The organism is Hyphomonas sp. BRH_c22 (genome assembly GCF_000961795.1).
Taxonomy (GTDB): Bacteria; Pseudomonadota; Alphaproteobacteria; order Caulobacterales; family Hyphomonadaceae; genus Hyphomonas.
Genome location: NZ_LADU01000114.1, coordinates 1 through 54,492, shown reverse-complemented (window position 1 = coordinate 54,492; position 54,492 = coordinate 1). Strand labels below are relative to the sequence as shown.

Here is a 54,492-nt window from a genome sequence, read left to right as displayed (position 1 = left end):
AACTCTATGACGAGCTGCGGGCCGACGCGAAGGCGCGCGGCGCGAAGCAATGGATCCTGCATGACGGCCCGCCCTATGCGAACGGGCACATCCACCTCGGCACGGCGATGAACAAGATCGTCAAGGACATCATCGTGCGCAGCCACCAGATGACGGGCCACGATGCCTCCTACCTGCCGGGCTGGGACTGCCATGGTCTGCCCATCGAGTGGAAAGTGGAAGAAGAATTCCGCGCCAAGAATCGCGGCAAGGATGATGTGCCGGGCGAGGAGTTCCGCGCCGCCTGCCGCGCCTATGCCGAAAAATGGGTCGAGATCCAGGGCCGGGAATTCCGCGCCCTCGGCATCGAGGGCGAGTGGGACAATCCCTACCTCACCATGAAGTTCGAGAGCGAGGCGACCATTGTCGCCGAATTCCTGCGCATGGCCATGCAGGGCGCGCTGGTGCGCGGCGCCAAACCGATCATGTGGAGCCCGGTGGAGCGCACCGCGCTCGCTGAAGCCGAAGTGGAATATTACGACCGCAAGGTGCCGGTGATCTGGGTGAAGTTTCCGGTGATCGGCATAATTCAGCGCACGTCTGGCCGCGCTGAAGATGTGGCTGCCGAGCAGGCCAAGAGCGACCTTGTGAAAAACGCCTCAGTGGTGATCTGGACAACGACGCCTTGGACAATTCCGGCAAACCAAGCTGTGAGTTTTAGTCGAGACATCAATTACGGTGTTTACCAAATTGACGAGGTGATGACGGAAGAGGAACTGGGCTTTCCTCCATATGCTAAGTCAGGCGAGCGTATGCTATTGGCAGATGATCTTGCTGAAAGTGTCATGCGTGACGCAAAAGTGAAGTCCTTCACTCGTGTTGATCAGGTCGATCCGGAAGGGCTTCGGTTGCTTCATCCATTGTTTGAAATGGATGAGTTTTTCACTCACTCAATCCCCATGCTTGCAGGCGATCACGTCACCGCCGATGCCGGTACGGGCTTCGTGCACACGGCGCCTGCGCATGGTGAGGATGACTTCAATGTCTGGGTGGGTTCCGGCCGCACGACGCAGGATATCCGCCAGATCGTCGATGCCGATGGCTGCTACACGCCGGACGTGCCGCGCTTTGGCGGTATGGATATCATCCGCACCAGCGGCAAGAAGCGCGGCGAGCCGGGCAAGGCCAATCAGGAAGTGATCACGGCCCTCGCCGAGAGCGGCAACCTGCTGGCGCGCGGCATCACGACGATCCGCGATGCCCACTCGTGGCGCTCCAAGGCGCCGGTCATCCGCCGGGCGACGCCGCAATGGTTCATCTCGATGGACAAGCCGGGCCCGAACGGCAAGTCGCTGCGCGAGAATGCGCTGAAGGCCATCGACGATACCGAATTCTTCCCCGCCGTAGGCCGCAACCGTCTGCGCAGCATGGTGGAAGGCCGGCCGGACTGGCTGATCAGCCGCCAGCGCAACTGGGGCGTGCCGATCACGATCTTTGTCGACAAGAGCGGCCAGCCGCACACGGCGGCGCTGCCCGCCGACACGGCGCAGGCCCTCAACGAGACGATCAAGGCTGCCATTGCCAAGGGCGGCGTCGAGGCCTGGTTCAGCACGCCTGCCGAAGACTTCCTGTCGCCGCACGGCCTTGCCGCCGCTGACTGGGACAAGGTGACGGACGTGCTGGACGTCTGGTTCGATAGCGGCACGACGCATGCCTTCGCCCTGCGCGAGCGCGGCATCATCGACGCCGAGACCGGCCAGGCCGACCTCTACATGGAAGGCTCTGACCAGCATCGCGGCTGGTTCCAGTCATCCCTTCTGGAATGCTGCGCCACGCGCGGCATTGCGCCCTACAAGCAGGTGCTGACGCACGGCTTCATCGTCGATTCCGAAGGCAAGAAAATGTCGAAATCGATCGGCAACACGATCGAGCCGGAACAGATTGCAAAGCAATACGGCATCGAGATCCTGCGCATCTGGACGGCGTCCGGCGACTATACCGAGGACCTGCGCATCTCCGACGAGATCATCAAGGGTTCGGTGGAATCCTATCGCAAGCTTCGCAACACGGTGCGCTACATGCTGGGCGCGCTGGATGGCTACACGGCGGATGAAGCGATTGCGGCGGACAAGATGCCCGGTCTCGAACGTTGGGTGCTGCACCGCCTGTCCGAACTCGATGCACAGGTGCGCGCCGCCTACAAAGTCTACGACTTCAAGAAGGTGATGAGCCTGCTCATCAATTTCTGCGGCGTGGACCTGTCGGCCGTCTATTTCGATATCCGCAAGGACAGCCTCTATTGCGACCCGCGTTTCGAGACAGCAGATGCCTGGGACGAGGCCACGGCCGCATTCGGCAATCGCCGCCGCGCCGCGCGCACCGTCATGGCGGCGGTGCTGGAACGGCTGCTGACATGGCTCGCGCCGGTCATGCCGTTCACGATGGAGGAGGCTTTCCTAGAGAGCCACCTGAAGGACCGCGCGGCCTCCGTGCACCTGCTGCAATTCCCGGACACGCCGGACGGCTGGCGGGATGATGGTCTTGCTGCGCGGTGGGAGAAGATCTTCACCGTGCGGCGCGTGGTGACGGGGGCGCTCGAGGTGGAACGCCGCGAGAAGCGTATCGGCGCTTCGCTGGAATCCACGCCGCGCGTGCTGGTTGCGGACGAGGCGCTGATCGAGGCCTTCAAGGGCGAGGATGCGGGCGACCTGTTCATCACGTCGGGTGCAGAGCTCATGCACTCGGCCGCAGGCGAAGGCGGCGGGTTCACGCTGGACGATACGCCGGGCGTGATCGTGTACCCGGTCAAGGCCAGCGGCGTGAAATGCCGCCGCAGCTGGAAATACTTCGATCCGGCAACCGCAGACACGGCTTTCCCGGATATCACGCCGCGCGATGCCCTGACGGTGAAGGCCTGGGATGCGACACATGACTGATGAGAATCGCTTGATTGGCCGGGCGGGGTCTGCAATCTGCTGACGATGAAGTTCAATCCGGCAAATATCTGGGCGCTGGCCCTCGTGCCTGTCGTCGTCCTGGCCGACCAGGTGGCGAAATGGCTGGTCCTGTCAGAGCCGAGATTCAACGCGCTGGCGTGCCTGGATGCGCCCACTATGTGCGGAACGATCCCCTTGCCCGGACCGATCGATTTCAGCATGCTGTGGAACCGGGGGATGAGCTATGGATTCCTGCAATCTGAAGGCATCATGCGCTGGGTGCTGAGCGCGGTCATGCTTGTGATCGCCCTCGGATTCCTGGTCTGGCTGATGCGCGCGGAGGGACGGCTGCTGAAACTGTCGCTCGCCATGGTTGTGGGCGGTGCGTTCGGAAACCTGATCGACCGGGTGCGTTTCGGCGCCGTTGTTGATTTTATCAACGCCAATGACCTGTTTTTTCCATGGGTCTTCAACGTCGCCGATGCTGCAATAAGTGTTGGTGCAGTCTTGCTGTTTGTCGACCAGTTCTTACTGTCGGGCCGAAAGCAGGCTAAAGCTTGAAAATTAATGATCAAACCGATGCCAAACCAAGGCGAGGACGCCCTATCATGATGAAACCTGTTCTTTTGATTGCAGCCGGGGCTGCCATAGCCGTGACCACAGCGTGCAGCTCCGGCAGCAGCGGTGCCCGCACGCCTGACGAATTCCGCGTGGTGACCAAGGCGCCACTGATCGTGCCGCCGGAATATGCGCTGCGTCCGCCGCAGGCTGGCGGCTCGCTGCCAGCGGAAGTCGATCCTTCCCGCACGGAAATCGCGACCGCCTTTGGCTCGACCATCGGCAAGGATGCCAGCAAGTCTGAACGCGCGCTTGTCGCAGCGGCTGGCGCCAATGCCGTCAACCCGATGGTCCGGTCGCAGGTCGACTATGAAGAGACCAAGACGATCCGGAAATCGACCGGTGTTGTCGATACGCTGCTTTTCTGGCGCAAGGACAATGCGGAAGACCTTGAAGCGGCCCGCACTGACAATGCCACGGGCGGCGGCGAGATCGTCATCGAGCGGTCGACCGGATCGGCCCGCCTGAAGCTGCCGGGAACCTGATCACACCGAACGCGGAATACCCGAGATGACGAGATGGAGTACGCCCATGAAACGGATTATCACCGGGGGGCTGCTCGCGGTCGCTCTCCTGTTCCCGGTTGCGCTGGCGGACGACGCCGCTTGGGCGCCGGAAACGTTCACGCTCGGCAATGGCATGGAGGTCGTGGTCGTGCCCGATCACCGGGCCCCTGTTGTCACGCACATGGTGTGGTACAAGGTCGGCGCGGTTGACGAAGCGTCAGGCAAATCCGGCCTCGCACACCTGTTCGAGCATGTGATGTTCAAGGAGACCGAGAAACTCGGGCCCGAGGAATTCACGACCATCGTGCAGCGCAATGGCGGCCAGCTGAACGCCTTCACCAGCTGGGACTATACGGCCTATTTCGAGCGCGTGGCCAAGCCGCAGCTTGGCAAGATGATGGAACTTGAGGCCGAGCGCATGCGCAACCTCAAGATCAATGACGACCCGAAGGGGCCGTTCATTTCCGAGCGCGATGTCGTCAAGGAAGAACGCCGCCAGCGCATCGAGAACAATCCCGGTGCGATCCTGCAGGAACAGGTGCTGTCGGAACTCTGGAAGGGGCATCCCTACGAGATTACCGTCATCGGCAAGATGGACGAGGTCGCCGCCCTGACGCCGGAAGACGGCATGGCGTTTTACCGCAAGTATTATTCGCCGGAAAACGCGATCCTCGTGGTTGCGGGCGATGTGACGAGCGATGAGGTCCGCACGCTTGCCGAGGCGACGTACGGCCAGATCGAACCCACCGGCACGGTGGACGGCACGCGCAAATGGGCGCCGGTTCCGCTGCTGTCAGAGACGCAGCTGATCGTGCATGCCGATCCCAAAGTGCGCCAGCCGATCTGGAGCCGGTATTATACCGGCCTGTCACAGACCCGGCAGCGGCGCGAATCCTATGCCCTGGACGTTGGTCTGGCGGTGCTGGGCGGCGGGATGACCAGCCGGCTCTACCAGGCGCTGGTCGAGGACAAGCAGATCGCCATAGACGTGAACACATATGCCTGGACAACGCTGCATGATGAAGGCCCGGCCGTCATCAGCGCCAGCCCGGTCGATGGCGTGTCACTGGATGAACTGGACGCGGCGGTCATCGCGAAGGTGCGTGAGGTGCTCGCCGAAGGCTTCACCGATGCCGAAGTGGTGCGGGCGCGCAATTCCCTGGCGGCCGAGGCGATCTATGGCCGCGACAGCCAGTCTGCGATGGCCAATACGTTCGGCTCCACGCTGGCCCTTGGCGGCACGGTGGATGACATCCTGAACTATCCTGATGCGGTCCGCTCGATCACGACAGACGAGGCCCTTGCGGCCGTTCGCAAAGTGTTCGGCGAGGACCGGCACTATATCGAATCCGAACTCGTTCCAGCCGAAGGAGACCAGTAGCATGACCTGCCTGAAGCTGATGATGGGGGCTGCAGCCGCGCTGGTACTCGGCGCCTGTGCGACCCGGCCGCTGCCGGAACCGGCCCCTGAGACACTGACCGACGTCGTCGCCGAACCGGCTTTGCAGGTCGATGTCCACAAGGGCGACTTTGCCGAGATCCAGCAATTCGTGACGCCCGGCGGCGTGTCCGTCTGGCTGGTTTCCGAACCGTCCATTCCCATCATCTCGCTGGAGATGGCATGGAAAGGCGGGGAGACGTCAGACCCTGAGGGACTGGAAGGCCTGTCCGATTCCGTTGTCTACAGCATGAACGAAGGCGCGGGCGATCTCGACTCGCTGGGGTTCCAGACCCGGATGGAAGAGCTGAACATGAGTTTCGGCTGCTCGACCGGCAATGACTGGACAAGCTGCTCAAGCTCGATGCTGACCGAGAATGCCAGCGAGGCCATGGACCTGATTGCCACGGCATTCGCGGAACCGCGTTTTGACACCGGCCCGTTCGAGCGGTTCCAGCGCGAGAACCTGATCGCCATCAAGCAGCGCGAGACTAGCGCGAACTGGCTGGCGCGCAAGGCGCTGACCGATGCGATGTATCCCGAACACCCTTATGCGCGGCAAACGAGCGCCGAAAGCATTGCTGCGCTGACGCCGGAACTTGCGCGCGAGCAGATGCGCAAGCTGATGGTGAAGGACCGGCTGCTGGTGACGGCGGTCGGAGCCGTGACGCCGGAAGCACTGGCGCCGATGCTCGACAAGGCCATGGCGGGTTTGCCGGACACGAGCGAAATCGGAACCGTTGCCGATGTTATTCTGCCAGCCTCCCTGGCCGATCCGGTCGTTGTCGACCTGCCGCAACCGCAGAGCCTCGTCTCCTTCACGGCGCCGGGCCTGGCGCGGGACCATCCCGATTTCTTCACGGCCTATGCGTTGAACTACACGGTCGGCGGTGGCGGCTTTGAAAGCCGCCTGATGAAGACATTGCGGGTCGAGAAGGGGCTCACCTATGGCGTGTACACCAGCCTGTCCACATCCGAACACCTCAACACGTGGAGCGGTGGCGGACAGACAAAGAATGAAAGCGCCAGCGAGTTCCTCGCGGGCATCAAGGATGAACTCGGCCAGTTCGCCACCGATGGCGTGACGGAAGAAGAACTGTCCGATGCCAAGGCCTATCTGACGGGCTCCTATGCGCTGGGCTTCGATTCGAACGCGAAGATTGCGGACCAGATGATGGGCGTGCGCCAGGAAGAACTCGGCATCGACTATTTCGACACGCGCAACGCCAACATCAATGCCGTGACGCTGGATGACGTGAACCGTGTGGCGAAGGCATACCTGTCACCCGAAGCATTCACCTATGTCATCGTCGGGCAGCCGGAAGGCCTTGAGTAATCAGTCCTGGGTCTTGCGCGGTGTGGCAAGACCCGGTGCGGCGATGCCGCGGACATAATCCCGGCGGAATTCATAGAGTTCTGCCGGACGTCCGCCCGTACTGGTTTCCAGGCGTCCCGTGCCGGCGACAAGGTCTGTCTTGTCCAGTGCCCGCCTGAAATTCTGCGTGTGCAGTGACAGGCCGAGAATGGCTTCCACGGTGCGCTGCAGCGCTGAGAGCGTGAAACGCTCGGGCAGCAATTCGAACACGACGGGCCGGTATTTCACCTTTCCGCGCAGGCGGGCGAGTGCTGTTGCGAGGATGCGGCGGTGGTCGGAGGCCATGGTGGCGCCGAGGTGGGTGTCGTGGTGGGGGAGGTCGGCGTCACGCGTGCATTCCGCCACAAGCCCGGCCTCGTAGAGAAGCTCATAGCGTTCCAGCACCCGTTCCTCGACCCAGCGAGCGCCGTCAAGCCCGAAGGCGATGCGGGCACGGTCGAGCCGTTGCTGGTTGCCGGCGGCCCATGTGTAGAGGTGGGGGGCGAGCTCGGCGTCGATAATGGCGGGGCGGCCGTTGCGATGGTCTTCCCACGGGAAGTAGCGGTACCAGCCCTGCCAGCGGGCTTCGAACGGGTCGCCGGTTGGTGCCGCTTCCGGCATCAGCGCCAGGTAGCCGACGGAGATGACCCGGGCAGATGGCGGGGCGTCGGCGAGCGTGGCTTCGGGTGTCTCGCGATCCTTGTCACCGAACGTATAGAGCTGTTCGACATAGCCGAGTTCGAACCCGGTCTGTTCGCGTACCCATCCGCGAAGGGACAGATCGAACGTGCGGTGGCGCTCAGGGTCGAACGGTCCGAAGGGCAGGGCGTCTTCACCGGTTTCCCGCTGCGTCACGAGCACCAGCGGCGTGTCGTCCTGCACGGCGACCATCACGGCCGATAGGCCAATCAGTACGGAATAGGTCATCGCCGTTTGCTCATTTCAAATTCATTGTGGAGTTGGCTGTAGCGGGCAAGGAAGGCGGCCTGCGCGTCGGGCACGGCGAGCGGTTTCAGCTTGAGGCGGATGCCTTCCGGCGGCGTGCCGAACAGCTTGTTGGATTCCTGTTCGGAAAAGCCCGCCAGCTGGACCGCCTCGAACCAGGCCGAGATATGGTCGGCCTTCTTGATCAGCTTCTTGAGCCGGACCGGCGTCACCGGTGCCAGTTCGAACCGGATATGGATGGCTTCCTGCAGGCGCGCCTCGATTGACTTGTAGCTTTCGCCGAGCAGAGCCTTGAAGGGCGAGATCATGTCACCGATAACGTATTCGGGGCTGTCATGCAGCAGGGCCGTGAGGCAGTCGCGCGGATTGAGGCCGGGCTGAAGGTGACGGCACAGCGATTCCACGACGACGGAATGCTCGGCCACCGAAAAGGCATGGCCGCCTTTGGTCTGCCCGTTCCAGCGAGCGACGCGGGCGAGGCCGTGTGCGATGTCCTCGATCTCGACATCGACGGGAGAGGGGTGGGCAAGGTCGAGCCGTCGCCCCGACAGCATGCGCTGCCAGACGCGAGGAGGTTTAACAGAACGCTTCAGGGGAGTGCTCATCAGGGCCATCTTTAAGCTATTGGTAGCAAGGGTAAAGAAACGGAGGCGTGCCGGTTACGAAGTGACCCCATTTCTGCCTTGATTGGCAAATGCGGTGTTAAGTCCTTTGCGGCATAAGCATTGCATATCACAGGCAGCAGGCCGCTTCTCAAATTCCGGCCGGGCAAGGACCAGACATGATCGACATGATGACCCAGTTCGTTTCCGGCCAGACGCTGCCATTCTGCGTATTGCTCGGCGGCTGTATCATCGTTGTCGTCGAAGCCTTCCGTGCCAGCCGGCGCGCCCTGTGGGGCGACATGTTCGCCGAAGACCTCGAAGAATAGGCTGGCGCCTCAGGCCGTCTTTTCGACGAAGACCGATCCGGCTGAATACCCTGCACCGAACGAACAGATCAGGCCCTTTTCACCGGGCTTTAAGTCGCCTGAATGCTTGTGAAAGGCGATGATAGACCCTGCCGAGGACGTATTGGCATAGGTGTCGAGCACGGTGGGGCTTTCATCTTCTGTCGCTTCGTGCCCGAGGACCTTTGACGCGATCAGGCGGTTCATGTTGGCATTCGCCTGGTGCAGCCACATGCGGCGCAGGTCAGAGCCCTGCAAGCCAAGCTCGCCGAGATGCTCGGCAATCATGTTGGCCACCATCGGCACCACTTCGCGGAACACCTTTCGGCCTTCCTGCATGAACAGCTTGTCGGGCGCGCCGATGCCTTCCGGGGCAGCGCGGTTGAGGAAGCCGAAATTGTTGCGGATATTGTTCGAGAACTCGGTCTTCAGTTTCGTGCCGAGGATTTTCCAGTGCCCTGCCGGCGCAATGCTTTCTTCCTCGACCAGAACAGCCGTTGCCACGTCACCGAAGATGAAGTGGCTGTCGCGGTCGGTGAAGTTGAGGTGGCCGGAGCAGATTTCCGGATTGACCATCAGGACAGACCGGGCGCTGCCGCTGCGGATGAAGTCTGCCGCCGTCTGGATGCCGAACGTGGCCGACGAGCAGGCGACATTCATGTCGAAGGCGAAGCCGCCGCATCCGAGCGCGTTCTGGATCTCGACGGCCATGGCCGGATAGGCGCGCTGCATGTTCGACGCAGCGCAGATGACGGCGTCAATGTCTTCCGGCTTGCGGCCGGCGCGCTCAAGCGCATCGCGCGCTGCCAGAACGGCCATTTCGGCCATGACCGAAATCTGGTCATTGGGGCGCTCATCGATCCGCGGGGCCATCGTTTCAGGGTCGATGATGCCTTCCTTGTCGATCACGAAGCGCGACTTGATGCCGGACGCCTTTTCGATGAACTCGACGGAGGAATGGGTTTTCGGATCAACGGTGCCCGCCCCGATCTCGGCGGCATAGGCGACATTCCAGCTGTCGGCCCAGGCATTGTAGCTTTTGACGAGTTCTTCGTTGGAAATCGAATGCGGTGGCGTCCACAGGCCGGTCGCCGATATGACTGCAGTTTTCATCTTGCCCTCAGGGTGAGCGCAGCGGGGTCTGCGCCTCGAATGGTCGCTAATTCAATGTACTAGGTTTAAACCGCGTTGGGCTCAGGGTCGAGAGATGACTTGCAGACGGTCATTTCGGCCAAGTCAGGCCGGAATCAGTTGTCTGCCGGGCCGCCTCGGGCGGAACGCCGTGGGCTTCGGCCTGCGCCTGGCGGTCCTCGGCCTCCTGCCGCCGGGCCTGGAGGCTCTCGGCTTCGGCCCGGTCGGCGGCTTCCATCAGCGCGATCTGTGTCGTGATGCAGGACTCGCGGGCGTCAGGCCCCGGAGAGTTGGCGCACCGGTTCCAGGCGACCTGCTTGCGGTAGTCCGCGCCGGATGTGGCGGTGCAGGCCGCGAGCAGCGGCAGGCTGGCGAGTGTAATGATGACAAGGCGTTTCATGATCGGGACTTCTGTACAGCTTTATGACGCGGGCAAGTTACATCATGGTCATTCACCATGCCGACCGCCTGCGCCCATGCGTAGACAATCGTGGGACCGACAAACTTGAAACCCCGTTTCTTCAGGTCCTTGGACATGGCGGCCGACCAGTCGGTGAATGTCGGGGCCTGCCGGAAACTTTTCCAGCGATTGACGATGGGCTGGCCGCCCACCCAGTTCCAGCAATAGTCCGAGAAATCCTCTCCCGCTTCGGCCATGTCCAGGAAGGCGCGCGCATTGCCGATCGTGGCGTCGATCTTTTTCGGACTGCGGATGATGCCCGGATTCTCAAGTGCTTTGGCGATGCGGGCCGGTGTCCAGCGGACAAGGCGCTCGGGGTCGAAGCCGTCGAATTCCGCGCGGATGGAGTCGCGTTTGCGCAGGATCGTGATCCAGGACAGCCCGGCCTGCATGCCGTCGAGCTGGAGTTTTTCCCACAGCGCGCGCGGGTCGCGCTCCGGCACGCCCCATTCCGTGTCATGGTAACCGCGGTAGAGGGGGTCATCGAGCGGGGCCCAGGCACAGTGGAGGGTGTCAGTCATTGGCGGCCGACAGGGCGATGAGTTCGAGGTCCAGCCAGGCCGGACGGTCGATGGTGATGGGGCGGCCGCCGCAGGTGAATGCGTGGCCGGCGGCTTCGGCCGAGACGAGCCGGTCGGTGCGCAGGAGCGCCAGGCCATGCGTGCCTGACACGCTGGAAATGGTGCCGATGGAGGAACCTGCCAGCACGTCAGCGCCCACTTTCAGGCCCTCGCCGTGAACCGGCAGGGTGCGCTTGCGGATCTTGCCCTTGCGCTTCATGCGGCTGGCCACTTCCTGGCCGACAAAGCAGCCTTTCTTGTAGTCGATACCGCCCATGACGTCGAGGTTGACGTCCGTGGGGAAGACTTCCGATGCGCGGTAATCGGCGCCCCATTCGGGCACGCCGGCGGCGATTCGGGCGGCGTGCCATTCCTCGCGGGGCATTTCGAGGCCGATCTCGGCCTTCGGCGATATGGCGCGGTGGGGGAGCTGGGCGGAGCGGACATCGGCCCAGCTGCCTTCGGTGACGACATCATCCGTCAGGCGCTCGATCACCACGTCGGAGCGCAGGCGGAACAGCTTGAGCCGCTTTTCCAGGTCATCCGCCGCGCCGCTGTGCACATCGAGATAGATGTTGTCGAGCGACAGCATGGCCAGGTAATCGGCGACAATCTTGCCCTGGGGGGTCAGCAGCGCGCCATAACGCATCTCGCCGGTGTTCCAGTTGTCGACGGAGTGCGTGACCGTGCGCTCGAGCAGGGCCAGCATGTCCGGGCCGGACAGGCGGATGATGGATCGGTTGGGAATGATGCGTTTTGACATGGGGGCAACCTAGTGGGCGCTGACGGGTTTGTCAGTGTCTTTCGTGCCGCGCCTGCGCGCCGCTGCACTTGTACGGGATGACAGGCGCCGCGCGCAGTAGCATAAGGGGGGCCATGAGCAAGACATTTGACCTGATCCTGCGTGGCGGCACCATTGTCACACCCGGCGGCGAGGCCCGCACGGATATTGGCGTGCGGGGCGAGCGGATCGTTGCGATTGGCGACCTGTCAGGCGCCAGCGCGGGCGAGACCTATGACGCCACCGGGCTGCACATATTGCCGGGCGTGATCGACAGCCAGGTGCATTTCCGCGAGCCGGGGCTGGACTGGAAGGAAGACCTTGAGACCGGGGCGCGCTCTGCCGCGCTGGGCGGCGTGGTGGCGGTGTTCGAGATGCCGAACACCAATCCATCGACAACCAGCCCCGAAATGCTGGCCGACAAGCTGGCCCGCGCCAAGGGGCGCATGGACATAGACCATGCCTTCTATGCTGGCGCGACACACCACAATGTCGGCGTGCTCGCTGAAATGGAGGCTACGCCGGGCTGTTGCGGTGTCAAGGTGTTCATGGGGGCGTCCACGGGTGACCTTCTGGTGCAGGATGATGAAGGCGTCGAGGCCGTGCTGCGTGCGATCAAGCGCCGGGCCGCGTTCCATTCCGAAGACGAATACCGGCTGGCCGAACGCCGCGAGCTGGCGGTGACGGGCGACTGGCAGAGCCATATTGTGGTGCGCGACGTGGAAGCGGCGGTGTCGTCGACGCGGCGCCTGCTGCGCATCGCGCGGGCCTGCGGCAAGCGTATCCATGTGCTGCACATTTCCACGGCCGAAGAAATGGAATTGCTGCGCGACGCCAAGGATGTGGCCAGCGTGGAAGTGCTTCCCAACCACCTGACGCTGGCGGCGCCCGATTGCTACGAGCGCCTCAAGGGCTTTGCGCAGCAGAACCCGCCGGTCCGCGAAGCGCGCCACCGCGAGGCGCTGTGGCGGGCCTTGAACGCGGGTATCGTGGACGTGCTGGCGACCGACCATGCGCCGCACACGATTGAGGAAAAGCAGCTTCCCTATCCGGCCAGCCCCAGCGGCATGCCGGGTGTCCAGACGCTGGTGCCGGTGATGCTGACCCATGTGAATGACGGCAAGCTGAGCCTGCAGCGTTTCGTGGAGCTGACCAGCGCCGGGCCGCAGCGCGTGTTCGGCCTCGCCGACAAGGGCCGCATCGCCGAAGGCTATCATGCCGACTTCACGGTCGTGGACCTGAAGCGCAAGGAAACCATCACGGCGGAATGGTCGAAGTCGAAATGCGGCTGGACCCAGTTTGACGGGTTCGAAGCGACCGGCTGGCCGGTGGCGACCATAGTGCGCGGCGGCTTTGTGATGCGCGACGGCGAGATTGTCGCCAAGGGCGGCGGCAAGCCGGTGCGCTTCAACGAGACGCTGGAGCCTCAAGATTGAGTCATCGCAAGGGGCTGAACCGGAGCCTGTTCTGGCTGTATGAGGGGCATGGGAAATGGCCCTTCACGTTCCGCTGGGCGATGCTGATCTTCGATTTCGTAACGATTGCCTATTTCCTGTGGGCGCCGTTCAGCATGCGGGGGCGCACGCATGTGGGGCTTGATTATGCGATTGGCGCGGTGATCGCATTGGACTATCTCGCCCGGTTTTATATTGCCCGGCACCGGACCAACTTCTTTTTCCGGCCTGTGAACATTGCCGACCTGGTTGTGGTGATCACCATGTTTGCGCCGCTGTTCGTCTCCAACTTCGCCTTCCTGCGGGTGCTGCGCGCGGTTCGCGCCATACGCGCCTTCACGTTCGTGCGCCGGGTGAAGGTGCTGACGCCTTTCTTCCAGCGCCATGAGCGCGTGATCGACAAGGTGGTGAACCTCGTCGTGTTTGTCTTCATCATGGCGGCGCTTGTCTATGCGACGCAGATCGGTACCAATCCGAGCATCGAATCCTATCTCGACGCGCTCTATTTTACCGTCACCAGCCTGACGACCACGGGCTATGGCGACATCCTGATGATCGGACAGGGCGGGCGGATCCTGTCGATCATGATCATGGTGCTGGGCCTCACCCTGTTCCTGCAGCTGCTGCGGGCCATTATCGAGCCCAACGACAAGCTGGAACATGAATGCCAGGAGTGTGGACTCATGATGCATGACCGTGATGCGGTGCATTGCAAACATTGCGGTCACGTGATTCACATTCCCACCCGCGGGCTTGTTTAAGCCGCCATCAACAAGAAGACAGGGGGGCCCCGCGTGGCCGATACAGCTCATATCCCGTTCCGCGAAGTGCCTTATCTTCCGCTCAGGCTGAACGTCGACCGCCGCGCAGACGGGACAATTTACCTGAATAACGGGCATCCCCTGAAGCCCTGCCCGCCGCACATGCTGGCGCCATTGGTGAAGTGGGCGGCCGAGGCACCAGGCCGCGTCTGGCTGGCCGAGCGGGTGCCGGAAGACCCGGCATCCGAAGGCTGGCGGGAGATGACCTATGCCGAGGGGCTGGAGCGCGTGCGGCGGCTGGCGCAGGGCTTTATCGATGCGGGCGCGGGGCCGGACGCGCCGGTAATGATCCTGTCGTCGAATGCCATTGACCATGCGCTGGTCATGTATGCCGCGATGTGGGCGGGCAGCCCGGTCGTGCCGGTGACACCGGCCTATGCGCTGCTGAGCCAGGACTTCGCGCGCCTGAAATATATCGACCAGCTGACCGAGCCGAAATTCATCTATGTCGAGGATGGCGCCGAGTATCAGCGCGGACTGGACGGCATGGGCGTGGGCAACCGGCTGGTGCTGTACAGCCGGCATGAGCCGAAAGGCTGCGACTGCGCCAATATCGGCCGCTTTGCCAGGGAGCCGACCGAAGCTGTCGATGCGGCCTATGCGGCGCTGACGCCGGAGACGGTGGCGAAATACATGCTGACGTCCGGTTCGACAGGCGAGCCGAAGGCCGTGATCAACCTGCACGGCATGGTGGCGTCCAATGCGAAGATGATCCGGTCGGTCTGGGACGAGGCGCGCCTCGACGAGATCACCGGCGGGCCGCAGGTGATGTGCAATTTCCTGCCGTGGAGCCACACCTATGGCGCGCATTCCATCCTGCACAACATGCTGGACTGGGGCGGCACGCTGTATCTTGACCAGGGCGCGCCGACGCCGGCCCGCCTGCCGGAAATGATCCGGAACCTGAAGGAAATTTCCACGACGCAGCACACGACCGTTCCGGCCGCCTGGGCGGCCCTTGCGACGGAACTGGAACGGGATGACGCCCTCGCCGAGGCCTTCTTCAAACGCCTGATCTGCATGGCCTATGGCGGCGCCGCAATGGGGCAGGATATCTATGAGCGTATCCAGGCGGTGGCCGTGCGGGTGACCGGCGAGCGGATCTCGCTGTCAGCCGGGTATGGCGCGACCGAGACGTCGCCGACGGCCTCGAACGTTCACTGGCCGAATGATGTGATGGGCCTGATTGGGCTGCCGCTGCCGGGCAATACATTCAAACTGGTGCCGAATGCCGGGAAGCTGGAGCTGCGCGTAAAGGGCGTGAACGTGACGCCTGGCTATTACCGCAATCCGGCGCAGACCGCTGCGGCGTTCGATGAGGAAGGCTATTACCGGCTGGGCGATGCAGTGCGGTTCGTCGATCCAGAACATCCCGAAAAGGGCCTCGCGTTCGACGGGCGCACTGCCGAGGAATTCAAGCTGGCGAGCGGGACCTGGGTGTCGGCGGGCACGGTGCGGGTGCAGGCGGTGGCGGCGACGGGGGGCGCCTTGTCCGATGCGGTCGTCTGCGGCCTCAACCGGGACGAAATCTGCCTGCTCGGTTTTCTCAACGAGGCCTGGTGCCAGCGCCTTGTCGGTGAGGCCCTGCCGATGGCCGAATTGTCACGGCATCCGAAAGTCATCGCGGCCGTGAAGGCGGGCCTGCAGAAGCACAATGCGGCCAATCCGAAGCCATCGGCGCGAATCGCCAGGATTCTGCTGCAGGAAACAGCGCCCCAGGCGGACGCGGGCGAAATCACCGAAAAGGGCTACATGAACCAGGGGCGCACGCTGGACCTGAGAAGAGATCAGGTTGAGATGCTTTATGGGGGTTCTGTATCTGATCCTGTAGTATCTATTGGCGATTAATCCCGAAAATTTGTGACTCTTGTCTCATTTTTTGCGATTCGGGCGTCGCAATTCTGTTTACCTTTTCCTAGACTGACTCTGGAGTCGCCCGTCCATCCCGGCGGCTTCAGCCAGATCCCCTCTGGCTGAGGGACGGATCGCAAAGTTGCCGCCAAGAACACCACGTCTGCCACGGCCTTTGCGATCCGTCCCGCTTTGACCCTCTGGGCGAACGCGCTAGACAAGCGCTGAAACAATAAAGGGCAGGACAATAATGCGCAATTCGGCTGAACGTAACATGACGGGCGCGGAAGCCCTGGTCTCGACCCTGGCTGATCATGGCGTCTCGGCGTGTTTCGCCAATCCCGGCACGTCCGAGATGCATCTCGTGACGGCGCTGGACCATGAGCCGCGGATCCATTCCGTCCTGTGCCTGTTCGAAGGCGTGGCGACGGGGGCGGCGGACGGGTTTGCACGTGTGGCGGGCGGACCGGCGATGACGCTGCTGCACCTTGGCGCGGGTTACCTGAACGCTGGGGCGAACATCCACAATGCGCGCCGGGCCTGGACGCCCATGGTCAACGTGATCGGCGACCATGCGGTGCCCCACCAGCGTTACGATGCGCCGCTTGCGTCCGACATAAGGGGCATGGCGGGGCCAAATTCGGTGTGGATCAAATCGGCTGACCGGGCGGAAACGGCGGGCGAGCTGGCCGCTGAGGCGTGGGAGGCGAGCCTGTCGCCGGTTACCGGGCCTGCGGCGCTGATCCTGCCGGCGGACACGGCCTGGCTGGAAGGCGGCAAGCCAGGGACGAAACGCGCGCGGCCGATGCTGCGCAAGCCGGATGCCCAGCGGGTCGATGCGGCGGTGGCGGCGATCAGGGCCGCGAAGAAGCCGATGGTGCTGATCAGCGGCACGGCGCTGACGGAAGGCGGACTTGCGATTGCCGCGCGGCTGAAGGCGGCCGGTGTGCGCGTGATGACCGACACGTTCTTCCCGCGCCAGGCGCGCGGGGCGGGGCGGTTCATTCCCGACCGGATGCAGTATTTTGCCGAGGGCGCGATGGCCGACCTTGAAGGCTGTGACCTGATGCTGGTGGCGGGCACGCAGGTGCCGGTGGCCTTCTTTGCCTATCCGGGCAAGCCGAGCGTGCTGGTGCCGGAAGGGTGCGCCACGATGATTGTGGGCGGACCGGAAAGCGACAGCGCAGCCATCCTTGGCGCGCTGGCTGACGGGCTGGGCGCAAAGGAGGCGGCGCCGTTTGCCGCGCTGGAGCAGCCGGGCACGCCAGCCGGGGCGCTGAATGCGGCAAGTGTGGGCGCGTCGATTGCGCGCCACCTGCCGGAGGGGAGTTTCGTGTCGGATGATGGCGTGTCGAACGGACTGCCCGCCTTCCTGATGACGCAGAAGGCCAGGCCGCATGACTGGATGATGCTGACGGGCGGTGCCATCGGGCAGGGCATGCCGCTGGCGCTGGGGGCGGCGCTGGCGGCGAAGGAGAGGAAAGTGCTGTGCCTGACCGGGGACGGCGCGGCCATGTACACCAACCAGGCGCTGTGGAGCATGGCGCGGGAGGGGGCCAATGTGGTGACGGTCGTGTTCGTCAACCATTCCTACCGTATCCTGAATATCGAGCTGGCGCGCACGGGCGCCGGCAATCCGGGCCCCACGGCGAAGAGCATGCTGGAACTCGACCAGCCGGAAATCGACTGGGTGGCCCTGTCGCAAAGCATGGGTGTGCCGGCGGTGGCGGTGGACACGGCGGAGGCCTTTGACGCGGCGCTGGCGCGGGCCTTTGCGGCGGAGGGGCCGCAGCTGATTGCGGCACATGTGCCCGCGCGGTGATTTCATCTCGCGCAGGCATTGAAGGACTGGGTTAACGGGGCCACATGGGCTTTATGAGTGATTATCCAACAAGCGAATATGAGAGAGACCAGTTGATTGCGCAGCGTCCAGGTGTTGGCCAGGTGGCAGGTCGTGTCGCAGTGGGCGCGACCAAGGGCACGTTCAAGTTCATTGCGTTCATCCTGAATTTCCTGATCCCGGGCGTCGGCACGTTTTTCGTGGGACGCTTCGGCACGGCAATCATACAGCTCGTCCTGCTGCCCATTGGCGTGCTCCTTATCCCGTTCAGCGGGATCGGCTTCCTTGTGCTGGTCGCGGACTGGGTGTGGGGACTGCTGACCGTGGTGCAGGCGTGGCGCAAGCCGGGCGTGGTTTATATCAGGCCGCGTTCGGGCCGATAGGTTTTTCCTATGTTAAGATTCCTCCGTTAGCTGCCGAAGGTGGTTGAAAGAGGAGAACAGGCATGGAAAATCCTGGCTTTGGCGTGGTCGCCGCAATCGCTGCCGCGGTACTTGTTGCAGTTGTGATCATCTATAATTCCGTCAGGAAACGGGGAACCGGACAGGGCGCTGCCAATGCGCCGGCGTCCGCGTCACCTTCGCAGCCGGGCCCTGATGCGGCCGGTATGCAGACAGTGATGTCGCATATCGTGACGAAAGCCCATTCGCAGCCCGCCTTCGATCAGTATCTCGCCGACCATACGCCCGAGCAGCTGGACGATGTGCCGGTCTATGCCGTCGCGCACATCATCACGGCGTCCATTCCGTCGGCATCGCGGGCAAAATGGCTGGAGCGGGTTGCCGCGGCCGTGGTGCCGCGCGGCGCCGATCCGGAACTGGTCCATACGGCGGACTATTTCTGGGAGGTGAACGAGAAGTGGCTGTTCAGCCAGACGGCGTTTGCAGACTTCTGCAGCCAGTACCTGATCGCGAACAAGGATGCCTGGCCACCGGCCGTTCATGAGCGGATCGTGCTGGCTGGGCTGACGGCGCTGGCATCACGTGACCCTGGCGATACTGCCAGTCCGGCAGACATGACTCGCGTCGCGACCGATTTTCTCAATGGCCTGAACATGGTTTCAGATGCCTATTTCGGCGCAGATTCTGAACAGGTCCGGGCGCGCCTCATGGGTGAGGCCGACAGGCTTGCACTCGGCATCAAGGCGGGTTAGGCGCAGCAGGAAAAGCCGGACTGGCGGGAGCCATCCGGTTTCCTCGGGAAAAAGTGCGCGGGAGGAAAGCTCCGGGCACGCGTTTTCAGTCTGTTGGTCTGAAAGGTTGGAAGGTGCGCACCTTCTGCCCTTCATCCCGCGCCAGTTACAGGTGACCGCGCAGGCGGGCACCCGCGCGGCCCGGCCATTATACGCCCGGCCGGGGGCCTGTGGGACAAGCGGGGCGGGATCTGCTGTGCGCCTTGGGCTATCGTGGTGGAGACGGACGCGGGGAGGGCGGGATTCGCCCGGCTCGTCCTTCGATCCCTGCCTGCGCAGGGACAGGCTTCGCTCCGGATGAGCCTTCGGGCGTGGGGATCAGTCCTCGTCGTCGCCCTGTTCATCGCCGGAAAATCCCTGCCGGGGGCGGGCGACGAGTTCGCCGAGGTCTTCCAGGTCGATGAAATTGTCGGCTTCGCGGCGCAGGTCGTCCGAGATCATCGGCGGATTGGAGGCAACTGTGGAAACGACAGACACACGCACGCCGCGCGCCTTCACCGCCTCGACAGCGCGGCGGAAATCACCGTTTCCGCTGAACAGGACGATGTGATCGATATTGCGGGCGGTTTCGAGCATGTCGACGGCCAGTTCGACATCCATGCTGCCGCGAACGCGTTTGCGGCCTTCGCGGTCGGTGAACTCCCGCGCGGGCTTCTTGATGACTGTGTAGCCATTATAGGCCAGCCAGTCGACGAGGGGCCGGATCGGGCTGTATTCGTCGGTTTCGACCAGGGCGGTGTAGTAATTGGCCCTGAGCAGGCGGCCCTTGCCCTGGAATTCCTTCAAAAGCTTGCGGAAATCGATCTCCAGGCCCACGGCGCGGGCGGCTGAATACAGGTTCGCCCCGTCAATAAACAGTGCAATGCGCTCGTCCTTGTAAAAGGCCATTGGCATTATTCCTCCGATGATTTAGGCTTGCGGCTAATAAAACGCCGAAATTTCTTATATGACTGGCATACTCAGGCTGCGTTTCAGGCGCAATAGCCGGGTTGCGCCAGCTTGCTGCACTGCATATAAGGGTCGGCTTCAAGGAGATTGACTGCCCATGGCCCGAGTGACCGTCGAAGACTGCATCCAGAAAGTGCCAAACCGTTTCGAGCTTGTCCTGCTCGCCGCGCACCGCGCACGCATGATCCGCGAAGGCTCGCCCCTCACGGTGGATCGGGACAATGACAAGGATCCGGTCGTGTCGCTGCGCGAGATTGCGGAAGAGTCGGTTGACCTGAAGCTGGTCAAGGAAGCGATGATCTCCAACCTGCAGGAAGTGCGTCCGAGCGAGGAAAGCGAACGCGAAGCCGATCGCATCGCCCTGATGTCTGGCCCGGCAGCCACCGAAGACGACGTAATGCGCGCCTATCAGGCTGAAATCGAGTCCGGACGCGACGACCGGCTCTAGGAGGCTCCATGGACGGCAGCGCCCTTTCCGCGAAGGACAAAGGGGCTGGCGAGGTGGCTGGCACGGAAGTTTCGACTGAAAATCAGGCTGAGCACCGCCACGTGCTGTTACGCGAAGAGCTGATCGCGAAAGTGCGGGCCTATCACCCCCGCGTCAAATCCGAACTGCTGGGCGCGGCCTATGATTTCGCCAAGCTGCATCACGGCTCGCAGACGCGCGATTCCGGCGATGCCTATTATTCCCACCCCGTGGAAGTGGCCAGCCTGCTCGCCGACGTGCGCCTCGACGAGGTGACCATCGTGGCCGGCCTACTGCACGATGTGGTGGAAGACACCGGCATCGACATTGGCGACATCGAAGTGCGCTTTGGCGCGGATGTGGCCGAACTGGTCGACGGTGTCACCAAGCTGGACGCGCTGGAATATTCGTCCAAGGAATCGGCGCAGGCCGAGAACTTCCAGAAATTCATCCTGGCCACGACGAGCGACCTGCGCGTGCTGCTGGTGAAGCTGGCGGACCGTTTGCACAACATGCGCACCCTCAAGCATCGCAAGAAGGCCGAGAGCCGCGACCGCACAGCGCGCGAAACGATGGACATTTATGCCCCGCTGGCGCGTCGTGTGGGCCTCTACTCGCTTGCCGCCGAAATGGAAGACCTTGCCTTCGAGGAACTCAATCCCGAAGCGCGGCGTGCGATCCTCTACCGCCAGGAAGAACTGGAACGCGAGAATGCCGACGATCTCGGGCGTATCGAGAGCGATCTGCAACAACTCATGGACATTTCGGGCATCCAGGCCAAGATCAAGGGACGCCGGAAGCAGCCCTATTCGCTGTGGCGCAAGCTGGAGCGCAAGTCGATTTCGTTCCGCGACGTGGCTGACCTGTTTGCGTTCCGTATCGTGGTGAAGGATGTCGACGATTGCTACCGCGTGCTGGGCGAGGTTCACACGCTGTGGGCCTGCATTCCGGACCGGTTCCGCGACTATATCTCGGTGCCCAAGCCGAATGGCTATGCTTCGCTGCACACGACGGTGCGCGCCTCGGGCAATCGCCGCGTGGAGCTGCAGATCCGCACCGAAGCGATGGACAAGACTGCCGAGTTCGGCGTTGCGGCCCACTGGGGCTACAAGAACAAGTCCTATGGCTTTGATGCAGAGTCCGCCCGTGCGGCGGGCCTTGACCCGGCCGCCAACCTGGAAGCATTTGCCGAGCTGATCCAGGACGGGGCCGACGCAAGCGAGTTTCTCGAACATGCCAAGCTGGAAATGTACCGCGAGCATGTGTTCGCGTTCAGCCCGAAGGGCAAGCTGATCATCCTGCCGGCAGGCGCCATGCCGCTGGACTTTGCCTATGCCGTTCACTCGGCGGTGGGGGATACGGCGATTGGTGCACGGATAAATGGCGAGGTGAAGTCACTGCGCCGCCCACTGAAGAATGGTGACGTGGTGGATATCCTGCGCGGCAAGGTGGCGGCGCCGGTTGTCGGCTGGGAAGCCATGACGATCACCGGGCGGGCGCGCTCTGCCATCCGCCGCCTTGTGCGCGAGCGTGACCAGATGCAGTTCCGGCGCCTTGGCGAAGGCTTGATCAACATGGCGCTGCGGCGCGCGGGGATAGATCCGATCGACGTGAAGATGACCCATACGGCGCAGCTTGCCGGGTTCCAGACCCGCGAGGAAATGGCCGAGGCGGTCGGGCGTGGCCGGATCTCGTCAGCGGACATCATGGAAGCGGCCTTCCCCGGCTATCGCGTCGAACGCTTTGACGACGAGAACAAGCTGCGACTGGACAATGAGCATGCGCGGCTGCTGGTGTCGGGGGAAGACCTGATGCCCGGCGTGACGCTGCATCTGGGCCAGTGCTGCTGCCCGTTGCCGGGGGACCGGATCATGGGCGTGCAGGAGCCCGACAAGGGCCTTGTCGTGCATGTCGCGAGCTGCCCGAAACTGGCCGAATATGACGACCATCCCGAGCTATGGGTCGATCTGAAATGGACGGAACTCGCCAAGACCGGCGCAGTGGCCGTGGGGCGGATCCGCGTCAATGCGTCGAACGAAAAAGGCGTCCTGGCCAAGCTGTGCGCCGCCGTGGCGCAGGCGAATGGCAATATCACGCGCATCGCGACGCAAGAGCGCCATGCCGATTTCACCGAACTGGTGATGGAAATCGAGGTTGAAGACCTGAAGCGCCTGTCGCAGATACTCGCGGCGCTCCGATCCCTGGCCGTGGTGGACCGGGCGGTGCGCGATCAGGAGGTCGAAGATGACGAATGAAGACGTGCTCGCGGTGTTCCGTGAGGCCGGAGCCTTGCTGGAGGGCCATTTCATCCTGTCGTCCGGGCGCCGCAGCCCGGTCTTCCTGCAAAAGGCGCTGGTCTTCTCGCAACCCGAACTGTCGGAGCGGCTGTGCAAGGCGCTGGCAGAAAAGCTGACGGCGCGGTTCGGCAGGATCGACGTGGTGGCCGGGCCGGCCGTGGGCGGGATCATTCCGGGCTATGAACTGGCGCGGCACCTGAAGGCGCGGGCGATCTTTGCCGAGCGCGTGGATGGCAAGCTGCAATTCCGGCGCGGTTTCGCGATTGCCGAAGGCGAGAAGGTGCTGATCGCGGAAGATATCGTGACGACGGGCCTGTCCTTCCGGGAAACCGTGGAGGCGCTGGACAGGCTGCCCGGCGAGGTGGTCGGCGGGGCGTGCATTATCGACCGGTCGAACGGCAAGGCCGATGTCGGGTGCGAACTGGTCTCGCTCGCGGCGGTGGATTTTCCTGACTATGACGCCAATGACCTGCCGCCTGAGCTGGCCGCGATGGAGGCCGTAAAGCCGGGCTCGCGGGGCCTTGCCTGATGGCAGGGCGAATACGCCTCGGCGTCAACATCGATCATGTGGCAACGATCCGCAATGCGCGCGGCGGGACGCACCCTGATCCCATGCGCGCGGCGCTGATGGCGACGGAGGCGGGCGCTGATGGCATTACGCTGCACCTGCGCGAGGACCGCCGGCATATCCGCGATGGCGACCTTGTGGAAATACGCACAGCGACGCAGCTGCCGATCAACATGGAAATGGCGGCGACCGAGGAAATGCTCGACATTGCACTGAAGTTCAAGCCGGAAACGGCGATGTTCGTGCCGGAAGAGCGCGCCGAACTGACAACCGAGGGCGGGCTTGATGCGGCGCGGGCGCACAACCATCTGGCGCATTTCGTTCGTCAGCTGAACAAGAATGGCAGCCGCGTGTCCTTTTTTATCGAGCCCGACATGGTGCAGCTGCATGCGGCGCAGGCGCTGGGCGTGCAGATTTGCGAGTTCCATACGGGGCGGTATGTCGAATTCATCCAGTCGGGCGAGGTGAAACTGGCCGAGCTGGAACTGGACCGGATCCGTACCTGCGCCGAAGAGGCCGTCCGTATCGGGATCGAGCCGCAGGCGGGGCACGGGCTGACCTTTGATACGGTCAAGCCGGTGGCAGCGATCGCGCAGATTACCGAACTCAATATTGGGCACTTCCTTGTGGGCGAGGCGATCTTTATCGGGCTGCCGGCGGCGATTGCCGAGATGCGCCGCCTGATGGATGAGGCCCGGGCATGATTATCGGCATCGGCAATGACCTCTGCAATATTGACCGGATCGCGAAGACGCTGGCCAAGTTTGGCGAGCGGTTTGAAAACCGCGTCTTTACCGAGACCGAGATTGCCCTGGCGCGGCGCCGCCGCCTGACGGCCGAGACCTATGCCAAGCGGTTTGCGGCCAAAGAGGCCTGCGCCAAGGCGCTTGGCACGGGCGTTCCGCGCCACGGCGTGCACTGGAAAGACCTGGGCGTTGTGAACCTGCCCTCGGGCCGGCCGACGCTGACGCTGACCGGCGGCGCGGCCGAGCGACTGGCGAAAATGATTCCCGAAGGGCATGAGGCGGTTATTCATCTGACGATCACGGACGATCATCCGTGGGCGGAGGCGCAGGTTATCATCGAAGCGCTGCCGGTGAAGCCATGAAGCCTGCCCGTCCGAAGCGTACGCGCCTGCGCGCCGCAGCCAAGGCCAACGTGCCGGGCCTTGCCGATGCGCAGGTCAAGGCGATCCAGGAGCGCATTGGCCATCATTTCAAGGACAGGAGCCTGCTCGTGCAGGCGTTCACCCATCCGAGCGCGGTGGCGGCAGCCGATTCCGTTCGCCTGTCGAACCAGAGGCTCGAATTCCTCGGCGACCGCGTGCTGAACCTCCTGATTGCCGAGCGCCTGATCGAGCGGCGCAAGACCGAGAGTGAAGGCGAGCTGGCCCCGCGCCTCAACCGGTTCGTGAAGAAGGGCGCCTGCGCGGAGGCCTTCCGGCATTTCGGCCTTCAGGAACACATCATACTGTCTGACGGCGAAGTGGCGTCTGGAGGCCGCGATCGCGAGTCCACGCTGGGCGATGCCTGCGAAGCGCTGATCGGTGCGATCTATCAGGATGGCGGCCTGTCGGCAGCGCGCAAGTTCGTCGAAGCGGGCTGGACGCACCAGTTCTCGTCGGCGCCTGCCGAAACCCGTGACCCGAAGACTCTGCTGCAGGAATGGGCCCAGGGCCAGGGCCTGCCGCTGCCGAAATACAATGTGATTGAGCGGTCCGGCCCTGACCATGAGCCGGTTTACGAGATAGAAGTGCAAGTACCGCCCCATGGGGCGGCCAAGGCGAAGGGTTCTTCGAAACGCGACGCCGAGCGAAATGCAGCCGCCCTGCTGCTGGACAGCCTGACTGGAACACCATGACTGAAACCGAAATCAACCGCGCTGGCTTTGCCGCCATTATCGGCGCGCCGAATGCGGGCAAGTCCACGCTGACCAACCGCCTTGTCGGGGCCAAGGTAGCGATCGTCACGCACAAGGTGCAGACGACGCGCTTTCCCGTGCGCGGCGTGGCGCAGGTGGGCGACGCGCAGATCGTACTGGTCGATACGCCCGGCATCTTCGTGGCCAAGCGCCGGCTCGACCGGGCCATGGTCAAGGCGGCCTGGAGCGGCGCGGCGGACGCCGATGCCATCGTGCACCTGATCGACAGTTCGGCCTGGGTGGCTGACCGGGCAGGCAACGCCACTGGCGCACAGAAAATGTCGATTGCCGATGACCGCCGCGTGATCGACCAGCTGAAACTGACCGAAAAGCGCGCTTTCCTCGCCCTCAACAAGATCGACCTGTTCCCGCATGACCAGGTACTGCCTGTCATGGCGGAGCTGAGCGACACCGGCGTCTATGACGAGATCTTCATGATCTCGGCCGAGAACGGTGACGGTGTCGACCGGCTGGCCGCTGCGCTCGCGGAGCGGATGCCTGCGGGTACGGCGCTCTATCCGCCGGACCAGACGGCCGACCTGCCGATGCGCCTGCTGGCGGCGGAGGTGACGCGCGAGAAGCTGCTGCTGCGCATGCACCAGGAACTGCCCTACCAGCTGATGGTCGAGACCGAGAGCTGGGAAGAGAGGAAGGACGGATCTGTCCGTGTGCAGCAGGTGATCGTGGTCGGACGGGAGGGCCACAAGGCCATGGTGCTGGGCAAGAATGGCGCCTCGATCAAGGAAATCGGGCGGATGGCGCGCAAGGAACTGACGGAGATGCTGGACCGGCCCGTGCACCTATTCCTGTTCGTGAAAGTGGACGAAAAATGGCAGGAGCGGCGGGACAGTTATTCCGGCATCGGCCTGGAGTTTGATGTCTAGAAGCCCCTCCCTCTGGGGAGAGGGGTTGGGGTGAGGGGACGCCGCGTTGTCCCCGGGAGCATGATTTGATGGATTACCTGAATGATGCCACTCGCCTCCGCAACCAGATACCAATGGGCAAGCCTGTGACCCCTCACCATCAACCCCCACTCCCAGAGGGAGAGAGGGCTTCAGCATGAACTGGACCGATGACGGACTGATCCTTGGCGGACGCCGGTTTGGTGAGGGCGGGCTGATCCTTGATGTGCTGACCAAGACGCGGGGGCGGCGGTCCGGCCTGGTCTATGGCGGCGCATCGCGCGCGCGGCGCGGCCAGTATGAGGCGGGAAATACGCTGTCCCTGTCATGGACCGGGCGGCTCGAGGAACAGCTCGGCCGGTTCGATGTGGCCGAGGCGAGCCGCGAGAGGGCCGCGCGCGTGCTGGATGATGCCGGGGCCTTGGCGGCGATTTCGGCGGTGACCACATTGCTGCGCGGCGCGCTGGACGAGGGCGATGCGGCGGGTTCGGCGCTCTATGAGGCGACGACGTTACTGCTCGACCAGATCGAGGCGCAGGACGTCTGGCCTGCTTTATATGTCCGCTGGGAACTCGGGCTTTTGTCGTCGCTCGGCTTCGGGCTTGATCTCGAGGCCTGTGCCCTGAGCGGCGCGAATGACGGGCTGACCCATGTGTCACCCAAGACAGGGCGTGCCGTGCGCGGATCGGAGGCCGAAGACTATGTCAGCCGGCTTCTGCGCCTGCCGGGCTTTCTTGTGTCGTCCGAGGCGCCGGTGGGCGTGACCGACATTGCCGACGGCCTTGCCCTGACGGGGCATTTCATCGAAACGCGCGTGTTCAACGGCATGAACCGCGCCGTGCCTGCGCAAAGGGCGCAGCTGGTGGCGCGGCTGCTGAAGCGAGGCTAGACGCTGGCGCTGGGGCGGGCGCCGACGCGCTCGAACCAGGCGGTGAGGTTCTTCAATTCCGGGTTCAGCGGCTGGCCGATCTGGTTGCCGAAGGCCTGGAAGCAGAACAGCATGATGTCGGCGAAACTGAAGACATCCCCGGCAATATGGTCGCGGGTGGCGAGCTGGCCGTCGAGGAAGGCAAGCTTGTCCTGCGCGCGGGCCTTCAGGCCGGGGGCGGCGTCTGGCAGGCAGCGTGTGCGGTCCTTGAACATGGCGAGGCCCTCGGCAAAGCGGAAGCCATTGGTCATCGGTTCCAGCACGTTGAGGTCTGTCCAGCGCGTCCAGCGGCGCGTCTGGGCGCGTTTCTCGGGCGTCGCGCCGAACAGGCTGTCGCCGGTATGGGTCTCGTCGAGATATTCGCAGATCGGCCAGATCTCGGTGATGATGCTGCCATCGTCGAGTTCCAGCGCGGGCGACTGGGCGGCCGGATTGACCGAGAGATAGGGCTCGCCGAGATTCGCGCCCTTGACGATGTCGACGTCCTGCGTGGGCAGGGTGATGCCGCGTTCGGCCATGAACATGCGCACGACATGCGGGTTGGGGCCGATGGATGTGTAGAGTTTCATGAGGTGCTTCCCTTTGGAATCATTCTTGTTTTCAGCTTGTCGCAAGGATGTAGATCGCCCGTCCTGCTAGCGGGAAGAGCATCAGTGTCGATGCGATGAACATGTAGAATCGGATCATGACCTTGTTGGCGGTGGCCTGCCAGATCGAGTGTACGATGCGGATGGCGACGTACGCCCACGCAAAGCCGACATCAACCAAGCCTGCAGATCCGCTGAGCGCGAGGGCCAGAGCCAAGGCATAGAAAATGGTCGGCTGTTCCATGAGATGGTTGTAGTTGTCCGAAATCTGGCGGACTTCCGAGGGCAGGGCGTTGAAGGCGTCGCTGCGCGTATGCTTGGCCTTTTCAGGGTGCATCTGCGCCTTTTGCATCGCCGGGACACGCGTCTTGAGCATCCATATCCACATCACCAGTGACCAGGCCGCAAGGACGGCAACGGGCAGAAGCATGGCATGGGTCATTTGAAACTCCCTGATCTTCTTGTTTTTCAGCAGTGTAGCGAAGATTGCCGGGTGCAGAAGGGGAGTCCTTGCGGCAGGTGCCTTAGCGGCAGATGCCGCCATTGCCCATGTCGAAGTGGAAATGGTCCGCGTGGGCGGCATTATAGTCGGGGCCGAGGGTGACGGAGAAGATATCGCAGCCGCCTTCGTGCACGCGCTTGAGGAATTTCGCCTCCTTTCCGCCTTGTTTCCAGTGGGTTTTCACGTCGATCAGGCGGCCATCCTCAAGGCGGAAGCCGGAAATGTCGACGGCATTGGCGTGGGCATGTTCGGAGAGGCGGCCGCTGCCGGCGATGTTGCGACAGGAGAAGCTGCCATAGGTTTCGATCCGGGCGAGGGGTGAGCCGAAGATTTCCACTGCTGCCGGGCGGGCGACATGGCGTTCCCAGGTGTAGAGGGCGGCCGTCTGGGCGCAGGTCATGCTGAGTGTGGCGGAATAGGGGGTGAGGGTGCGGTCGAGGGTGAGGGCGCCCCGCAGGCTGCATTTCTGGCCTTTGGGGTCGTCTTCGAGCGGGGTGTAGAGGATGGATGCCGAATCGAGGGCCGCGAAACAGACGTCCCGCTGGTCACGGGCGCGCTCCAGCTTGGCCTTGGTGCCGAAGCCGATCCGGTCTGTCAGGTCGATGGGCGCGAACGGGTTGTGCCGCGGCGGCGCCACCCACAGGAGCAGGGCGACCACAAGCACGGGTACGCCGAGAAGGAGGAGCCAGGCCCGAAACTCAGTCATTTGCTTGCGTTTTACCCATTCCTTAACCAAACCGCCGTTTCTGTTAATGCTGCGCAGTGGCCCGAGTCGGTATAGACCGGGCCCCTGCACCAGAATGTGGCACGAGATGCAAAGAGGCCAGAATGACCGACCTGCTTGACGGTGGCCCGGAAGACCGGATCATCAATGAACCCATGAGTGAGGCGCTGTCGAAGCGCTATCTCGCCTATGCGCTCTCGACCATTACCTCCCGCGCGCTGCCGGATGTGCGTGACGGCCTGAAGCCGGTTCAGCGGCGCATCCTGTATGGGATGCGGGAGCTGAAGCTGGATCCCGAAGGCGGTTTCCGCAAGTGCGCCAAGATTGTCGGCGACGTGATGGGTAACTGGCACCCGCACGGCGACAGCTCGATCTATGACACGCTGGTGCGCCTGGCGCAGGATTTCAACGTCCGCTACCCGCTGGTCGATGGCCAGGGCAACTTTGGCAATATCGACGGGGATAGCGCAGCCGCCTATCGCTATACCGAAGCGCGGATGACCCATGCGGCGGAACTGCTGCTGGATGGCCTCAGCGAGAACGCCGTCGATTTCCGCGCCAACTATGCCGAGAATGACGAAGAGCCGGTCGTGCTGCCGGCGGGCTTCCCGAACCTGCTCTGCAATGGTGCGACGGGTATCGCGGTGGGCATGGCGACCAGCATTCCGCCGCACAATGCGGCCGAGGTGATCGATGCCGCGCGCTTCCTGATCGAGACGCCGAAGGCGACGACGGCTGACCTGATGCAGTTCGTGAAGGGGCCGGATTTCCCGACAGGCGGCGTGATCGTCGAATCCCGTGAATCCATGCTCGACGCCTATGAGACGGGCCGGGGCAGCTTCCGCATGCGGGCGAAATGGGAGGTCGAGGATACCGGCCGGGGCACCTACCAGATCATCGTGACGCAGATTCCCTACCAGGTGCAGAAATCGCGCCTGCTGGAGAAGCTGGGCGAGCTGTTGGAGCAGAAGAAACTGCCGCTGCTGGACGATGTGCGCGACGAGAGCGCCGAGGACGTGCGCCTCGTGCTGGTGCCGCGCGCCAAGACGGTGGAACCCGACGTGCTGATGGAAAGCCTGTTCAAGGTCTGCGACCTGGAAACGCGTTTCAGCATGAACATGAACGTGCTGCACAAGGGCGCGCCGCAGGTCATGGGCCTGAAGGACGTGCTGAAGGCCTATCTGGAGCATCGCCGCGAAGTGGTCGTGCGCCGCGCCGAGTTTCGCCTCGACAAGATCGAGAAGCGCCTGCACCTGCTCGACGGCTACCTGATCGCCTATCTCAATATCGACGAGGTGATCCGCATCATCCGCGAAGAGGATGAGCCCAAGCAGGAATTGATGGCGCGGTTCGGGATTTCCGACATCCAGGCCGAAGCCATCCTGAACCTGCGTTTGCGGGCCTTGCGCAAGCTGGAAGAAATGGAAATCCGTGGCGAGCACACCAAGCTGGTCGAGGAGCGCGACGAGCTGGTCAAGCTGATCGGGTCGACCGCGCGCCAGTGGACGAGCGTTTCCAAGCAGCTGAAGGCCGCGCGTGACCAGCTGACCGAAGACCCGGCGCTGGGTGATCGCCGCGCGCAGTTTGAAGACGCGCCGGATGTGGACCTGGCCGCTGCCCTTGAAGCCTCGCGCCCGAAGGAGCCGCTGACGGTTGTCCTGTCGGCGCAGGGCTGGATACGCGGGATGAAGGGCCACGGCCTGGACCCGGATGCGACCAAGTTCAAGGATGGCGACGAGCTGTACCTGAGCGAAGAAGTGATGAGTACGGACAAGATCATCCTGATGGCGTCGGATGGCCGGGCGTTCACGCTGATGGCCGACAAGCTGCCGGGCGGGCGCGGGCATGGCGAGCCGATCCGCCTGTCGATCGAGCTGGAGGACAGCGTGGATATCGTTGCGATGTTCAAGCTGGAGGAGGGCCGCAAGCGCGTCATGGCCTCGACCGTCGGCTATGGTTTTGTGGTCGACGAGAAGGAACTGGAATCCAACCGCAAGGCGGGCAAGCAGGCGGTCAATACCGGCGAGGGTACGCTGAACGTTTGCATGCCGGTTGAGGGCGACATGCTGGCCGTGGTCGGATCAAACCGGAAGATGCTGATCTTCCCGCTCGACGAGCTGCCCGAAATGGCGCGCGGTAAGGGCAACAAGCTGCAGGCCTATCGCGGCAAGGACACGCTGGCCGACCTGATGACGTTCGACAAGCGCGACGGCCTGATCGTGATGGCTGGCGGGCGCCACCGTGCCTTCCCGGAATGGGAAGAGTGGATCGGCAAGCGGGCCCAGGCCGGCAAGACCGTGCCGAAGGGCTTCCCGCGGACGGGCACGTTTAACGGCTGACACGCCACAAGGGCCGCGACAGGCAACCAGTCCGGCGGGCGCCATGAATAAGCGTTAATGGACCGAGCTTAGGTGAACTCACGTATTGAGTTCAGCCGGGGCGTGACTAAATTTTTCCCTGCGGCCCTGTCCTGACAGGGGCTGAGGGCCGCGCGTCGATAACCAGTTTGGAAAGGAACTTAAAATGTCATTCCGTGATTTGATTCCCTTCGGAAACAGGTCGAACCTTCCGGTTCTTGGTCCGTCGAACGATCCCTTTGAAACACTGCATCGCGGTATTGACCGCCTGTTTCAGGATGTCTGGCAGAGCAACGGCTTGGAGCGGCATTTTGCGTCAGGCAATGGCGCAATCAGCATGCCGGAAATCGAGGTTTCCGAAACCGACACTGCATATCTGATTGAAGCTGACCTGCCGGGCATGAGCGAAAACGAAGTCGAGGTGAATGTCGCCGATGGCATCCTGACGATCGAGGGCGAGCGCAAACATGCGGAAAACAAGAAGGAAAACGGCATCCAGTATTCGGAGCGTTCCTACGGCATGTTCAAGCGTTCGCTGCAATTACCGAACGACGTGAAAGAGGGCGACATCAAGGCGACCTTCAAGAACGGCGTCATTCATGTCGAGCTGCCGAAATCGCCGGAGAAGGTCGAAAAGGTCCGGCGTGTCGAAATCAAGAAGGCCGACTAGGCAGGCGTCCGGCATTTTCTGCAATCAATGAAGGACTGCCCGCAGTCAGCCCTTCATGCTTGGGTCAGTTGGACAGCTGCTCCAGCACGGCATTCATCAGCGGCCCGATCTCCGTGTTCAGCACCAGGTCCGCATAGGCATCCTGATCGGTGGGTTCGCGGTTGACGATGACCAGTTTGGCGCCGTTGCGCTTGGCTTCCAGCGGGATGCCGGCGGCGGGGTAGACGACGAGGGACGAGCCAAGCACAAGGCAGAGGTCGCAGAGCAGGGCTTCTTCAGCGGCGCGTTCCATCTTGTCTTCCGGCATGGCCTGGCCGAACGATATGGTCGCGGTCTTGATCAGGCCGGTGCAGAACACGCAGGTCAGGTCCTCGTCCGCTTCCCAGCGGGGCTTGAGCTTTTCGATCTCGTAGCGCTTGCCGCAGGTGAGGCAGCGCGCATAGGTGGCGTTGCCGTGCACCTCGATGACCTGCTCTGGCGGCACGCCGGACTCCTGGTGCAGGTTGTCGACATTCTGCGTCACCACCGCGCCGACCTTGCCCGAGGCGACGAGCCGCGCCACGGCGCGGTGGCCAGCATTGGGGCTGGCGCCGACCCAGCCGGCCGAGCGGTTGAAGACGCGCGTCCAGGCTTCGCGGCGCTGGTCGCGCGAGGCGACAAAATCCTGGAAGTAGATCGGCTTCATCGTGGACCAGACGCCGCCGGGGCTGCGGAAATCGGGAATGCCGCTCTCGGTCGAGATGCCCGCACCGGTGAAAACCATCACGCGCGTTGCCGCGTTGATCATGCGCGCGAGGGTGGCAGCGTCGGACATGGCGCCAGTTTAAGCAAACTTGAATGGTAAGAGCCAGCGGGTTGGCCTGACTTGCGCAAAACGCGTCTGGCCGCTAGGCCATGTGTATCTGATTTTGTGGAGGGACGGCTCATGAGCCCCATTCTAATCGTTCTGGCGGCAGTGGTCGCCGTCGTCGGCTTTGTCATCCTGATCTACAACGGCCTGGTGATGAAGCGCCAGCGGGTCAATCAGGCCTTTGCCGACGTGGACGTTCAGCTGAAGCAGCGCCAGAACCTGATCCCGAACCTTGTCGAGACGGTGAAGGGCTATGCCAAGCACGAGCAGGAAACCTTCCAGCAGGTGATCGCGGCGCGCAGTGCGGCGCAGTCGGCATCGACCCCTGCAGAGATGTCTGCGGCCGAAGGCATGCTGACCGGCGCGCTGGGCAAGCTGTTCGCGCTGGCCGAAGCCTATCCGGACCTCAAGGCGAACCAGAACTTCATCCAGCTGCAGAACGAGCTCTCGGCGATCGAAGACAAGCTGGCCGCGGCGCGGCGTTTCTACAACTCCGCCGTGCAGGACTACAACACCTCACGCGAGCAGTTCCCCGGCTCCATCATTGCCGGGATGTTCAGCTTCGAGCCGCGTGACTTCTTCGATGTCGGCCTTGAAGGCCGCGAGGCGCTCAGCACACCGCCTGAAGTGAAGTTCTAATCCTTCCTGTTTGCATGTAGTGTGCCTCCCATGCCTGTCGTGGAAGGACATGAGATGAGATTTCCGATTCTGGCTGCGGCCATGTGGCTGGGCGCCTGCGCGAGTTCCGGCGGCGGCTGGAGCGCGTCGGCATGGGACGGCCTCGTGCCGCAGACCATTGGGACGCAGAATTATGCCTTCCTTGCCGCGCCGATGGCCGGACAGGGCTTCAAGCTGAAATTCACGATAAAGACGGATGGCAGTTTTGGCGTAGCCAGCGCCGGGCCGCCGACTCAGGCCGAACTGGAGGAGGCCGCGATTGCGGCAGCGCCGGAGGGCTGCAGCTTCGTGTCACTGGAAATGACGCCCGATGGAGGGGCGGAAGCGGAGTATGATTGCGGGTAGTCGAGCCGCGCTTTCGAAGTGCTCATCCTTGTAACTCAGCACTTCGCACATGTGCTATTGTTGGCGGTGCGGCGGCGGGTTGCAGTCCGTCTCATCCTTGGGCCTTGAAGCCCGCAGCTCAGCGAGGATCGCAACCCGCCGGTTCATCGACCCCGAACAGTCGCCAGGGCCGCAAGGCGAGCCCGCTTAGGCAAGGATGGGATCCGATGGACATTTATGCAGGTATAGACGTTTCGAAGGATTGGCTGGATGTGAGTGTCGAGCCATCGGGACAGGCCGTACGTTTTCGCCGCGACGCGGACGGGCTGGATGAGTTGGCGGGGTTCCTGCGGCCTCAGGGCCGTTGCCTGGCGGTGGTGGAGGCGACCGGCGGGCTCGAGGCGGTGGTGACCGCCAGTCTGGCGGCGGCCGGTCTGGACGTTGTCACGGTCAACCCGGCTCAGGTGCGGGCGTTTGCGTTCAGTCTCGGACAGCGGGCCAAGACCGACAAGGTCGATGCCCGGGTGATTGCGCTGTTCGCACAGGCGGTCCGCCCGCCTGTGCGGGCGCTGCCGGATGCACAGGCGCGGGAACTGGCCGACCTGGTCAGCCGCCGGCGCCAGATCATCGCGATGATTGTCGCCGAACGCCAACGCGAGCATCGTGCCTCTCCCCGCATGAAGAAGTCGATTGCCCGGCTCGTCCGGGCGTTGGAGAAGGAGCTGTCGAGTGTCGATGGCGGCATTGATGAGGCCGTCCGCAACTCGCCGGTATGGGCACAGACCCTTGACCTTCTGACCTCGGTGCCCGGTATCGGGGATCAGATCGCCCGGACACTAATCGCGGAGCTGCCTGAACTTGGCAGCCTGGACAGACGTCAGATTGCGGCACTGGCCGGACTGGCGCCTTACACACGCCAGTCCGGCCAGTGGCGCGGGCAAAGCTTCATCAGCGGCGGGCGCGCCAGCGTCCGGTCGGCCCTGTTCATGGGGGCCATGGTCGCCGCACGCTACAACCCAACCCTCAAAACCTTCCGCGACGATCTGATCGCCCGCGGAAAACCAAAGAAGCTCGCCCTCATCGCCGTCGCCAGAAAACTACTCACCATCCTCAACGCCATCATCAGGGACAAAAAATCATGGCAAACCGCTTGACCCCCAAGACAGTCGCTGAGCGAAGTCGAAGGACGAGGTCCGGGCGGTAAATATTGGAAGCCCGCGCTCGTCCTTCGACTTCGCTCAGGATGAGCCCCTCAGGGTGCCGAGTCCCAGCACAGGCAAGGCCGCGCGAAAGTATGCCGCTGAACAAGCGCGCCTCGAACACGAAATCGTTCCATTGCGAAATGAAAACCGCGCCAAATTGACCTGAACGTCAACGTAAACCTTGCGTCTTTGGCGGCGGACGGCTAGTCACGGCGCACTATCTCAACCCCTCGAAACCAAAGGGAGCACCGCATGAAGGTCCTCGTGCCCGTCAAACGCGTGATCGATTATAACGTGAAAGTCCGCGTCAAGCCGGACAAGTCCGGCGTCGACCTCGCAAACGTCAAGATGTCCATGAACCCGTTCGACGAGATTTCCGTCGAAGAGGCTGTCAGGATGAAAGAGGCCGGCACGGTCACCGAGATCGTGGTTGTCTCCATTGGGCCCCAGCAGGCCCAGGAAACCCTGCGCACGGCGCTCGCCATGGGCGCAGATCGCGGCATCCTGATCAAGACCGATGCGACCGTCGAACCGCTGGCCGTGGCCAAGCTGCTGGCCAAGGTCGTTGCCGAAGAAAGCCCGGAACTCGTGCTGCTCGGCAAGCAGGCGATTGATGACGACTCCAACCAGACCGGCCAGATGCTGGCCGCGCTGCTCGACTGGCCGCAGGGCACGTTCGCCTACAAGCTGGAAAAGGATGGCGGCAAGCTGACCGTCACCCGCGAAGTCGATGGCGGCCTGCAGACGGTTGCGCTCACCCTGCCAGCCATCGTCACGGTTGACCTTCGCCTGAACGAGCCGCGCTATGCCTCGCTGCCGAACATCATGAAGGCCAAGAAGAAAGAGATCGCCGAGAAATCGCCGGAAGACTATGGCGTCGACATCTCGCCGCGCCTCACCGTCATCTCCGTCACCGAGCCGCCTGTGCGCAAGGGCGGCGAGAAGGTCGAAGATGTGGCCGCGCTGGTCGCCAAACTCAAAACCGCAGGAGCTGTGTAATGGCCGTCCTCGTAATTGCTGAACACCACCATGGCGGCCTGTCGGACGCGACCCACAAGGTTGTCACCGCCGCCTCGAAATTCGGCGGCGACGTCGACATCCTCGTTGCCGGTGAAAACGCTGGCGCAGTGGCCCCGGAAGCGGCCAAGGTCTCCGGCGTCCGCAAGGTGCTGAAGGCCGAAGGCGACAGCCTGCGCAAGCAGACCGCCGAAGCCATGGAAGCCCTCGTCGTGCCGCTAATGGCCAACTATGACGCCGTCTTCATCGCCGCCACCACCACCGGAAAGAACATCGCGCCCCGCATCGCCGCAAAGCTCGATGTCATGCAGCTCTCGGAAATCGTCGAAGTCATTGACCAGAGCACGTTCGTGCGCCCGATCTATGCCGGCAACGCGATCATGACGGTCAAATCCTCCGACGCGAAGAAAGTCATCACCGTGCGCGGTACGGCTTTCCCGGCGGCCGGCAATGACGGTTCGGCCTCGATCGAAGACGCTGCGGCGCCTTCCGGCCCGTTCAAGTCGGAATTCGTTTCGGAAGAAATGGTGAAATCGGATCGCCCCGAACTCACCGGCGCCAAGCGTGTCGTCTCCGGCGGCCGCGCTCTTGGTTCTGCCGAAAAGTTCCAGGAAGTGATCATCCCGCTCGCCGACAAGCTCGGCGCAGCTGTCGGCGCCTCGCGCGCGGCGGTTGATGCGGGCTATGCGCCCAATGACTACCAGGTCGGCCAGACCGGCAAGATCGTTGCGCCGGAACTTTACATCGCCATCGGCATTTCGGGCGCCATCCAGCACCTGGCCGGCATGAAGGATTCCAAGATCATCGTCGCGATCAACAAGGACGAGGAAGCCCCGATCTTCCAGGTCGCCGATTATGGTCTCGTGGCAGATCTCTTCAATGCGGTGCCGGAACTGACCGCCGCCCTCTAGAATACTGCGTTTCCTCCCAAACGCTTGAAGCCCGGCGCTTGCGCCGGGCTTTTTTTGTTGGGCCGCCTCGTCCGGCCTCTGTGCCCTGCGCGCCACAGGCTGCGCACAACGCAGTGAATTCTGCTGACTGAAGCTTGATCTTTGACGCACTGCACAAAAAGGATATGAGCTTGGTGTAACAAAACTTGCACGTTCAGGATGACACGCACATGGCAGAGCTCAAAACCGTTGGAGTGATCGGCGCAGGCCAGATGGGCAATGGGATTGCCCATGTTGCCGCGCTGGCAGGCTATGACGTCATCATGACCGATATATCCGACGATGCGCTGGCCAAGGGCGTGACCACGATCGAAGGCAACATGCACCGCCAGGTCCTGCGCCACATGATCACGGACGAGGCCATGAAGACCGGCCTCAAGCGCATCAGGACGTCTTCCTCCATCAAGGCGCTCGAAGAAACCGACCTCGTCATCGAGGCGGCGACCGAGAAGCGGGAAATCAAGGAGCAGATTTTCCGCTCGATCTGCGAAATCGTGCCCGCGCACACCTATCTGGCCACCAACACATCCTCGATCTCCGTCACGCGCCTCGCCTCGGTCACCGACCGGCCTGACAAGTTCATCGGCATGCATTTCATGAACCCGGTGCCGCTGATGAAGCTGATGGAAGTCATCCGCGGCCTCGCGACCAGCCAGGACACGTACGAAACCGCCATCACCTTCGCCGAGCGTCTCGACAAGACCACGACTAATGCCGAGGACTATCCGGCCTTCATCGTGAACCGCATCCTGGTCCCGATGATCAACGAGGCGGTCTACACGCTGTATGAAGGCGTCGGCACGGTGGAATCGATCGACACGGCCATGCGCCTTGGCGCCAACCACCCGATGGGCCCGCTGACACTGGCAGACTTTATCGGCCTCGATACCTGCCTGTCGATCATGCAGGTCCTGCATGACGGCCTTGCCGACACCAAGTACCGGCCCTGCCCGCTTCTGGTGAAATATGTCGAGGCCGGCTGGGTCGGCAAGAAGGTCGGCAAGGGTTTCTACGACTATTCCGGCGAATTCCCCGTCCCGACGCGGTAGTCCATCGCTAATGCCGTGACCGGTAACGGGACTTAACCCCCGCTTAACCCGCGGCGCCCAGCTTCCCCTCCTCATCCGAGGAGGCTGGCATGGCGTTCAAGTTCACCATCAAACCCTGGGTCGCTTCGGCCCTCATACTGGCATCCTGCGCCGGGATCGTGGCCTTGGCTGCACAGGCGGCCACGGACGGTCCCGCAAGTGTCTACTGGTCGGACGGCGACAGCGGCCGCCTGCCGGACGGCACGAAATTCCGCCTGCATGATGTCGATTCCCCGGAAACCGGCAGCCTGCGCCAGCGCGGCGGCGCCAAATGCGAAGCCGAGCGCGTGCTCGGCTACACCGCCAAGGAGGCGGCCGTCGAACTGACGCGCGACAGGGACATCGTCATTTCGCGCGCCTACGGGCCGGACCGTTACGGGCGCCAGGTCGTCGATCTCAAAATCGGCGGCAGGGATGTCGCGCAGGCCCTGATTGCGGGCGGCACCCACAAGGCATGGAATTATGATGGCGGTGAGGACAAGCCGGACTGGTGCCCCGCGGGCGCACGCCGGGCAGTTTCGCCCTAGCCGTCACCCGCCGGACCAGCGCCGCAGCAGGTTGGAGATCACCTTGTCGAGCACAAGGTGCTCAGGATCATTCGCTGCCAGTTTGCCCGCGAGCGAGGCGCGCAAATTTTCCAGTTCGAACAAGGCCTCGCGTGCCTGCGGATCGCGCACGGCGCTTTCGATCCAGCCGATACAGGCCAGCCGCTCGCCGCGCGTTACCGGGCGCACTTCATGGATGTCGCCCGACGGGTAGAGCACAAGGTCGCCCGCCGCCGGCTTGGCGGCATGTAGGCCGCCCTGCGTCTCGACCACCAGTTCGCCGCCATCATAGGTGTCCGGTTCGCTGAGGAAGAGGGTGAAGGACAGGTCGGTGCGCACCCGCTCGTCACCGGCGCCGACCCGCGCATTGTCGACATGGCGGCCGTAGAAGCCGCCCTCTCCGGTCCGGCTCAGCATCAGGCGGGAGAAACGGTGCGGCTGGGCGGCGCCAGCCAGCACAGGATGGGACACTATGGCCTCCATCAGGAAGGCGTGCAGCGCCTCGCCGGGCACGGATCTCAGATTGGCCTGCAGGTTGCGCTTCACCGCTCTCGCCCGCCCTCCGGCCGTGCGCGTGCCATCAACCCAGTTCAGGGTCTCGGCCTTTTTCCGGACGCGGGCCAGGTCGCGCGCATTCAGCAGATTGGCGATGGTCAGGAACATGAACTGTAAAATCCCGCTGAAAGTTATTGAGAATGACTTGCAGGTGCTAGCGTATCGGGCGTAGGTTCAGCGCGCAATCGAAACCCCGGAGCTGCGACGATGACCTATACCCCGAAACGTTGGATTGGGCTTGGCCTCGGCGCCGCTTTGCTCGGCTCGGCCGCCTGCGGCGGTCCGGGGGATGCGCCGGTCAAGGCTGACCCGCCCGCTCCCAAGCTGGCCGATGCCCCCGCATCAATGGCGGGTGAAGGCGGTGAAGGGGGCGGCGAAGGCGGTGCCATGGCGGGTCACGCTGACATGCAGACGCTTCCGGTCGACAAGCGCGTGGCCTTCATGTCCGGCCATGTCGCCGCCGGTCTCGCCCTGTATCGCGCCGGTGCGCCTGACCAGGCCGCCCGCCACCTGCTGCACCCCGTTTCGGAAACCCATGCGGCTGAACGCGCGGGCATTGATGCCCTCGGCTTTGACGCCGCCATTTTCGAAAATGTGTCAGCCGCGCTCGACGCCGGCAAGTCGGCGGATGAAATCGCGCCCCAGCTCGACGCAGCCGAAGCCAATATCAGCCTGCTGCAGCAGAACGCCAATGGCGACCCGGTCGGCCAGATCGATTTCCTCATGGATACCTGTCTCGAGGAGTACACGATTGGCGTCGTGAACGGCGTCATCGACAATGCCGGGGAATATCAGGACGCCTATGGCTTCTCGGTGGTTGCGCGCGATATTGCCAAACGCCTCGGCACGCCGGAATCAGAGCCGCTGGTCCTGGAACTGGAACTGCTTGTCCGCATGTGGCCGTCAGAGGGCCCGCTTGCCGACAGTATCCCGGCTCCGGTCAGCGAAATTGCCGCGCAGGTCAGCCGGGTGAAGCTCGAACTATCCGGCCTTGGCTAGGAGCGCATCGATAAACCCGATCGCTTCGATCGAGGCCCAGTCGGCATCGCCCGCGAGGCGGGCAATCTCCCGCCCGTCCGGTCCGTACAGGATGCTCGTCGGAAAGCCTTTGACCCCTGCCTCATACACGATTTCGTAGTTTTCAGGTGGGGCGATGTGGAAGGTGATATTCGCCGCGCCAAGCTCGCCGAGCCGCCTGGCCGCGTAGGCCTTGTCGTCCATCCCGTCGACACTGATCGCCACCACCTCGAACCCATCGCCCCCGCGGGCCTTCTGCAAGGCGCCAAGCGACGGCATTTCCCGCTCGCACGGCGCACACCAGGTCGCCCAGTAATTGACCAGAACGGTCTTGCCCTTCCAGGCGTCCAGCGTGACGGGTGTGCCGTCCGCCGCGAACATGCTGGCGGCAGGCGCGGCCTCTCCCGCCGAGGTGAAATCCAGCTTGGCCATTTCGCCCCTGGCATGGCGTTCAAGCGGATTTGACGGCGCCTTTCCGCCCGCTGCGCTGATCAGCACATAGACAATCGCGGCAAGGGCGACCAAGAAGAGGCCGATAAAGGCTAGGCGGGTCATCGGAAGCGGTCTCCTGGCGTCGAATGAGGGATATGGCAATGAACCAGGGCAAAGGCCAGACAATGTGGGGAGGACGCTTTGCCGCGACTCCCTCCGAAATCATGGACGAGATCAATTGCTCGCTCGATATCGACCGGCGCATGGCTGAGGAAGATATTGCCGGAAGCCGCGCCCACGCTGACATGCTGGCCGAAATGCGCATCATTTCCGACGACGACAATGAGGCCATCCAGTCCGGCCTGGACGCTGTGCTCGGCGAGTTGCGCGATGGCAGCTTCCCGTTCCGGCGCGAGCTGGAAGATATCCACATGAATGTCGAGGCGCGCCTGAAAGAGCTGATCGGCGCTCCGGCCGGCCGCCTCCACACGGCCCGCTCGCGCAATGACCAGGTCGTCACCGATTTCCGGCTCTGGACGCGAAGGGCGCTTGACGGGGCAGGGGCGCTGGTCGCCGATCTGCAGGCTGCCCTCGTGCGCCGCGCCGACGAGCATGCCGCCACCATCATGCCCGGCTTTACCCATTTGCAGACCGCCCAGCCGGTCACCCTCGGCCACCACCTGCTCGCCTATGTCGAAATGGCCTCGCGGGACCGGTCGCGCCTCGCCGATTGCGCGGTGCGGCTGAATGAATGCCCGCTCGGCGCGGCGGCGCTGGCCGGCACGGGTTTTCCGATCGACCGGGACATGACCGCCGAGGCGCTCGGCTTTGCCCGGCCCATGGCCAATTCGCTGGACGCGGTTGCCTCGCGCGATTTTGCCCTCGAGGCGCTTGCGGGCCTCTCCATCGCGGCGACGCACCTGTCGCGTCTCGCCGAAGAGATCGTCCTGTGGACCAGCCCCCAGTTCGGCTTTGCCAACCTGACGGATGCCTGGTCGACCGGCAGCTCGATCATGCCCCAGAAGCGCAACCCGGATGCGGCAGAACTCGTGCGCGCCAAGGCGGCGCTCATCACCGCGAATTACAGCGCGCTTCAGGGCGCCATCAAGGCCCTGCCGCTCGCCTATGCCAAGGACCTGCAGGACGACAAGCGCCTCACCTTCGAGGCCTTTGACACGTTCAACCTGTGCGTCCGCGCCATGACCGGCATGGTGGAGACGATCCGATTCAAGCCCGATGCCATGCGCGCCGCCGCTGCGCGGGGCTTTTCCACCGCGACCGATCTGGCCGACTGGCTCGTGCGCGAACTCGGCCTGCCCTTCCGCGAGGCCCACCACGTTACCGGCACGCTGGTCGCCAAAGCGGAAGAGACATCCTGCGACCTCGCCGAACTGCCTCTGGCCGACATGCAGGCCGTCCATGCCGGGATCACGCAAGCCGTGTTCGATGTGCTGACGGTCGAGGCATCTGCCTCATCTCGGACATCTTATGGCGCTACAAGCCCTGTTCGCGTCGCTGAACAAGTGGCACAGTGGAAACAGAGATTGCGACTGGAGTAACCCGAATGAAACGCCCTCTTCTGCTCGCTGCTGTGCTGATCGCTGCCGGCAGCCTCTCCGCTTGCGGCCTGACAGGCGACCTGAAGCGCCCGTCCCCCCTGTGGGGTGATCCGAACGAGACGCTTGAGCCCGCCAACCTGCCGGACCAGGCCGAATCCGACCTGCCTCCGCTGCCGGAACGCGAGACCGGTCCCACCGACGAAGCCGATGACGAGCTGCTCGGCGGCACAGACGGTAACTGATCATGTTGCCGCCTGCCCTGCGCCGCGTGCGGTTCGGTGCCGTGTCCCTGACTGGCGCGCTCCTGCTTGCCGCCTGCCAGATGAATGGGGCCCGCGTGACCCCGCCCGCCTCGCCGGTCCAGCCGCTGGTCGTGCCGGTCGTGCCCGTCGACCAGGATGGTGAACGCATCAACCAATGGGGCGGTATCGTGCCGGATACCATACCCACCGTGCCCATCGATGATGGCGGTCTCGGCGAAGTGGAATAGACAGGCCTGAATGCATCATTTTTCCTATCAGAATAGCAGCCTTCATTGCGAAGGCGTAGACCTGAACGCGGTGGCAGATGCCGTCGGCACGCCCTGCTATGTCTATTCCTCGGCCACGTTCCGCCACCATGCCCAGGTCATCGCGCGGGCGTTCGAAGGCCAGGACTGCCTGATTGCCTATTCGGTGAAGGCCAATGGCAATCTCGCCATCCTGTCGACGCTTGCCCGCGAAGGCTGCGGCGCCGACGTAGTCAGCGGCGGCGAGATGCAGCGCGCGCTGAAGGCCGGGATCCCGGCCAGTCGGATCGTGTTCTCCGGCGTCGGCAAGACGGCCCCGGAAATGGACCTCGCCCTCAGCCACGGCATCCACCAGTTCAATGTCGAAAGCGCCGGCGAGCTTCGCCTCCTGTCGGCAGTCGCCAGCGCCCTCGGCAAGACGGCGCCGATTGCCCTGCGCGTGAACCCGGATGTCGCCGCGGGCGGCCACCCCAACATTTCGACCGGCAAGAAGGGCGACAAGTTCGGCATTCCGTGGAGCCAGGCCGAAGCGCTCTATGCCGAAGCCGCCACCCTGCCCGGCATCGCCGTGGTCGGTGTCGATGTGCATATTGGCAGCCAGATCGGAGACCTTGTGCCGATGCGCGCCGCCTTCGAGAAGATTGTCGGCCTGACCGGGCGCCTGCGCGCGGCAGGCCACAGTATCAGCCGCATCGATGTCGGCGGCGGGCTCGGCATCCCCTACAAGGCGGGCGACGCGCCTGCGCCGCCATCGGCCTATGCCGGCATGATTGCCGAAGTCATGGCGGGCCTCGGCGTCCAGGTCATCCTCGAGCCGGGCCGTGTCATTGCAGGCAATGCCGGCGTCATGCTGGCAACCGTCCTCTACGAAAAACCGGCGCCCGACCGCACCTTCCTGATCCTTGATGCCGGCATGAATGATCTCATGCGCCCGGCGCTGTATGATGCCCACCATGATATCCTGCCTGTGGAAGAGGCGGCCGCAGATGCTCCCACCGCCGCCTATGACGTGGTTGGCCCGATCTGCGAGTCGACCGACAAATTTGCCGTTGCCCGGCAATTGCCGGCCGTCGCCCCGGGCGACAGGCTCGCTTTCATGTCAGCCGGGGCCTATGGCGCCGTGCTGTCTTCGGCTTACAATGCTCGTCCGCTGGTCCCGGAAGTCCTGGTCCACGGTGACAGGTTCGATATCGTGCGGAGGCGACCCACCTTCGACGAAATGGTAGAGTTGGAGCAGGTGCCAGATTGGCTGACCCGGACGGCATAAGGGCGATCAAGGCCAAGGTTTCCGCGACATGGCGGAAGCTGACGCTGTTTGCGCTTGGCCGCGCCTTCTGGCCGCTATTCGTCTTTGTCTGCCTGTTCCTCGCCATGGCCATGGCAGGCGTGTTCGACCGCGTCCAGCCTGCCATCGGCGCGGTCATGACCCTCGTCTTCTTCCTTGGCGGGGCCCTGCTCTTCCTGCGCGGGTTCCGGCGTTACCAGCCGCCGACGCAGGACGACGCCCGCGATACGCTTGACCGCCAGTCCGACCTTCGCCCGCTCGCCTCGCTGACAGACCGCCCGGCGGACCCGTCCCGCGGGGCGCAGAGCCTCTGGCGCCACCACCGCGCCCGCCTCCTGGCCGAAGTCGGCAACCTGCGCGCCCCGTCGCTGCATGCCGCATGGAAAGCGCTGGACCCGTATTTCCTGCGCGCCATCCTGCCGGCCGCCCTTGCCGCGATTGCGATTATCGCCTGGACCGATGCGCCGGGCCGTATCGGGCGGGCCCTGGCACCGGATTATGGCGCGCTGGTCGGTGCCGATGACATGGTGGTCGAGGCATGGATCACGCCGCCCGAACATACCGGCCGCGCGCCGATCTTCCTGAAGCCCGGCCTTGAAGGCGTGCGCGTCCCGAAGGGGTCCGAAGTCACGCTGCGCACACAGGCGCCATCCGCGCCGCGCCTCGTCATGCAGGGCAAAAAGCACCGCAAGCAGGCCTTCCTCGCCACGCCCGACGGTGCCTTCGAGGCGCGGGCGAAGATCGAGGAAGACACGCGCCTGTCAGTGCGCTGGTGGGGCGAACGCGCCGCGTGGCGCCTGCTCGCCTCGCCGGATGATCCGCCCACCGTCAAGTTCGTCTCGATCCCCTCCATCGGCTCGCAGGACCGTATCGCGTTCACCTGGAGCGCGGCCGACGATTATGGCGTGACCCGGCTGGAACTCGCCATATCCCTGCGCGAACCGAACCCGGCCGCGCCGGACGCGGAAGATCGCGTGCCCGTGCCCTTGCCCGGCGTATCCGCGACGCAAGGGTCGGACACCGTCCAGCTCGACCTGACCCGCCATCGCTGGGCAGGGCTCGCCGTCAACCTGCGCCTCGTCGCCACAGATGGTGCCGGACAGGAAGGCACCAGCGAGACCGTGCCCTTCCTCCTGCCTGAGAAACTGTTCCTCGAGCCGATCGCGCGCGTCGCCCAGGAAGTGCGCGTCACCGTGCTGCGCGAACCGAGGCCCTATGCAGAATTGCCGAAGAATGACGATGCCCTCCAGCCGGACGCGCTGAACACGGCGGCTGCCAACCGTCTCGCTTCGGCCCCGGCGGGCGTCCAGAAGGCGGCGATGATGCTCGATGCCGTCACCTTCAAGGGCGAGCAGTACATGCCCAATATCGCGGCCTTCCTGACATTCCGTACGGCGCAGGGGATCCTCTCGGCGGCCAGCACCAAGGATGAGGCCGATGCGGTCGATCCGCTGCTCTGGGCCCTCGCCCTGAAATCCGAATATGGCAGCGCGGCCGATGCGCTTCGCCGTCTCGAGGCCGCCCGTCGGGCGCTCGAACAGGCCCTGCGCGACGGCGCCTCGGAAGAGGAAATCAAGCGCCGCATGGAAGCCTTCCGCGATGCGGCGAACAATTACCTTGCCGCCAAGATGGCCGAAGCCATGGCGAATGGCGGTGAGGAACCTGCGTCGAACGAGGATGGCGAGGCATCGGCCGGCGGCCCGAACCTTGGCGGGCAGGATTTTGAAGACATGCTGCAGGCCCTGCAGGACCTGACCGAAACCGGCGCCACCGACCAGGCCCGCCAGCTCCTGTCCGACATTACCGACATGCTGCAGAATCTCGAATTCCAGAAAGGCGGCGGCGGCAGCGGCATGCCGGGCATGCCCGGCGAGCAGGCCGAGAATGAAGATGTGCCCCCGGAAGAACAGGAACTCACCGATGCGATGAAGCGCCTGTCCGATATCCTGCGCGAACAGCGCCAACTCAATGACGACACGCTGGCGCAGGAGCGCGGCGAACGCCCCGGCGAACAGCAGGGCGAGGGCCAGCAGCCAGGTGAGTCAGGCCAGCAGCCGGGCGGTGAAGACCCGTCCGGAAACCAGCAGGCCGGTGATGGGTCTCAGCCCGGCGAAACGCCGGGCGCAGGCTCGGGCGAAACCGATTCGGCGGAAAATTCCGAAACCGGGTCCGGCCCCGGCGAGCGCCCGTCCGGCCAGACACTCGCCGAACGCCAGGCCCGCCTTGGCGAACTGGTTGAACGGCTCGCCCGCGAAAAGGGGCTCGGCGAGGGTGGAGAGACCGGTGAGAATGCCCTTGAGGGCCGGATTGATCCTGATGCGCTCGCCGATATCCGCCGTGCACAGAGGAGCGCTGAAGAGGCGCTCGAACAGGGCAATGAACGCCGCGCCGCACGCAATCAGGAACTTGCCACCCAGCTCCTGTCGGAACAGTCGAGCAGCCTGGCCGAGGCGCTGGACGAGATGCGCGCTGCCCGCTCGGGCCAGGGCGATCCCGGCAATTCCACCGATCCCTTCGGCCGCAATGCGTCCGGCGCCGGCAATAATGGCGAGAATGTCAACATCCCGGATGCCGGTGAACGCCAGCGCGCCAAGGATATTCTCGATGAGCTGCGACGGCGCTATAATGAGGCTGACGACGAGGAAGAACGCGAATACCTGCGCCGCCTGCTGGAACGCTTCTGATCTTGCAAGCCGGCACCAAGCCTGCCTTGATACGGAAATAGTCGAGGAGACCGCGAATGGCACAGCGCTGGAACTATACCAGGGGCCTCAAGGATATCGGCAACGGGCTCTATGCCTGGCTGCAGCCGGATGGCGGCTGGGGCTGGTCGAATGCGGGGCTGATCGTCGATGGCGGCCAGTCTCTTCTGGTGGACACGCTGTTCGACATGAAGCTGACCGCCGACATGCTCAAGGCCATGGGTGACGCCACCGGCCTCTCGCCGGACGATATCGGCGTGATCGTCAACACCCATGCCAATGGCGACCATACGCACGGCAATGGCTGCTGCCAGCATGCCGAGATCATCGCGTCCGAAGCCAGCGCGCGCGAAATGGAAGACGTCAATCCGGCCCTGCTTGCCCAGTTGCTCAAGATGGCGCCCGGCATGGGCTCGGCCGGGGCCTATTTCTCCGAGATTTTCGGCATGTTCGATTTTGCCGGGGTTACCGAGCGCGCCCCCACGCGCACTTTCTCCGGCAGGCTCGATCTCAAGGTCGGCGACAAGGCGGTGGAGCTGATCGAGGTCGGCCCCGCGCACACGGCGGGTGACGTGCTCGTGCATGTGCCGTCAGACCGTACGGTCTTCACTGGCGACATCCTGTTCATTGACGGCACGCCGCTGATGTGGGCCGGCCCCGTCTCCAACTGGATCCGCGCCTGCGACCGGATCTGCGAGATGGATGTCGATGTGATTGTCCCCGGCCATGGTCCGATTACGGACAAGGCGGGCGTTCGCCGCGTCGCCGATTATCTGAACTATATCGACGCCGAGGCCCGCAAGCGGTTTGATGCCGGGATGGAAGTGCGCGAAGCCGCGCTGGACATCGCCCTCGGTGACTATGCCAGCTGGGGCGACGCCGAGCGGATCGCCGTCAATGTCGATACTCTCTACCGGGAATATCGCGGCGACGGAATCGTCACCCCCGCCCTCGGCCTCTTCGCCCTGATGGCCGACACACGCGACGCGATGCGGAACAGGCGAGTACACGAAAAGCGCTCATCCTGAGCGAAGTCGAAGGATAGGGCGCGGGCCGCGCGTATGGGTTTCCATCGCACGGGGCGCGTCCTTAGGCTTCGCTCAGGATGAGCCCCTTCTGGAGCTTGCTACCTGTTCGCCCCCGGCACCCATTTGATGTCATCCTTGCCATCATTGTTGGCAACCCGGCCGATCACGAACAGCCAGTCCGACAGGCGGTTGGCATAGGCCAGCGCCTCGGGGCTCACCACCTCATCCTCCATCGCAAACAGTTCGGCAATCTGGCGCTCGGCCCGGCGGCAGAGCGTGCGGGCGACATGCATGTGTGCGGCCAGCGCGCTGCCGCCGGGCAGGATGAAACTGTCCAGCGGCGCAATATTGACGTTCATCGCGTCGATCTCGGTCTCGAGGCGTTTGACCTGCGCCTCGACAATGCGCAGCGGCGTCCATTCCAGCTTCGTGCCCCGGTCGGGCGTCGCCAGGTCTGCGCCGAGGTCGAACAGGTCGTTCTGCACCCGGCGCAGCGCCGCCAGCATGTCGCCCTCGGCATGCAGCGCCGCGACGCCCAGCGCCGCGTTCACTTCGTCCACGGTGCCATAGGCCGCCACGCGCGGATGCCACTTGTCCAGCGGCTCGCCAGTCGACAGGCGGGTTTTGCCCTTGTCGCCGGTCCTGGTGTAAATCTTGTCGATCCTGACCATGGCGGCCCCCTAGAATCCGATCTTGAACGCCCCGGCCAGCGCGCCCAGTGCCACGAGGATGGCGATCACGATGGCCTGCACGAAAATGCGCATGCGCATCAGCTTGTTTGACCGGCTGGCCTGGTTCTCGTCGGTACGGGCGAGATTGGCGATGCCGAGGCCGAGAACAATCACGAGTGCGGCGATGCCGACATAGAAGGCGATGGACAGGAAGAGTTGCATGATGGCGGCCTTTCCGGCTGTGTCACCTGTCTATATGGCCCTTCGCCTGCCTTGCGGCCATGCGCAAAGGGTCGCGGGTTTCAGTGCCCGCTTTCAATCCGCGCCGCGAGGGCCTCGATCCGCTCGGCTGCGCTGGACAGGGCATCGGCCACTTTCTGCTCGGCCTGCGCCGCGCCCGGTTTCGCCCGGCGCGCTGCGTCCAGCTCGTCCAGCAGCGCCAGCGAGGCAATCAGCAGCAGGCGTTCCTCGCCAATATCGCCGACCGCCCCGGAAATCTGGTCCACCCGCGCGTTCAGCTGCTCGGCCAGCAGCTGGATGCGGGTTTCCTGTCCCGGTGCGCAGGCAATCGAATAGGCCCGGCCGCGCAAGGTGATATCCGCCTTTGCCATCTATTCCTGCTCGTCCCGGGCTTGTGCGCCGTCCTTGCGGAGGGCGGCGCGGACTTCCTCGATCGCTGCGCCCAGCGCCTCGCTCGCCTCGTCGGCCAGGGCCTGCAATTCTTCCTCACGGGCGAGTGACGCATCCAGTTCTTCGGCCATGCGGGCACGGTCCTCAACCAAAGCGGCCAGCTCTGCACGGGTCACGGCCGGGTCCCCGGTTCGCGACATAAGCGAGTCGAGCGCCCCCTCGAGGCGCTTGATGGCCGCATCCAGGCGGCGGGCAGATGGATCAAGCTCGGTCATATCTCCAATGAACTAACGGCATTGCAGCGATCCGCCAAGCGGCTTGACGTGTCGGCGGGAGTCTGGCCTACGACGATTGAAGATATTTGGAGATAGCAGAATGGCTGTGACAAACCGGGATATGGCGAATGCCATCCGCGCCCTGTCGATGGATGCAGTAGAGGCGGCCAAGTCCGGCCATGTCGGCCTGCCGCTTGGAATGGCCGATGCCGCGACGGTGCTTTTCCGCAAATTCCTCAAATATGACCCCACCGATCCGGCCTGGGCCGACCGTGACCGTTTCGTCCTTTCGGCCGGGCACGGGTCGATGCTGATCTATTCGCTGCTCCACCTGGCCGGTTACAAGTCGGTCAGCCGCGACGATATCCGGAATTTCCGCCAGCTTGGCGCGAATACGCCTGGCCACCCGGAGAATTTCCACACAGCCGGCGTCGAAACCACGACCGGCCCGCTCGGCCAGGGCATCGCGACCGCTGTCGGCATGGCGATTGCCGAACGCCACCTCAATGCCCGCTTCGGCGACGAGCTTGTCAACCACAAGACCTATGTCATCACCGGCGATGGCTGCCTCATGGAAGGCCTCAGCCAGGAAGCGATCACGCTGGCCGGGCATTTGAAGCTCAATCGCCTCATCGTCCTGTTCGACGACAATGCCGTCACTATTGATGGCAGCACGGACCTGTCGGATTCGACAGACCAGTGCGCCCGTTTCGAAGCGTCCGGCTGGGTCACCCGCAAGGTTGACGGCCATGACGAGAAAGATGTCACCGCGGCGCTGAAATGGGCCCAGACCCAGAAAAAGCCCGTCTTCCTCGCCGTGAAAACCATCATCGGCTATGGCGCGCCCAAGATCTCCGGCACCGGCAAGGCGCATGGCGGCCCCTATGGCCCCGAAGAGATTGCCGGCATCCGCAAGAATATCGACTGGCCGCATGAGCCATTTGCCGTCCCCGCCGCCATTGAGGAGGCCTGGGCCAAGGCTGGCGCGCGCGGCAAGCCGGATCGCGACGCCTGGGCCAAGCGCCTCGCCGCCTCGCCGAAAAAGGGCGAGTTCAGCGCCGCCATCGCCGGCCGCCTGCCGAAGAATCTCGGCAAGGCCATCATCAAGCACAAGAAATCCGTTGTTGAAGGCGGCGAGTCCAAGGCGACCCGCCAGTGGAGCGGCGCAGCCCTCGAAGTCATCACCGATCTCGTCCCGGAAATGATCGGCGGCTCGGCCGATCTGACCGGCTCGAACAATACGCTGACCTCGCACACAGCTGTCCTGTCGCCCGCCAACTGGAGCGGCCGCTACATTCATTATGGCGTGCGCGAGCATGCCATGGCCGCTGCGATGAACGGCATGGCGCTGCATGGCGGCGTCATTCCCTATTCCGGCACCTTCCTCGTGTTTGCCGATTACAGCCGCGCGGCCATCCGCCTCGGCGCCCTGATGGGCACGCGCGTCATCCATGTGATGACGCATGATTCCATCGGCCTCGGCGAGGACGGCCCCACCCACCAGCCGGTCGAACATATCGCCAGCCTGCGCGCCATGCCGAACATGCACGTCTACCGCCCGGCGGACGGCGTCGAAACGGCCGAATGCTGGGAACTCGCGCTCGAGAATGCCGAAGGCCCCGCCACGCTGGCGCTCACCCGCCAGGGCCTGAAGCCCGCCCGCAAAGAGCATACGGACGAAAACCTCTGCGCCCGCGGCGCCTATGTCCTGTCAGACTGCAAGGGCAAGGCCCAGGCCCAGGCCGTCATCATCGCCACCGGTTCGGAAGTCGAGATTGCGCTTGCCGCGCAGGACCAGCTCGCGAAAGACGGCGTCAAGGCGCGCGTCGTCTCGATGCCGTGCATGGAACTGTTCGAAGCGCAGGACGCGGCCTACCAGCAGGCCACCCTCGGCGGCGGCGTGCCCCGCGTGGCGGTCGAAGCCGGTGTCCGCTTCGGCTGGGACCGCTGGATCGGCCATGATGGCGGCTTTGTCGGCATGGACAGTTTCGGCGCCAGCGCCCCCTACCAGGCCCTCTACAAGCATTTCGGCATCACCGCCGAAGCCGTCGCAGCGGCCGTCAAGGCGCGGGTTTAGGCACCCGCGCTCACACCGGTTGCCGGAAACGATCCACCGCAATCGCCTCGCCCGCTTGCCTGTGCCCGGCCAGCAGGCGCTCGGTCAGGCGCTGGTAGTGCAGGATGAAACCGGCGACCCAGTCGCGCCGTGCCGCGTCCAGCGTGCCGGGCGCGAGGCCCAGAGTCGATTCTTCCTGTTCGATCCGCCAGTCATGCACCGCCGCAAAGCCCGGCGCATCGAGATAGATAAACGCGTCGGCCATGTCCCACAGGCGCGCATACGGCCCGGCCAGTTGCGCTTCCTGGCAGGCCCGCCATGTGCCGTCGGCATCGCTGGCCTCCACCGCATTGAGCGGCGGGGCCCCCGCCGTTGCCGGGTCTGCCGCCACGCCCAATAGCCAGCCTTCGAGGAAGATCACGCGCGGCGCGCCCCGCACCACGGTCCACGCGTCCGGTGGGCGCCTGTCATCAGTCGCCTTGTCAAATACCGGCACACGAATGGGCTCGTCCGGCCCGGCCGCCATCAGTCGCGTCAGCGTCTCCATCAACAGCGCCACATCATGCGTGCCCGGCGGCCCGCGTGTGGCGAACAGGGGATGCACGTCGCGGGCAAGCGCTTCCCGTTCGGCCCTGGTCAGGTAGAAGTCATCCAGTGCCAGCGCGACCGATCCCGCAATCGCCTCTGTCAGCGTGGCCATGGCGGTCGACTTGCCGACGCCCTGCGGCCCGGCAATGAAGATGATCCGTGCGCCCGCATCGACCGTCCGGGAGGCAAGTTCCAGCAACCGGTCTGCCAGCGGCGTCATGCCTTTGCGTCCTTCTTCTCCCGCCGCAGGCTGAGGAAGCACAGAACCCACAGGCATGCCGACATGCCGAAGGCCAGCGCGGCATTGCCCTGCCACCCGGCCAGGTCATAGGCCGTTGTCCCGGCCCAGCTCGCCGCACCGCCGCCGATGAACATCATCACGATGTACACGGTCATCAGGCGCGTGCGGATCTCGGGCGCCTTGTTCAGGAAGGTCATGCGGTTGCACACATCGATCAGCGGCCCGCCGACATTCATGATCACGATCGGGATCATCAACAGCCACAGGCTGTGGCCGAAAAAGAACAGGAGCGTCACGCCGAACAATTGCGTCGTCGCCACGGTCAGCCTTGCGCGGCGCGGGCCCACCTTGTCGGCCCATGCGCCAAGGCGCGGCGTGGTGAACACGTTGAAGATGGCAAACAGCGCCAGATAGCCGACCGTGTCCACGCCATAGCCCATGTCAGGGCTGGTCAGGTGCAGGCCAAGGCCCATCCACACGGACAGGAAAATGCCGAAGCCGAGCGCCTGGATGGTGCCGGAGAGCAGGATTTCCTTGTTCTGTCGCACGATGGGACCAATCGATGCGATCAGCCCGGCATAGCTCTGCCCCGGTGCCGCCACAGTGCGCGAATCCCGCTTCTCCATGATCATCGGCAGGGCAAATGTCACCGCCATCATCAGCACGGCGGTGACGTAATACACGCTGCGCCAGCCGAAATGCTCGCCCAGCACGCCGGCGCCCGCGCGCGCCACCAGGATGCCGGTAATGATGCCCGTGGTGATGATCGCCGTTGCCTGGCCAAGGTCGCCCGCCGCCACGCGTTTCGACACATAGGTCGGCAACAGGTAGGGCGCGATGGTGAAAAAGCCGAGCACGGTCGAGGCGGTCACGAACAGCCAGTATTCCTGCGCCAGCGCCATCACCACCACCGACAGGAACTGGGCCGCGACAAAGATCGACACCAGCCGCCGGTTGCTCACCCAGTCGCCCAGCGGCAGCAGCAGCAGGATGCCCAGCGCCAGCGCGATCTGGTTGAACGCCGGCACCATGCCGATCATCGCATGGCTGACGCCGAAATCATCGGCCACGACCGCAATGATCGGGTGGATGTAATAGGCGTTCGCCGTCACCACAGCCGTCGCCGCCGACAGGAGGTAAAGCTCGCCTTTCGACAAGTGTTTCGGCGGGGCGGGGGAGGGCGTTTCGGCGCGGTCAGGCGAAGGGGTCATGCCCCAACCCAGCCCGATCACCCGCCCGAACGCAAGCCATCACCGTGAGGCAGGCGCTGTCACCCCCCAGAAAAATATTCAACTAAGCGGTTGACTATTGCGCGCCCGCATTATATTAAACCATATGGTTGAACAAAACGCCCTCCAGCTCGACACCGTCTTTCACGCCCTTGGCGATGCCACCCGGCGGCACATGCTGCGCCAGCTGGCCGACGGCGAACAGACGGTCAGCCAGCTGGCCGAACCGTTCGAGATGTCGCTCGCCGCCGCCTCGAAACACATCAAGTCGCTTGAGAAGGCCGGGCTGATCCGCCGCGAGGTGCGCGGCCGCACGCATATCTGCCGGCTGGAGTCCGGGCCGCTGGCCAGCGCCAGCGAGTGGCTCGTCTTCTACGAACACTTCTGGACCGGCCGCCTCGCCGAACTGGAACGCCTCATGCGCGAAGCATCGCCCGCCCCGCAATCTCCCAGGCCGAAAGGAAAATAGCATGCCCCACCTCACCAAACTCGACCCCTATGGCGCGCTGATCGAGCCTGCCACACTGAAGATCCAGCGCCTGCTGCCCGGCCCGATCGAGCGGTGCTGGGACTGGATCACGGATGCGGACCTGCGCCGCCAATGGCTCGCCTCCGGCGTGATGGACCTTACCGAAGGCGCCCCCTTCGAATTTACCTGGCGCAATGACACGCTCACCAATCCGCCGGGCCAGCGCCCCGAAGGCTTCAGCGCCGAACACAGCATGAAATGCCGTATCGTGACGGTCGATGCCCCGCGCCTTCTGGTCATCACATGGGGCGAACAGAGCGAGGTCTCCTTCACCCTCACCCCGCAGGGCGGCGAGGTGCTGCTCACCCTCATCCACCGCCGCGTGCCGGACAGGAACACCCTGCTCAATGTCAGCTCCGGCTGGCACACCCATCTCGATGTCCTCGTGGCCCGCATGCGGGGAACGGATCCCTCGCCCTTCTGGCCAGCCTGGCTCGCCCGCAAGGCCGAATACGACCAGCGCCTGCCACAGGCCTGACCCCCACCGCCCCTCCGCCCGTCACGGCGGAGAGGCTTCTCTCCCCCATTTCGTACCCGCAACCTGCCGCCGCCACGCGCCTTCCGGCAAAATTGTCCCACACTTCCGGTCCCGGACTATACTGGGCCGCATGCATTCGCGTCACGCCCGCCTCTATGCCCATGTCATGGTCCTGTTCTGGCCGTGGCTGTGGTGGCAGTTGCGGGTGATCGGACGCTGGCAACGCGAAACCGGGCGCGACCTGATGCTCGGCGTCGACACCTTCGGCAATGTGCGCGTCCGCTGGGTCGGGGACGAGCCGGGCACGGAACCCTTCCGCGCGCCGGTCTCGGCCCGGCTGGCCCGCGCGCTCGACCCTGAACCGGATGCCC

The 54,492-nt window shown here is 63.8% G+C and carries 58 protein-coding genes and 1 pseudogene (1 of these 59 only partly in view); 40 read left to right on the top strand and 19 right to left on the bottom strand.

The features are described 5' to 3' along the window. The 5 genes in view from ileS to VR74_RS15745 are tightly spaced (at most 47 nt apart) and all read left to right on the top strand, a layout consistent with a single transcriptional unit that may run on beyond the window. Positions 1–2,915: the 3' portion of an isoleucine--tRNA ligase gene (ileS, locus tag VR74_RS15765; protein ID WP_045694286.1), read on the top strand. The gene continues 124 nt to the left of window position 1, outside the view; only the last 2,915 of its 3,039 coding nucleotides appear in the window; its start codon lies off the left edge, out of view; it ends in the stop codon at positions 2,913–2,915. Positions 2,916–2,960: 45 nt separating this feature from the next. Further along, positions 2,961–3,476 carry a signal peptidase II gene (gene lspA / locus VR74_RS15760; protein ID WP_299949449.1) on the top strand — a complete coding sequence of 172 codons (516 nt, stop codon included), beginning with the start codon at positions 2,961–2,963 and terminating at the stop codon, positions 3,474–3,476. Between the two features lie 47 nt (positions 3,477–3,523). Beyond that, a complete protein-coding gene (locus tag VR74_RS15755; RefSeq protein WP_045694284.1) occupies positions 3,524–4,018 on the top strand; it encodes a DUF3035 domain-containing protein in 495 nt (164 codons plus the stop codon). Between the two features lie 46 nt (positions 4,019–4,064). Continuing rightward, a complete protein-coding gene (locus tag VR74_RS15750) occupies positions 4,065–5,420 on the top strand; it encodes a pitrilysin family protein (RefSeq protein WP_045694282.1) in 1,356 nt (451 codons plus the stop codon). Position 5,421: 1 nt separating this feature from the next. After that, positions 5,422–6,813: a pitrilysin family protein gene (locus VR74_RS15745; RefSeq protein WP_299949447.1), complete on the top strand. Its 1,392-nt coding sequence runs from the start codon at positions 5,422–5,424 to the stop codon at positions 6,811–6,813. Here VR74_RS15745 and VR74_RS15740 read toward each other — a convergent pair whose 3' ends face one another. Both VR74_RS15740 and VR74_RS15735 read right to left on the bottom strand, forming a co-directional pair. After that, a complete protein-coding gene (locus tag VR74_RS15740; protein WP_045694281.1) occupies positions 6,814–7,758 on the bottom strand; it encodes an NAD regulator in 945 nt (314 codons plus the stop codon). Next, on the bottom strand, positions 7,755–8,381 hold the full coding sequence (locus VR74_RS15735; RefSeq protein WP_299949446.1) for an HD family hydrolase: 627 nt from the start codon (positions 8,379–8,381) through the stop codon (positions 7,755–7,757). The genes VR74_RS15740 and VR74_RS15735 overlap by 4 nt, the downstream gene beginning before the upstream one ends. Before the next feature lie 176 nt (positions 8,382–8,557). On the opposite strand from VR74_RS15735, the gene VR74_RS21190 reads away from it, so the two are divergent. Then, the gene (locus VR74_RS21190) at positions 8,558–8,707 is read left to right on the top strand and encodes a hypothetical protein (protein WP_299949444.1); all 150 of its coding nucleotides are present in this window, start codon (positions 8,558–8,560) and stop codon (positions 8,705–8,707) included. A gap of 9 nt (positions 8,708–8,716) precedes the next feature. On the opposite strand, the gene VR74_RS15730 is transcribed toward VR74_RS21190, so the two are convergent. The 4 genes from VR74_RS15730 to VR74_RS15715 form a co-directional block, all read right to left on the bottom strand. After that, positions 8,717–9,838, bottom strand: coding sequence for a beta-ketoacyl-ACP synthase III (locus tag VR74_RS15730; protein ID WP_045694277.1), 1,122 nt, complete (start codon positions 9,836–9,838; stop codon positions 8,717–8,719). 109 nt (positions 9,839–9,947) lie between these two features. Next, complete coding sequence (locus VR74_RS15725) at positions 9,948–10,256, bottom strand: hypothetical protein (RefSeq protein ID WP_045694275.1); 309 nt, start codon at positions 10,254–10,256, stop codon at positions 9,948–9,950. Then, entirely contained in the window at positions 10,253–10,837 is a 585-nt protein-coding gene (locus VR74_RS15720; protein WP_045694273.1) for a DNA-3-methyladenine glycosylase I, read from the bottom strand. Before VR74_RS15720 ends, VR74_RS15725 begins: the two co-directional genes overlap by 4 nt. After that, positions 10,830–11,639, bottom strand: a complete 810-nt coding sequence (locus tag VR74_RS15715) for a folate-binding protein YgfZ (protein ID WP_045694271.1) — start codon at positions 11,637–11,639, stop codon at positions 10,830–10,832. The genes VR74_RS15720 and VR74_RS15715 overlap by 8 nt, the downstream gene beginning before the upstream one ends. Before the next feature lie 113 nt (positions 11,640–11,752). On the opposite strand from VR74_RS15715, the gene VR74_RS15710 reads away from it, so the two are divergent. The 6 genes from VR74_RS15710 (at position 11,753) to VR74_RS15680 (ending at position 18,776) form a co-directional block, all read left to right on the top strand. Then, entirely contained in the window at positions 11,753–13,093 is a 1,341-nt protein-coding gene (locus tag VR74_RS15710) for a dihydroorotase (protein WP_045694270.1), read from the top strand. Beyond that, positions 13,090–13,872, top strand: a complete 783-nt coding sequence (locus tag VR74_RS15705; protein WP_299949442.1) for an ion transporter — start codon at positions 13,090–13,092, stop codon at positions 13,870–13,872. The genes VR74_RS15710 and VR74_RS15705 overlap by 4 nt, the downstream gene beginning before the upstream one ends. A gap of 33 nt (positions 13,873–13,905) precedes the next feature. After that, positions 13,906–15,780, top strand: coding sequence for a feruloyl-CoA synthase (locus VR74_RS15700; RefSeq protein WP_045694268.1), 1,875 nt, complete (start codon positions 13,906–13,908; stop codon positions 15,778–15,780). A gap of 277 nt (positions 15,781–16,057) precedes the next feature. After that, on the top strand, positions 16,058–17,605 hold the full coding sequence (locus tag VR74_RS15690; protein WP_045694314.1) for an acetolactate synthase large subunit: 1,548 nt from the start codon (positions 16,058–16,060) through the stop codon (positions 17,603–17,605). A 53-nt stretch (positions 17,606–17,658) separates the two neighbouring features. Beyond that, the gene (locus tag VR74_RS15685) at positions 17,659–18,006 is read left to right on the top strand and encodes a hypothetical protein (RefSeq protein ID WP_299949439.1); all 348 of its coding nucleotides are present in this window, start codon (positions 17,659–17,661) and stop codon (positions 18,004–18,006) included. 62 nt (positions 18,007–18,068) lie between these two features. Further along, on the top strand, positions 18,069–18,776 hold the full coding sequence (locus VR74_RS15680) for a hypothetical protein (RefSeq protein WP_045694265.1): 708 nt from the start codon (positions 18,069–18,071) through the stop codon (positions 18,774–18,776). 357 nt (positions 18,777–19,133) lie between these two features. Here the strand turns inward: VR74_RS15680 and VR74_RS15675 are convergent, their stop codons facing one another. Further along, complete coding sequence (locus VR74_RS15675) at positions 19,134–19,703, bottom strand: NYN domain-containing protein (protein WP_045694263.1); 570 nt, start codon at positions 19,701–19,703, stop codon at positions 19,134–19,136. A 157-nt stretch (positions 19,704–19,860) separates the two neighbouring features. Here VR74_RS15675 and rpoZ point away from each other — a divergent pair, with 157 nt between their 5' ends. The 8 genes from rpoZ to recO all read left to right on the top strand — a co-directional run bounded on the left by rpoZ (position 19,861) and on the right by recO (position 26,805). After that, positions 19,861–20,211, top strand: a complete 351-nt coding sequence (gene rpoZ / locus VR74_RS15670) for a DNA-directed RNA polymerase subunit omega (RefSeq protein WP_045694261.1) — start codon at positions 19,861–19,863, stop codon at positions 20,209–20,211. An 8-nt stretch (positions 20,212–20,219) separates the two neighbouring features. Next, positions 20,220–22,484 (top strand): bifunctional (p)ppGpp synthetase/guanosine-3',5'-bis(diphosphate) 3'-pyrophosphohydrolase, encoded by a 2,265-nt coding sequence (locus VR74_RS15665; RefSeq protein ID WP_299949437.1) that lies wholly within the window; start codon positions 20,220–20,222, stop codon positions 22,482–22,484. After that, positions 22,474–23,055: an orotate phosphoribosyltransferase gene (gene pyrE / locus VR74_RS15660; protein ID WP_045694259.1), complete on the top strand. Its 582-nt coding sequence runs from the start codon at positions 22,474–22,476 to the stop codon at positions 23,053–23,055. The genes VR74_RS15665 and pyrE overlap by 11 nt, the downstream gene beginning before the upstream one ends. Then, positions 23,055–23,798, top strand: coding sequence for a pyridoxine 5'-phosphate synthase (locus tag VR74_RS15655; RefSeq protein ID WP_045694257.1), 744 nt, complete (start codon positions 23,055–23,057; stop codon positions 23,796–23,798). The genes pyrE and VR74_RS15655 overlap by 1 nt, the downstream gene beginning before the upstream one ends. Continuing rightward, complete coding sequence (gene acpS, locus VR74_RS15650) at positions 23,795–24,202, top strand: holo-ACP synthase (RefSeq protein ID WP_045694256.1); 408 nt, start codon at positions 23,795–23,797, stop codon at positions 24,200–24,202. Before VR74_RS15655 ends, acpS begins: the two co-directional genes overlap by 4 nt. Beyond that, positions 24,199–24,954, top strand: coding sequence for a ribonuclease III (rnc, locus tag VR74_RS15645; RefSeq protein ID WP_299949436.1), 756 nt, complete (start codon positions 24,199–24,201; stop codon positions 24,952–24,954). Before acpS ends, rnc begins: the two co-directional genes overlap by 4 nt. After that, positions 24,951–25,898 (top strand): GTPase Era, encoded by a 948-nt coding sequence (gene era, locus VR74_RS15640; RefSeq protein ID WP_045694255.1) that lies wholly within the window; start codon positions 24,951–24,953, stop codon positions 25,896–25,898. Before rnc ends, era begins: the two co-directional genes overlap by 4 nt. A gap of 175 nt (positions 25,899–26,073) precedes the next feature. Then, entirely contained in the window at positions 26,074–26,805 is a 732-nt protein-coding gene (gene recO, locus VR74_RS15635) for a DNA repair protein RecO (RefSeq protein ID WP_045694253.1), read from the top strand. Here the strand turns inward: recO and VR74_RS15630 are convergent. The 3 genes from VR74_RS15630 to VR74_RS15620 form a co-directional block, all read right to left on the bottom strand. Beyond that, entirely contained in the window at positions 26,802–27,413 is a 612-nt protein-coding gene (locus VR74_RS15630; protein ID WP_045694251.1) for a glutathione S-transferase family protein, read from the bottom strand. The genes recO and VR74_RS15630 overlap by 4 nt on opposite strands. 31 nt (positions 27,414–27,444) lie before the next feature. Continuing rightward, positions 27,445–27,873 carry an MAPEG family protein gene (locus tag VR74_RS15625; protein WP_045694250.1) on the bottom strand — a complete coding sequence of 143 codons (429 nt, stop codon included), beginning with the start codon at positions 27,871–27,873 and terminating at the stop codon, positions 27,445–27,447. Between the two features lie 82 nt (positions 27,874–27,955). Next, positions 27,956–28,639 carry an extensin family protein gene (locus VR74_RS15620; protein WP_045694248.1) on the bottom strand — a complete coding sequence of 228 codons (684 nt, stop codon included), beginning with the start codon at positions 28,637–28,639 and terminating at the stop codon, positions 27,956–27,958. Positions 28,640–28,761: 122 nt separating this feature from the next. Here VR74_RS15620 and parC point away from each other — a divergent pair, with 122 nt between their 5' ends. Both parC and VR74_RS15610 read left to right on the top strand, forming a co-directional pair. Beyond that, positions 28,762–30,996, top strand: coding sequence for a DNA topoisomerase IV subunit A (gene parC / locus VR74_RS15615; protein ID WP_045694247.1), 2,235 nt, complete (start codon positions 28,762–28,764; stop codon positions 30,994–30,996). 184 nt (positions 30,997–31,180) lie between these two features. Next, positions 31,181–31,684, top strand: a complete 504-nt coding sequence (locus tag VR74_RS15610) for an Hsp20/alpha crystallin family protein (RefSeq protein ID WP_045694245.1) — start codon at positions 31,181–31,183, stop codon at positions 31,682–31,684. 64 nt (positions 31,685–31,748) lie between these two features. Here VR74_RS15610 and VR74_RS15605 read toward each other — a convergent pair whose 3' ends face one another. Then, a complete protein-coding gene (locus VR74_RS15605; RefSeq protein ID WP_045694244.1) occupies positions 31,749–32,498 on the bottom strand; it encodes a Sir2 family NAD-dependent protein deacetylase in 750 nt (249 codons plus the stop codon). A gap of 111 nt (positions 32,499–32,609) precedes the next feature. Between VR74_RS15605 and VR74_RS15600 the strand changes: the two genes are divergently transcribed. The 7 genes from VR74_RS15600 (at position 32,610) to VR74_RS21185 (ending at position 38,320) form a co-directional block, all read left to right on the top strand. Then, complete coding sequence (locus tag VR74_RS15600) at positions 32,610–33,173, top strand: LemA family protein (RefSeq protein ID WP_045694242.1); 564 nt, start codon at positions 32,610–32,612, stop codon at positions 33,171–33,173. Between the two features lie 54 nt (positions 33,174–33,227). After that, entirely contained in the window at positions 33,228–33,557 is a 330-nt protein-coding gene (locus tag VR74_RS15595) for a hypothetical protein (RefSeq protein ID WP_045694241.1), read from the top strand. A gap of 206 nt (positions 33,558–33,763) precedes the next feature. Then, complete coding sequence (locus VR74_RS15590) at positions 33,764–34,690, top strand: IS110 family transposase (protein ID WP_045694239.1); 927 nt, start codon at positions 33,764–33,766, stop codon at positions 34,688–34,690. Between the two features lie 300 nt (positions 34,691–34,990). Beyond that, complete coding sequence (locus tag VR74_RS15585; protein WP_045698388.1) at positions 34,991–35,737, top strand: electron transfer flavoprotein subunit beta/FixA family protein; 747 nt, start codon at positions 34,991–34,993, stop codon at positions 35,735–35,737. Then, positions 35,737–36,666, top strand: a complete 930-nt coding sequence (locus VR74_RS15580; protein WP_045698386.1) for an electron transfer flavoprotein subunit alpha/FixB family protein — start codon at positions 35,737–35,739, stop codon at positions 36,664–36,666. The genes VR74_RS15585 and VR74_RS15580 overlap by 1 nt, the downstream gene beginning before the upstream one ends. A 209-nt stretch (positions 36,667–36,875) precedes the next feature. Further along, positions 36,876–37,754: a 3-hydroxybutyryl-CoA dehydrogenase gene (locus VR74_RS15575; RefSeq protein ID WP_045698384.1), complete on the top strand. Its 879-nt coding sequence runs from the start codon at positions 36,876–36,878 to the stop codon at positions 37,752–37,754. Positions 37,755–37,843: 89 nt separating this feature from the next. Continuing rightward, positions 37,844–38,320 carry a thermonuclease family protein gene (locus VR74_RS21185; RefSeq protein ID WP_299950825.1) on the top strand — a complete coding sequence of 159 codons (477 nt, stop codon included), beginning with the start codon at positions 37,844–37,846 and terminating at the stop codon, positions 38,318–38,320. Between the two features lie 3 nt (positions 38,321–38,323). On the opposite strand, the gene VR74_RS15565 is transcribed toward VR74_RS21185, so the two are convergent. Continuing rightward, positions 38,324–39,001 (bottom strand): Fe2+-dependent dioxygenase, encoded by a 678-nt coding sequence (locus VR74_RS15565; RefSeq protein ID WP_045698382.1) that lies wholly within the window; start codon positions 38,999–39,001, stop codon positions 38,324–38,326. Positions 39,002–39,100: 99 nt separating this feature from the next. Here VR74_RS15565 and VR74_RS15560 point away from each other — a divergent pair, with 99 nt between their 5' ends. Then, entirely contained in the window at positions 39,101–39,892 is a 792-nt protein-coding gene (locus VR74_RS15560) for a hypothetical protein (protein ID WP_045698380.1), read from the top strand. Here VR74_RS15560 and VR74_RS15555 read toward each other — a convergent pair. Further along, positions 39,875–40,465: a TlpA disulfide reductase family protein gene (locus VR74_RS15555; protein WP_045698378.1), complete on the bottom strand. Its 591-nt coding sequence runs from the start codon at positions 40,463–40,465 to the stop codon at positions 39,875–39,877. The genes VR74_RS15560 and VR74_RS15555 overlap by 18 nt on opposite strands. Positions 40,466–40,503: 38 nt before the next feature. Here VR74_RS15555 and argH point away from each other — a divergent pair, with 38 nt between their 5' ends. The 6 genes from argH to VR74_RS15525 are packed head-to-tail and all read left to right on the top strand — an operon-like array spanning position 40,504 to position 47,424. Beyond that, a complete protein-coding gene (gene argH / locus VR74_RS15550; protein WP_299950823.1) occupies positions 40,504–41,901 on the top strand; it encodes an argininosuccinate lyase in 1,398 nt (465 codons plus the stop codon). Between the two features lie 5 nt (positions 41,902–41,906). Continuing rightward, entirely contained in the window at positions 41,907–42,143 is a 237-nt protein-coding gene (locus VR74_RS15545) for a lipoprotein (protein ID WP_045698376.1), read from the top strand. Positions 42,144–42,145: 2 nt separating this feature from the next. Beyond that, positions 42,146–42,391: a hypothetical protein gene (locus tag VR74_RS15540; RefSeq protein WP_045698375.1), complete on the top strand. Its 246-nt coding sequence runs from the start codon at positions 42,146–42,148 to the stop codon at positions 42,389–42,391. Between the two features lie 10 nt (positions 42,392–42,401). Further along, positions 42,402–43,676 (top strand): diaminopimelate decarboxylase, encoded by a 1,275-nt coding sequence (gene lysA, locus VR74_RS15535; protein WP_045698374.1) that lies wholly within the window; start codon positions 42,402–42,404, stop codon positions 43,674–43,676. Further along, positions 43,655–46,378 carry a DUF4175 family protein gene (locus VR74_RS15530; RefSeq protein ID WP_045698372.1) on the top strand — a complete coding sequence of 908 codons (2,724 nt, stop codon included), beginning with the start codon at positions 43,655–43,657 and terminating at the stop codon, positions 46,376–46,378. Before lysA ends, VR74_RS15530 begins: the two co-directional genes overlap by 22 nt. Before the next feature lie 56 nt (positions 46,379–46,434). Beyond that, positions 46,435–47,424 (top strand): MBL fold metallo-hydrolase, encoded by a 990-nt coding sequence (locus tag VR74_RS15525; RefSeq protein WP_045698370.1) that lies wholly within the window; start codon positions 46,435–46,437, stop codon positions 47,422–47,424. 98 nt (positions 47,425–47,522) lie between these two features. Here VR74_RS15525 and VR74_RS15520 read toward each other — a convergent pair whose 3' ends face one another. The 4 genes from VR74_RS15520 to VR74_RS15505 all read right to left on the bottom strand — a co-directional run bounded on the left by VR74_RS15520 (position 47,523) and on the right by VR74_RS15505 (position 49,000). After that, positions 47,523–48,095 carry a cob(I)yrinic acid a,c-diamide adenosyltransferase gene (locus tag VR74_RS15520; RefSeq protein ID WP_045698368.1) on the bottom strand — a complete coding sequence of 191 codons (573 nt, stop codon included), beginning with the start codon at positions 48,093–48,095 and terminating at the stop codon, positions 47,523–47,525. Between the two features lie 9 nt (positions 48,096–48,104). After that, positions 48,105–48,317, bottom strand: coding sequence for a twin transmembrane helix small protein (locus VR74_RS15515; RefSeq protein WP_045698366.1), 213 nt, complete (start codon positions 48,315–48,317; stop codon positions 48,105–48,107). 80 nt (positions 48,318–48,397) lie between these two features. After that, positions 48,398–48,706 carry a cell division protein ZapA gene (locus VR74_RS15510; RefSeq protein ID WP_045698364.1) on the bottom strand — a complete coding sequence of 103 codons (309 nt, stop codon included), beginning with the start codon at positions 48,704–48,706 and terminating at the stop codon, positions 48,398–48,400. Beyond that, positions 48,707–49,000, bottom strand: a complete 294-nt coding sequence (locus tag VR74_RS15505; protein WP_045698362.1) for a DUF4164 family protein — start codon at positions 48,998–49,000, stop codon at positions 48,707–48,709. Positions 49,001–49,100: 100 nt separating this feature from the next. Between VR74_RS15505 and tkt the strand changes: the two genes are divergently transcribed. After that, entirely contained in the window at positions 49,101–51,077 is a 1,977-nt protein-coding gene (tkt, locus tag VR74_RS15500) for a transketolase (RefSeq protein ID WP_045698360.1), read from the top strand. 10 nt (positions 51,078–51,087) lie between these two features. On the opposite strand, the gene VR74_RS15495 is transcribed toward tkt, so the two are convergent. Both VR74_RS15495 and VR74_RS15490 read right to left on the bottom strand, forming a co-directional pair. Next, positions 51,088–51,864 (bottom strand): hypothetical protein, encoded by a 777-nt coding sequence (locus tag VR74_RS15495; protein WP_299950821.1) that lies wholly within the window; start codon positions 51,862–51,864, stop codon positions 51,088–51,090. Then, complete coding sequence (locus VR74_RS15490) at positions 51,861–53,096, bottom strand: MFS transporter (RefSeq protein ID WP_045698358.1); 1,236 nt, start codon at positions 53,094–53,096, stop codon at positions 51,861–51,863. The genes VR74_RS15495 and VR74_RS15490 overlap by 4 nt, the downstream gene beginning before the upstream one ends. 124 nt (positions 53,097–53,220) lie before the next feature. On the opposite strand from VR74_RS15490, the gene VR74_RS15485 reads away from it, so the two are divergent. From VR74_RS15485 to VR74_RS15475, 3 genes and pseudogenes are all read left to right on the top strand, one after another. After that, positions 53,221–53,583 carry a metalloregulator ArsR/SmtB family transcription factor gene (locus tag VR74_RS15485; RefSeq protein WP_045698357.1) on the top strand — a complete coding sequence of 121 codons (363 nt, stop codon included), beginning with the start codon at positions 53,221–53,223 and terminating at the stop codon, positions 53,581–53,583. Between the two features lies 1 nt (position 53,584). Beyond that, on the top strand, positions 53,585–54,121 hold the full coding sequence (locus VR74_RS15480) for an SRPBCC family protein (protein ID WP_045698355.1): 537 nt from the start codon (positions 53,585–53,587) through the stop codon (positions 54,119–54,121). A 130-nt stretch (positions 54,122–54,251) separates the two neighbouring features. After that, positions 54,252–54,492 (top strand): annotated as a pseudogene (locus tag VR74_RS15475) (hypothetical protein); the annotation flags it as partial.

What these genes read in the sequence shown, in the direction of transcription:
- lspA (WP_299949449.1), top strand. Translation starts at nt 2,961, where the DNA reads ATGAAGTTCAATCCGGCAAATATCTGGGCGCTGGCCCTCGTGCCTGTC.
- VR74_RS15755 (WP_045694284.1), top strand. Translation starts at nt 3,524, where the DNA reads ATGATGAAACCTGTTCTTTTGATTGCAGCCGGGGCTGCCATAGCCGTG.
- VR74_RS15750 (WP_045694282.1), top strand. Translation starts at nt 4,065, where the DNA reads ATGAAACGGATTATCACCGGGGGGCTGCTCGCGGTCGCTCTCCTGTTC.
- VR74_RS15745 (WP_299949447.1), top strand. Translation starts at nt 5,422, where the DNA reads ATGACCTGCCTGAAGCTGATGATGGGGGCTGCAGCCGCGCTGGTACTC.
- VR74_RS15740 (WP_045694281.1), bottom strand. Translation starts at nt 7,758, where the DNA reads ATGACCTATTCCGTACTGATTGGCCTATCGGCCGTGATGGTCGCCGTG.
- VR74_RS15735 (WP_299949446.1), bottom strand. Translation starts at nt 8,381, where the DNA reads ATGAGCACTCCCCTGAAGCGTTCTGTTAAACCTCCTCGCGTCTGGCAG.
- VR74_RS21190 (WP_299949444.1), top strand. Translation starts at nt 8,558, where the DNA reads ATGATCGACATGATGACCCAGTTCGTTTCCGGCCAGACGCTGCCATTC.
- VR74_RS15730 (WP_045694277.1), bottom strand. Translation starts at nt 9,838, where the DNA reads ATGAAAACTGCAGTCATATCGGCGACCGGCCTGTGGACGCCACCGCAT.
- VR74_RS15725 (WP_045694275.1), bottom strand. Translation starts at nt 10,256, where the DNA reads ATGAAACGCCTTGTCATCATTACACTCGCCAGCCTGCCGCTGCTCGCG.
- VR74_RS15720 (WP_045694273.1), bottom strand. Translation starts at nt 10,837, where the DNA reads ATGACTGACACCCTCCACTGTGCCTGGGCCCCGCTCGATGACCCCCTC.
- VR74_RS15715 (WP_045694271.1), bottom strand. Translation starts at nt 11,639, where the DNA reads ATGTCAAAACGCATCATTCCCAACCGATCCATCATCCGCCTGTCCGGC.
- VR74_RS15710 (WP_045694270.1), top strand. Translation starts at nt 11,753, where the DNA reads ATGAGCAAGACATTTGACCTGATCCTGCGTGGCGGCACCATTGTCACA.
- VR74_RS15690 (WP_045694314.1), top strand. Translation starts at nt 16,058, where the DNA reads ATGACGGGCGCGGAAGCCCTGGTCTCGACCCTGGCTGATCATGGCGTC.
- VR74_RS15685 (WP_299949439.1), top strand. Translation starts at nt 17,659, where the DNA reads ATGAGTGATTATCCAACAAGCGAATATGAGAGAGACCAGTTGATTGCG.
- VR74_RS15680 (WP_045694265.1), top strand. Translation starts at nt 18,069, where the DNA reads ATGGAAAATCCTGGCTTTGGCGTGGTCGCCGCAATCGCTGCCGCGGTA.
- VR74_RS15675 (WP_045694263.1), bottom strand. Translation starts at nt 19,703, where the DNA reads ATGGCCTTTTACAAGGACGAGCGCATTGCACTGTTTATTGACGGGGCG.
- rpoZ (WP_045694261.1), top strand. Translation starts at nt 19,861, where the DNA reads ATGGCCCGAGTGACCGTCGAAGACTGCATCCAGAAAGTGCCAAACCGT.
- VR74_RS15665 (WP_299949437.1), top strand. Translation starts at nt 20,220, where the DNA reads ATGGACGGCAGCGCCCTTTCCGCGAAGGACAAAGGGGCTGGCGAGGTG.
- pyrE (WP_045694259.1), top strand. Translation starts at nt 22,474, where the DNA reads ATGACGAATGAAGACGTGCTCGCGGTGTTCCGTGAGGCCGGAGCCTTG.
- VR74_RS15655 (WP_045694257.1), top strand. Translation starts at nt 23,055, where the DNA reads ATGGCAGGGCGAATACGCCTCGGCGTCAACATCGATCATGTGGCAACG.
- acpS (WP_045694256.1), top strand. Translation starts at nt 23,795, where the DNA reads ATGATTATCGGCATCGGCAATGACCTCTGCAATATTGACCGGATCGCG.
- rnc (WP_299949436.1), top strand. Translation starts at nt 24,199, where the DNA reads ATGAAGCCTGCCCGTCCGAAGCGTACGCGCCTGCGCGCCGCAGCCAAG.
- era (WP_045694255.1), top strand. Translation starts at nt 24,951, where the DNA reads ATGACTGAAACCGAAATCAACCGCGCTGGCTTTGCCGCCATTATCGGC.
- recO (WP_045694253.1), top strand. Translation starts at nt 26,074, where the DNA reads ATGAACTGGACCGATGACGGACTGATCCTTGGCGGACGCCGGTTTGGT.
- VR74_RS15630 (WP_045694251.1), bottom strand. Translation starts at nt 27,413, where the DNA reads ATGAAACTCTACACATCCATCGGCCCCAACCCGCATGTCGTGCGCATG.
- VR74_RS15625 (WP_045694250.1), bottom strand. Translation starts at nt 27,873, where the DNA reads ATGACCCATGCCATGCTTCTGCCCGTTGCCGTCCTTGCGGCCTGGTCA.
- VR74_RS15620 (WP_045694248.1), bottom strand. Translation starts at nt 28,639, where the DNA reads ATGACTGAGTTTCGGGCCTGGCTCCTCCTTCTCGGCGTACCCGTGCTT.
- parC (WP_045694247.1), top strand. Translation starts at nt 28,762, where the DNA reads ATGACCGACCTGCTTGACGGTGGCCCGGAAGACCGGATCATCAATGAA.
- VR74_RS15610 (WP_045694245.1), top strand. Translation starts at nt 31,181, where the DNA reads ATGTCATTCCGTGATTTGATTCCCTTCGGAAACAGGTCGAACCTTCCG.
- VR74_RS15605 (WP_045694244.1), bottom strand. Translation starts at nt 32,498, where the DNA reads ATGTCCGACGCTGCCACCCTCGCGCGCATGATCAACGCGGCAACGCGC.
- VR74_RS15600 (WP_045694242.1), top strand. Translation starts at nt 32,610, where the DNA reads ATGAGCCCCATTCTAATCGTTCTGGCGGCAGTGGTCGCCGTCGTCGGC.
- VR74_RS15595 (WP_045694241.1), top strand. Translation starts at nt 33,228, where the DNA reads ATGAGATTTCCGATTCTGGCTGCGGCCATGTGGCTGGGCGCCTGCGCG.
- VR74_RS15590 (WP_045694239.1), top strand. Translation starts at nt 33,764, where the DNA reads ATGGACATTTATGCAGGTATAGACGTTTCGAAGGATTGGCTGGATGTG.
- VR74_RS15585 (WP_045698388.1), top strand. Translation starts at nt 34,991, where the DNA reads ATGAAGGTCCTCGTGCCCGTCAAACGCGTGATCGATTATAACGTGAAA.
- VR74_RS15580 (WP_045698386.1), top strand. Translation starts at nt 35,737, where the DNA reads ATGGCCGTCCTCGTAATTGCTGAACACCACCATGGCGGCCTGTCGGAC.
- VR74_RS15575 (WP_045698384.1), top strand. Translation starts at nt 36,876, where the DNA reads ATGGCAGAGCTCAAAACCGTTGGAGTGATCGGCGCAGGCCAGATGGGC.
- VR74_RS21185 (WP_299950825.1), top strand. Translation starts at nt 37,844, where the DNA reads ATGGCGTTCAAGTTCACCATCAAACCCTGGGTCGCTTCGGCCCTCATA.
- VR74_RS15565 (WP_045698382.1), bottom strand. Translation starts at nt 39,001, where the DNA reads ATGTTCCTGACCATCGCCAATCTGCTGAATGCGCGCGACCTGGCCCGC.
- VR74_RS15560 (WP_045698380.1), top strand. Translation starts at nt 39,101, where the DNA reads ATGACCTATACCCCGAAACGTTGGATTGGGCTTGGCCTCGGCGCCGCT.
- VR74_RS15555 (WP_045698378.1), bottom strand. Translation starts at nt 40,465, where the DNA reads ATGACCCGCCTAGCCTTTATCGGCCTCTTCTTGGTCGCCCTTGCCGCG.
- argH (WP_299950823.1), top strand. Translation starts at nt 40,504, where the DNA reads ATGAACCAGGGCAAAGGCCAGACAATGTGGGGAGGACGCTTTGCCGCG.
- VR74_RS15545 (WP_045698376.1), top strand. Translation starts at nt 41,907, where the DNA reads ATGAAACGCCCTCTTCTGCTCGCTGCTGTGCTGATCGCTGCCGGCAGC.
- VR74_RS15540 (WP_045698375.1), top strand. Translation starts at nt 42,146, where the DNA reads ATGTTGCCGCCTGCCCTGCGCCGCGTGCGGTTCGGTGCCGTGTCCCTG.
- lysA (WP_045698374.1), top strand. Translation starts at nt 42,402, where the DNA reads ATGCATCATTTTTCCTATCAGAATAGCAGCCTTCATTGCGAAGGCGTA.
- VR74_RS15525 (WP_045698370.1), top strand. Translation starts at nt 46,435, where the DNA reads ATGGCACAGCGCTGGAACTATACCAGGGGCCTCAAGGATATCGGCAAC.
- VR74_RS15520 (WP_045698368.1), bottom strand. Translation starts at nt 48,095, where the DNA reads ATGGTCAGGATCGACAAGATTTACACCAGGACCGGCGACAAGGGCAAA.
- VR74_RS15515 (WP_045698366.1), bottom strand. Translation starts at nt 48,317, where the DNA reads ATGCAACTCTTCCTGTCCATCGCCTTCTATGTCGGCATCGCCGCACTC.
- VR74_RS15510 (WP_045698364.1), bottom strand. Translation starts at nt 48,706, where the DNA reads ATGGCAAAGGCGGATATCACCTTGCGCGGCCGGGCCTATTCGATTGCC.
- VR74_RS15505 (WP_045698362.1), bottom strand. Translation starts at nt 49,000, where the DNA reads ATGACCGAGCTTGATCCATCTGCCCGCCGCCTGGATGCGGCCATCAAG.
- tkt (WP_045698360.1), top strand. Translation starts at nt 49,101, where the DNA reads ATGGCTGTGACAAACCGGGATATGGCGAATGCCATCCGCGCCCTGTCG.
- VR74_RS15495 (WP_299950821.1), bottom strand. Translation starts at nt 51,864, where the DNA reads ATGACGCCGCTGGCAGACCGGTTGCTGGAACTTGCCTCCCGGACGGTC.
- VR74_RS15490 (WP_045698358.1), bottom strand. Translation starts at nt 53,096, where the DNA reads ATGACCCCTTCGCCTGACCGCGCCGAAACGCCCTCCCCCGCCCCGCCG.
- VR74_RS15485 (WP_045698357.1), top strand. Translation starts at nt 53,221, where the DNA reads ATGGTTGAACAAAACGCCCTCCAGCTCGACACCGTCTTTCACGCCCTT.
- VR74_RS15480 (WP_045698355.1), top strand. Translation starts at nt 53,585, where the DNA reads ATGCCCCACCTCACCAAACTCGACCCCTATGGCGCGCTGATCGAGCCT.